Source organism: Ruegeria sp. AK11 (assembly GCF_056541095.1).
Genome location: NZ_JBQFXU010000001.1, coordinates 448676 through 503889 on the forward strand (window position 1 = coordinate 448676; position 55214 = coordinate 503889).

General features: G+C 57.3%; 58 protein-coding genes and 3 tRNA genes (2 of these 61 running past the window's edge). 27 read left to right on the top strand and 34 right to left on the bottom strand.

Features of this window, described 5'->3' with window-relative positions; genetic code table 11:
- Both ACR0D9_RS02300 and ACR0D9_RS02305 read right to left on the bottom strand, forming a co-directional pair.
- Positions 1-867 carry the 5' portion of a CRTAC1 family protein gene (locus ACR0D9_RS02300; protein WP_480481615.1) on the bottom strand. Its footprint begins 645 nt before the window's first position, so the window shows 867 of its 1512 coding nt (coding positions 1-867); it begins with the start codon at positions 865-867; the stop codon falls past the left edge of the window.
- On the bottom strand, positions 857-2074 hold the full coding sequence (locus tag ACR0D9_RS02305) for an ROK family transcriptional regulator (RefSeq protein ID WP_480537525.1): 1218 nt from the start codon (positions 2072-2074) through the stop codon (positions 857-859). Before ACR0D9_RS02305 ends, ACR0D9_RS02300 begins: the two co-directional genes overlap by 11 nt.
- A 152-nt stretch (positions 2075-2226) precedes the next feature.
- Between ACR0D9_RS02305 and xylF the strand changes: the two genes are divergently transcribed.
- From xylF to ACR0D9_RS02330, 5 genes are all read left to right on the top strand, one after another.
- Positions 2227-3246, top strand: coding sequence for a D-xylose ABC transporter substrate-binding protein (gene xylF, locus ACR0D9_RS02310; protein WP_267364640.1), 1020 nt, complete (start codon positions 2227-2229; stop codon positions 3244-3246).
- A 76-nt stretch (positions 3247-3322) separates the two neighbouring features.
- Positions 3323-4621: a sugar ABC transporter permease gene (locus ACR0D9_RS02315; RefSeq protein ID WP_267364641.1), complete on the top strand. Its 1299-nt coding sequence runs from the start codon at positions 3323-3325 to the stop codon at positions 4619-4621.
- The gene (locus ACR0D9_RS02320) at positions 4621-5418 is read left to right on the top strand and encodes an ATP-binding cassette domain-containing protein (RefSeq protein WP_480481611.1); all 798 of its coding nucleotides are present in this window, start codon (positions 4621-4623) and stop codon (positions 5416-5418) included. The genes ACR0D9_RS02315 and ACR0D9_RS02320 overlap by 1 nt, the downstream gene beginning before the upstream one ends.
- A gap of 10 nt (positions 5419-5428) precedes the next feature.
- Complete coding sequence (xylA, locus tag ACR0D9_RS02325) at positions 5429-6736, top strand: xylose isomerase (protein ID WP_480486094.1); 1308 nt, start codon at positions 5429-5431, stop codon at positions 6734-6736.
- Between the two features lie 197 nt (positions 6737-6933).
- Complete coding sequence (locus ACR0D9_RS02330) at positions 6934-8289, top strand: MATE family efflux transporter (RefSeq protein ID WP_480481692.1); 1356 nt, start codon at positions 6934-6936, stop codon at positions 8287-8289.
- A gap of 9 nt (positions 8290-8298) precedes the next feature.
- On the opposite strand, the gene ACR0D9_RS02335 is transcribed toward ACR0D9_RS02330, so the two are convergent.
- From ACR0D9_RS02335 to ACR0D9_RS02370, 8 genes are all read right to left on the bottom strand, one after another.
- Positions 8299-9396, bottom strand: a complete 1098-nt coding sequence (locus ACR0D9_RS02335; protein WP_480486090.1) for a M56 family metallopeptidase — start codon at positions 9394-9396, stop codon at positions 8299-8301.
- Complete coding sequence (locus ACR0D9_RS02340) at positions 9383-9778, bottom strand: BlaI/MecI/CopY family transcriptional regulator (protein WP_209504337.1); 396 nt, start codon at positions 9776-9778, stop codon at positions 9383-9385. The genes ACR0D9_RS02335 and ACR0D9_RS02340 overlap by 14 nt, the downstream gene beginning before the upstream one ends.
- Positions 9779-9843: 65 nt before the next feature.
- The gene (locus ACR0D9_RS02345; RefSeq protein WP_480486089.1) at positions 9844-10248 is read right to left on the bottom strand and encodes a DUF2160 domain-containing protein; all 405 of its coding nucleotides are present in this window, start codon (positions 10246-10248) and stop codon (positions 9844-9846) included.
- 8 nt (positions 10249-10256) lie between these two features.
- A complete protein-coding gene (locus ACR0D9_RS02350; RefSeq protein ID WP_155139158.1) occupies positions 10257-11054 on the bottom strand; it encodes a carbohydrate ABC transporter permease in 798 nt (265 codons plus the stop codon).
- A complete protein-coding gene (locus ACR0D9_RS02355) occupies positions 11051-11914 on the bottom strand; it encodes a carbohydrate ABC transporter permease (RefSeq protein ID WP_209595792.1) in 864 nt (287 codons plus the stop codon). Before ACR0D9_RS02355 ends, ACR0D9_RS02350 begins: the two co-directional genes overlap by 4 nt.
- A complete protein-coding gene (locus ACR0D9_RS02360) occupies positions 11911-12987 on the bottom strand; it encodes an ABC transporter ATP-binding protein (RefSeq protein WP_480486087.1) in 1077 nt (358 codons plus the stop codon). Before ACR0D9_RS02360 ends, ACR0D9_RS02355 begins: the two co-directional genes overlap by 4 nt.
- A gap of 1 nt (position 12988) precedes the next feature.
- Entirely contained in the window at positions 12989-14038 is a 1050-nt protein-coding gene (locus tag ACR0D9_RS02365; protein WP_480481603.1) for an ABC transporter ATP-binding protein, read from the bottom strand.
- Positions 14039-14100: 62 nt separating this feature from the next.
- Complete coding sequence (locus ACR0D9_RS02370) at positions 14101-15840, bottom strand: ABC transporter substrate-binding protein (protein WP_480476378.1); 1740 nt, start codon at positions 15838-15840, stop codon at positions 14101-14103.
- 474 nt (positions 15841-16314) lie between these two features.
- On the opposite strand from ACR0D9_RS02370, the gene ACR0D9_RS02375 reads away from it, so the two are divergent.
- The gene (locus ACR0D9_RS02375) at positions 16315-17097 is read left to right on the top strand and encodes a DeoR/GlpR family DNA-binding transcription regulator (RefSeq protein ID WP_480476380.1); all 783 of its coding nucleotides are present in this window, start codon (positions 16315-16317) and stop codon (positions 17095-17097) included.
- 65 nt (positions 17098-17162) lie between these two features.
- Here the strand turns inward: ACR0D9_RS02375 and ACR0D9_RS02380 are convergent.
- From ACR0D9_RS02380 to ACR0D9_RS02405, 6 genes are all read right to left on the bottom strand, one after another.
- Positions 17163-17237 (bottom strand) — tRNA-Glu (locus ACR0D9_RS02380).
- Between the two features lie 26 nt (positions 17238-17263).
- Positions 17264-17338 (bottom strand) — tRNA-Glu (locus ACR0D9_RS02385).
- Between the two features lie 98 nt (positions 17339-17436).
- Positions 17437-19179 carry a single-stranded-DNA-specific exonuclease RecJ gene (gene recJ, locus ACR0D9_RS02390; protein WP_480537526.1) on the bottom strand — a complete coding sequence of 581 codons (1743 nt, stop codon included), beginning with the start codon at positions 19177-19179 and terminating at the stop codon, positions 17437-17439.
- 93 nt (positions 19180-19272) lie between these two features.
- The gene (glpX, locus tag ACR0D9_RS02395) at positions 19273-20256 is read right to left on the bottom strand and encodes a class II fructose-bisphosphatase (RefSeq protein ID WP_267366140.1); all 984 of its coding nucleotides are present in this window, start codon (positions 20254-20256) and stop codon (positions 19273-19275) included.
- A gap of 69 nt (positions 20257-20325) precedes the next feature.
- Positions 20326-21612 carry a homoserine dehydrogenase gene (locus ACR0D9_RS02400; RefSeq protein ID WP_267366139.1) on the bottom strand — a complete coding sequence of 429 codons (1287 nt, stop codon included), beginning with the start codon at positions 21610-21612 and terminating at the stop codon, positions 20326-20328.
- A gap of 126 nt (positions 21613-21738) precedes the next feature.
- Positions 21739-21987, bottom strand: a complete 249-nt coding sequence (locus ACR0D9_RS02405) for a hypothetical protein (protein ID WP_480481597.1) — start codon at positions 21985-21987, stop codon at positions 21739-21741.
- Positions 21988-22089: 102 nt separating this feature from the next.
- On the opposite strand from ACR0D9_RS02405, the gene ACR0D9_RS02410 reads away from it, so the two are divergent.
- A complete protein-coding gene (locus ACR0D9_RS02410) occupies positions 22090-22677 on the top strand; it encodes a TetR/AcrR family transcriptional regulator (RefSeq protein WP_267366137.1) in 588 nt (195 codons plus the stop codon).
- A gap of 21 nt (positions 22678-22698) precedes the next feature.
- Here the strand turns inward: ACR0D9_RS02410 and ACR0D9_RS02415 are convergent, their stop codons facing one another.
- Complete coding sequence (locus ACR0D9_RS02415) at positions 22699-23610, bottom strand: pirin family protein (protein WP_480537527.1); 912 nt, start codon at positions 23608-23610, stop codon at positions 22699-22701.
- 157 nt (positions 23611-23767) lie between these two features.
- On the opposite strand from ACR0D9_RS02415, the gene ACR0D9_RS02420 reads away from it, so the two are divergent.
- Positions 23768-24247: a hypothetical protein gene (locus tag ACR0D9_RS02420; RefSeq protein ID WP_480486079.1), complete on the top strand. Its 480-nt coding sequence runs from the start codon at positions 23768-23770 to the stop codon at positions 24245-24247.
- On the opposite strand, the gene ACR0D9_RS02425 is transcribed toward ACR0D9_RS02420, so the two are convergent.
- The 3 genes from ACR0D9_RS02425 to ACR0D9_RS02435 are packed head-to-tail and all read right to left on the bottom strand — an operon-like array spanning position 24209 to position 26974.
- On the bottom strand, positions 24209-24805 hold the full coding sequence (locus ACR0D9_RS02425) for a TadE/TadG family type IV pilus assembly protein (protein WP_480481591.1): 597 nt from the start codon (positions 24803-24805) through the stop codon (positions 24209-24211). The two genes, ACR0D9_RS02420 and ACR0D9_RS02425, sit on opposite strands and share 39 nt — an antisense overlap.
- Positions 24806-24809: 4 nt before the next feature.
- Entirely contained in the window at positions 24810-25340 is a 531-nt protein-coding gene (locus ACR0D9_RS02430) for a TadE/TadG family type IV pilus assembly protein (RefSeq protein ID WP_480481589.1), read from the bottom strand.
- A complete protein-coding gene (locus ACR0D9_RS02435) occupies positions 25337-26974 on the bottom strand; it encodes a pilus assembly protein TadG-related protein (protein WP_480481587.1) in 1638 nt (545 codons plus the stop codon). The genes ACR0D9_RS02430 and ACR0D9_RS02435 overlap by 4 nt, the downstream gene beginning before the upstream one ends.
- Before the next feature lie 335 nt (positions 26975-27309).
- On the opposite strand from ACR0D9_RS02435, the gene ACR0D9_RS02440 reads away from it, so the two are divergent.
- The 4 genes from ACR0D9_RS02440 to rpoD all read left to right on the top strand — a co-directional run bounded on the left by ACR0D9_RS02440 (position 27310) and on the right by rpoD (position 33283).
- Positions 27310-28740: a Glu/Leu/Phe/Val family dehydrogenase gene (locus ACR0D9_RS02440; protein ID WP_480481585.1), complete on the top strand. Its 1431-nt coding sequence runs from the start codon at positions 27310-27312 to the stop codon at positions 28738-28740.
- A gap of 119 nt (positions 28741-28859) precedes the next feature.
- Complete coding sequence (locus ACR0D9_RS02445) at positions 28860-29156, top strand: hypothetical protein (RefSeq protein ID WP_267366003.1); 297 nt, start codon at positions 28860-28862, stop codon at positions 29154-29156.
- Between the two features lie 80 nt (positions 29157-29236).
- Positions 29237-31186: a DNA primase gene (gene dnaG / locus ACR0D9_RS02450; protein ID WP_480537528.1), complete on the top strand. Its 1950-nt coding sequence runs from the start codon at positions 29237-29239 to the stop codon at positions 31184-31186.
- A gap of 114 nt (positions 31187-31300) precedes the next feature.
- The gene (gene rpoD, locus ACR0D9_RS02455) at positions 31301-33283 is read left to right on the top strand and encodes an RNA polymerase sigma factor RpoD (protein ID WP_209504318.1); all 1983 of its coding nucleotides are present in this window, start codon (positions 31301-31303) and stop codon (positions 33281-33283) included.
- 178 nt (positions 33284-33461) lie between these two features.
- Here rpoD and ACR0D9_RS02460 read toward each other — a convergent pair whose 3' ends face one another.
- Positions 33462-34481, bottom strand: coding sequence for a helix-turn-helix domain-containing protein (locus ACR0D9_RS02460; RefSeq protein ID WP_480537529.1), 1020 nt, complete (start codon positions 34479-34481; stop codon positions 33462-33464).
- 345 nt (positions 34482-34826) lie between these two features.
- Between ACR0D9_RS02460 and ACR0D9_RS02465 the strand changes: the two genes are divergently transcribed.
- From ACR0D9_RS02465 to ribD, 6 genes are all read left to right on the top strand, one after another.
- Positions 34827-35264 (top strand): thiol-disulfide oxidoreductase DCC family protein, encoded by a 438-nt coding sequence (locus ACR0D9_RS02465; RefSeq protein ID WP_480537530.1) that lies wholly within the window; start codon positions 34827-34829, stop codon positions 35262-35264.
- A 2-nt stretch (positions 35265-35266) separates the two neighbouring features.
- Positions 35267-35812, top strand: coding sequence for a DUF4166 domain-containing protein (locus ACR0D9_RS02470; RefSeq protein ID WP_480537531.1), 546 nt, complete (start codon positions 35267-35269; stop codon positions 35810-35812).
- 78 nt (positions 35813-35890) lie between these two features.
- The gene (locus ACR0D9_RS02475; RefSeq protein ID WP_480486072.1) at positions 35891-36295 is read left to right on the top strand and encodes a hypothetical protein; all 405 of its coding nucleotides are present in this window, start codon (positions 35891-35893) and stop codon (positions 36293-36295) included.
- A 21-nt stretch (positions 36296-36316) separates the two neighbouring features.
- Positions 36317-36730, top strand: a complete 414-nt coding sequence (locus tag ACR0D9_RS02480) for a secondary thiamine-phosphate synthase enzyme YjbQ (RefSeq protein ID WP_480486070.1) — start codon at positions 36317-36319, stop codon at positions 36728-36730.
- Between the two features lie 120 nt (positions 36731-36850).
- Positions 36851-37321 carry a transcriptional regulator NrdR gene (nrdR, locus tag ACR0D9_RS02485; protein ID WP_267367325.1) on the top strand — a complete coding sequence of 157 codons (471 nt, stop codon included), beginning with the start codon at positions 36851-36853 and terminating at the stop codon, positions 37319-37321.
- Positions 37318-38418 carry a bifunctional diaminohydroxyphosphoribosylaminopyrimidine deaminase/5-amino-6-(5-phosphoribosylamino)uracil reductase RibD gene (gene ribD / locus ACR0D9_RS02490; RefSeq protein ID WP_480486068.1) on the top strand — a complete coding sequence of 367 codons (1101 nt, stop codon included), beginning with the start codon at positions 37318-37320 and terminating at the stop codon, positions 38416-38418. The genes nrdR and ribD overlap by 4 nt, the downstream gene beginning before the upstream one ends.
- A gap of 2 nt (positions 38419-38420) precedes the next feature.
- Here ribD and ACR0D9_RS02495 read toward each other — a convergent pair whose 3' ends face one another.
- The 3 genes from ACR0D9_RS02495 to ACR0D9_RS02505 form a co-directional block, all read right to left on the bottom strand.
- On the bottom strand, positions 38421-40421 hold the full coding sequence (locus tag ACR0D9_RS02495) for a capsular polysaccharide biosynthesis protein (RefSeq protein ID WP_480486067.1): 2001 nt from the start codon (positions 40419-40421) through the stop codon (positions 38421-38423).
- Positions 40422-40424: 3 nt separating this feature from the next.
- Entirely contained in the window at positions 40425-41558 is a 1134-nt protein-coding gene (locus ACR0D9_RS02500) for a polysaccharide biosynthesis/export family protein (RefSeq protein ID WP_348540319.1), read from the bottom strand.
- An 80-nt stretch (positions 41559-41638) separates the two neighbouring features.
- On the bottom strand, positions 41639-42937 hold the full coding sequence (locus ACR0D9_RS02505; protein ID WP_480537532.1) for a capsule biosynthesis protein: 1299 nt from the start codon (positions 42935-42937) through the stop codon (positions 41639-41641).
- Between the two features lie 141 nt (positions 42938-43078).
- On the opposite strand from ACR0D9_RS02505, the gene ACR0D9_RS02510 reads away from it, so the two are divergent.
- The 6 genes from ACR0D9_RS02510 (at position 43079) to ACR0D9_RS02535 (ending at position 47722) form a co-directional block, all read left to right on the top strand.
- A complete protein-coding gene (locus ACR0D9_RS02510) occupies positions 43079-43666 on the top strand; it encodes a riboflavin synthase (RefSeq protein ID WP_480486061.1) in 588 nt (195 codons plus the stop codon).
- A 104-nt stretch (positions 43667-43770) separates the two neighbouring features.
- A complete protein-coding gene (gene ribB / locus ACR0D9_RS02515; RefSeq protein ID WP_267365297.1) occupies positions 43771-44892 on the top strand; it encodes a 3,4-dihydroxy-2-butanone-4-phosphate synthase in 1122 nt (373 codons plus the stop codon).
- 2 nt (positions 44893-44894) lie between these two features.
- Positions 44895-45446 carry a 6,7-dimethyl-8-ribityllumazine synthase gene (locus ACR0D9_RS02520; RefSeq protein ID WP_209504307.1) on the top strand — a complete coding sequence of 184 codons (552 nt, stop codon included), beginning with the start codon at positions 44895-44897 and terminating at the stop codon, positions 45444-45446.
- Complete coding sequence (nusB, locus tag ACR0D9_RS02525) at positions 45443-45925, top strand: transcription antitermination factor NusB (RefSeq protein WP_480481565.1); 483 nt, start codon at positions 45443-45445, stop codon at positions 45923-45925. Before ACR0D9_RS02520 ends, nusB begins: the two co-directional genes overlap by 4 nt.
- 59 nt (positions 45926-45984) lie before the next feature.
- Entirely contained in the window at positions 45985-46290 is a 306-nt protein-coding gene (locus ACR0D9_RS02530) for a hypothetical protein (protein ID WP_480537533.1), read from the top strand.
- Between the two features lie 265 nt (positions 46291-46555).
- On the top strand, positions 46556-47722 hold the full coding sequence (locus ACR0D9_RS02535) for an adenylate/guanylate cyclase domain-containing protein (RefSeq protein WP_480492680.1): 1167 nt from the start codon (positions 46556-46558) through the stop codon (positions 47720-47722).
- Positions 47723-48109: 387 nt separating this feature from the next.
- On the opposite strand, the gene ACR0D9_RS02540 is transcribed toward ACR0D9_RS02535, so the two are convergent.
- Positions 48110-48535, bottom strand: coding sequence for an SRPBCC family protein (locus ACR0D9_RS02540; protein WP_480537534.1), 426 nt, complete (start codon positions 48533-48535; stop codon positions 48110-48112).
- Positions 48532-48852 carry an ArsR/SmtB family transcription factor gene (locus tag ACR0D9_RS02545; protein ID WP_209504303.1) on the bottom strand — a complete coding sequence of 107 codons (321 nt, stop codon included), beginning with the start codon at positions 48850-48852 and terminating at the stop codon, positions 48532-48534. The genes ACR0D9_RS02540 and ACR0D9_RS02545 overlap by 4 nt, the downstream gene beginning before the upstream one ends.
- A gap of 114 nt (positions 48853-48966) precedes the next feature.
- Here ACR0D9_RS02545 and ACR0D9_RS02550 point away from each other — a divergent pair, with 114 nt between their 5' ends.
- Positions 48967-49398: an MmcB family DNA repair protein gene (locus ACR0D9_RS02550; RefSeq protein ID WP_209504302.1), complete on the top strand. Its 432-nt coding sequence runs from the start codon at positions 48967-48969 to the stop codon at positions 49396-49398.
- A 4-nt stretch (positions 49399-49402) separates the two neighbouring features.
- Here the strand turns inward: ACR0D9_RS02550 and ACR0D9_RS02555 are convergent, their stop codons facing one another.
- Entirely contained in the window at positions 49403-49591 is a 189-nt protein-coding gene (locus ACR0D9_RS02555; RefSeq protein ID WP_117869403.1) for a DUF6324 family protein, read from the bottom strand.
- A gap of 77 nt (positions 49592-49668) precedes the next feature.
- Here ACR0D9_RS02555 and ACR0D9_RS02560 point away from each other — a divergent pair, with 77 nt between their 5' ends.
- Entirely contained in the window at positions 49669-50151 is a 483-nt protein-coding gene (locus ACR0D9_RS02560; RefSeq protein WP_480537535.1) for a GNAT family N-acetyltransferase, read from the top strand.
- Positions 50152-50199: 48 nt separating this feature from the next.
- A tRNA-His gene (locus tag ACR0D9_RS02565) sits at positions 50200-50276 on the top strand.
- A gap of 92 nt (positions 50277-50368) precedes the next feature.
- On the opposite strand, the gene ACR0D9_RS02570 is transcribed toward ACR0D9_RS02565, so the two are convergent.
- From ACR0D9_RS02570 to ACR0D9_RS02600, 7 genes are all read right to left on the bottom strand, one after another.
- Positions 50369-51175: an ABC transporter permease gene (locus ACR0D9_RS02570; RefSeq protein ID WP_209595834.1), complete on the bottom strand. Its 807-nt coding sequence runs from the start codon at positions 51173-51175 to the stop codon at positions 50369-50371.
- Between the two features lie 91 nt (positions 51176-51266).
- Positions 51267-52154: an ABC transporter permease gene (locus ACR0D9_RS02575; protein WP_480481688.1), complete on the bottom strand. Its 888-nt coding sequence runs from the start codon at positions 52152-52154 to the stop codon at positions 51267-51269.
- A 79-nt stretch (positions 52155-52233) separates the two neighbouring features.
- Positions 52234-52983, bottom strand: coding sequence for a transporter substrate-binding domain-containing protein (locus ACR0D9_RS02580; protein ID WP_480537537.1), 750 nt, complete (start codon positions 52981-52983; stop codon positions 52234-52236).
- Positions 52984-53017: 34 nt separating this feature from the next.
- On the bottom strand, positions 53018-53794 hold the full coding sequence (locus tag ACR0D9_RS02585; protein WP_267365283.1) for an ABC transporter ATP-binding protein: 777 nt from the start codon (positions 53792-53794) through the stop codon (positions 53018-53020).
- Positions 53795-53922: 128 nt separating this feature from the next.
- Positions 53923-54672, bottom strand: coding sequence for a phosphate/phosphite/phosphonate ABC transporter substrate-binding protein (locus ACR0D9_RS02590; RefSeq protein WP_480481552.1), 750 nt, complete (start codon positions 54670-54672; stop codon positions 53923-53925).
- Complete coding sequence (locus ACR0D9_RS02595) at positions 54669-55106, bottom strand: tellurite resistance TerB family protein (RefSeq protein ID WP_209504296.1); 438 nt, start codon at positions 55104-55106, stop codon at positions 54669-54671. The genes ACR0D9_RS02590 and ACR0D9_RS02595 overlap by 4 nt, the downstream gene beginning before the upstream one ends.
- Before the next feature lie 20 nt (positions 55107-55126).
- A protein-coding gene (locus tag ACR0D9_RS02600) for a tellurite resistance TerB family protein (RefSeq protein WP_209504295.1) crosses the window boundary here: on the bottom strand, positions 55127-55214 show its 3' portion. The gene runs 362 nt beyond the window's last position; 88 of the gene's 450 nt are visible here — the last part of the coding sequence; the start codon falls outside the window, past its right edge; it ends in the stop codon at positions 55127-55129.

Consider the following 55214-nt stretch of genomic DNA (forward strand, 5'->3'; position numbering starts at 1 on the left):
ATCAAAGATCTGAAACTTCTGGTCCCCCATCGAGGTCAGGTAAACATCAGGAAAGCCGTCCCCTGATACATCCCTTGATGCAATCCCCATGCCCCAGATCGAATAGGGCAGCCACCCATCTTCCGGCGCGTAAAGGCGTGGCGTGTCTTCCATAGCCCAAAGCTGCTCTTGCCCGCCGCGCACATAGTAATGGCGGTCGTTACTGACACGCAGGTCCGCGCGCCCGGTGCGCGCCCAGTCGGAAAACAGAATGGACAAGGAACAATGGCCCGGCACCAGGTGGAGAGGCGGGCCATAGGCCGTCCCTTCGGGGCGATACAAAAGCGTCGGCCCGCAGGCTTCAAACGGGCCATCGGGATTGGTTCGGTCGACATATGTTCCAAAAGCCAGTGTCGGCAGGGATTGACCGCTTTCCCAAGTGGCGGAAAAACCGGTGGTCCAGTGATCCTGAGACTGGAAATTCAACGAGGTGAACGGTTCGAATGCGCAATTCGCCTTGCCACGCAACAAAACGTCTTCGCCAACGCGTAAAACCGCCAAGTCCACAAATCCGTCCCCGTCGATATCCACTGGGTAGGCGCCGGTCACGCCGGTCAGGGATAGCGCGCTTGGCGTTTCTGGCCGAAAACTGACATTGGGTCCTGATGTGTTGACAAACAATTGCGCCGGATTGGTTCCCCCTGCGGCAAACAGCTCGGGCCGATCATCGCCGTTGCAATCGAAAACGGCGACGCCTCCGCCGACGAAGTGCTCCCATCCTCCGTCGTAAACATGGCTGGGGACGTCGATACTGTGAAACTGCGGCAGGCTGATGTCAGCCATGGCGGCAGACGCTGTCGCTAGCAGGATCGTCAGTTCAACTCGCATTTTCCGCCAGTTCCCTGACTTTCAGGATCGAGACTTGTTCGATCCCATAGGCTGCTGCCCCTTTTGCCCACATTGAATCCCCCCAATGGTTTACGTTGATTTCAGGCAGTGGCGCGTCAACGCTGACGACACCGTTTTTGATACGGGTCATCACTGCCTCAGAATGCAGGTATTCAAAGCTCCCTCGGGTGCCGGACAGGATGATACATTCCGGATCGAACAGATTGATCAAGTTGGAAAGCCCCATTCCAAACATCTGTCCAGCGCGGGACAGAACTGAAATGGACCGGGCATCACCGGATTGGGCGGCGGCGTGAATATCAGCAAGAGTGTGCGGGTCAGTAGCCTGGCTGGCAATGGTTGCCTCGCGGATCAGGGCATATTCCCCAACATAAGCTTCAAGGCATCCGCGTTGCCCGCACTGACATAACGCGCCATCCAGTTGAACTTTGACATGCCCGAATTCCGCGCCGCAACCGCGCTCGCCGCGATATAGCTTGCCATCCAACACAATGCCCAGACCAATGCCGTGTTCTATCGTGACAACCAGAAAGTTCTTCAGCCCTTTGCCAAGCCCGAAAAGCTGTTCGGCCTTTGCAACCAGATTGGCGTCATTCTCGATAAACGCAGGGCAGGGGAGCACTTGGGACAGAAGCGGGCTCAGATCCACATTGCGCACTGTCAGCGAAGATGACCAATGTACAAAATTCCGCTCTGCGTCGACCAGTCCGGCAATTCCGATGCAGACGCCGGAAACCTCTGTCAGGGACCTGCTTGCAGAGGTGCAGGCCTGTTCCAGCGCCGCGTATATCTTTTTTGCAAAAGACTCCGGGGCCATCCGGGCTTCTTCCAGCGGATGAGTGTAAGAGGTGATCTCAGTGCCTTCAAAATCGACCAGGATGACTGAAATCTGGTGCCGGGCCACTTTCACACCGGCAATCAGGTGACTTCCGCCATGCAGTTTCAGCAACACACGTGGTCTGCCGCGGCGCGCGGATTTTGACGGTGTTTCGCTTTCGATTTCCTGAATCAAACCAGCTGAAAGCAGGTCTGACGTTGCCGCTGTCACTGTCGCCGGGCTGGTCTCAAGAGCGCTTGCAATGTCGATCCGCGATATCGATCCGGTCGATCGGATTTGTTCCAGCACGCGCAAACGGGTGATGTTTCGTTGATCCGTAGCGTTTGAAGAAACCTTGCTTTTCAGCATCCTGCCCTCGCGAATCTGATGATTTCCCAAGCGTAAGCGGTTTTTCTTCTTTCGGGTAGCATAAATATTTTACTGACTGAAATAAATATGCTACTCAGAATTGTGAGAGCCACGAATCATGAAGCGATGGCTCGATAAACCGGGAGGAAATCATGAAACGAATTCTCAGCGCTTCTGCTGTGGCCGTCCTGATGGGGACGGTTGCGTTTGCAGAAACCACGGTCGGTGTCAGCTGGTCGAACTTCCAGGAAGAGCGCTGGAAAACCGACGAAGCGGCAATCAAAGCCGCGCTTGAGGCGGGCGGTGCCGAATATATTTCGGCAGATGCGCAATCGTCGTCGGCCAAGCAGTTGTCGGATATTGAAAGTCTGATCGCCCAGGGCGTTGATGCGCTGATCATTCTGGCGCAGGATTCCCAGGCCATCGGTCCAGCTGTTCAGGCAGCGGCCGACGAAGGTATCCCAGTCATCGCGTATGACCGTCTGATCGAAGATGATCGGGCCTTCTACCTGACCTTTGACAATGTCGAAGTCGGTCGTATGCAGGCGCGCGCGGTGTTCGACGCCATGCCCAAGGGCAACTATGTGATGATCAAGGGCTCGCCCACCGACCCGAACGCGGATTTCCTGCGCGGTGGTCAGCAGGAGATCATTCAGGGCGCTGTTGACAGTGGTGACATTGTGATCGTGGGCGAAGCCTATACCGACGGCTGGCTGCCTGCGAACGCGCAGCGCAACATGGAACAGATCCTGACCGCCAACGAAAACAAAGTTGATGCTGTGGTCGCGTCAAATGACGGAACCGCAGGCGGTGTAGTTGCTGCACTGACCGCACAAGGTATGGACGGCATTCCGGTGTCGGGTCAGGATGGCGACCATGCGGCGCTGAACCGGGTGGCCAAAGGCACGCAAACCGTTTCGGTCTGGAAAGACGCACGTGAGCTGGGCAAGGCCGCAGGTGAAATCGCGGTCGCGCTGAGCGGTGGAACGGCTGCGGCGGACGTCGAAGGCGCGGTCAGTTGGACTTCGCCCGGTGGGACTGAGATGACGTCTGTCTTCCTGGCGCCTGTGCCGATCACAAAAGACAACCTTTCCGTTGTGGTCGATGCTGGCTGGATTCCGCTGGAAGACCTGTGCCAGGGCGTCGAAAACGGCCCTGCACCCTGCAACTGAGTCAAGTCTCCAAACCATAACGTCTCTGGCCCGCAAGGTCGGGCCAGAGACCATAGCTGAACATGAAAGATCGGATATGACCGAAACTTCGTCTCAGCCGGTACCCCAAAAAGCAAAGGCCAACCTGTTCCAGCAACTGGAACTGGACATGCGGCTATTGGGCATGATCGGCGCCTTTATCATCCTTTGCATCGGCTTCAACATCGTAACGGATGGCCGTTTTCTGACGCCCAGAAACCTGTTCAACCTGTCGATCCAGACCGTCTCGGTCGCGATAATGGCCTGCGGCATGGTGTTCATTATCGTGATGCGCCACATTGATCTTTCGGTCGGCGCGCTGCTGGCGACCACATCCGCCGTCATGGCGATGACACAAACCGAGCTTTTGCCGAACGTGCTGGGGTTAGGTTTAAATCACCCGGCGACTTGGGCAATCACCCTTGTTGTCGGTCTCGCAGTCGGAACCTTGATCGGCGCATTCCACGGTTGGATGGTAGGCTATCTGACGATACCGGCCTTTATCGTGACGCTTGGCGGTTTTCTGGTCTGGCGCAACGTCGCCTGGTACATGACAGACGGCCAGACAATCGGCCCGCTGGACAGCACGTTCCTGATATTTGGCGGAACCAACGGGACGTTGGGAACAACGGTCAGCCTTCTGTTCGGCCTTGCCGCCACCGCTATTGCGGTCTGGGCGTTGTGGAGCGGACGCCGCTCCAAGGCTGCCCATGGGTTCCCTGTGAAACCGGTTTGGGCCGAAACAACTTTGGCAGGGATCATTGGCATCGCCATTATGGGCTATGTCTTGATCGTCAACAGTTACTCGATCCCCACACGCAGGCTGGAACGTATGTTCGAAGCGCGGGGCGAGACCATGCCTGAAGGGCTTGTTGTGGGTTACGGTATCCCGATCTCGGTTCTGATCCTGATCCTTGTTGCAGTAACCTTGACTGTTGTGGCCCGCAAAACCCGATTTGGCCGCTATATCTTTGCCACGGGGGGCAACCCGGATGCGGCGGAACTGTCGGGCATCAATACCCGCATGATGACCGTCAAGATCTTTGCGCTGATGGGGTTCCTGTGTGCGCTGTCGGCGGTCGTGGCCTCGGCCCGTCTGGCCAACCACTCGAACGATATCGGCACATTGGATGAGCTTCGCGTGATTGCTGCGGCCGTGATCGGCGGCACCGCCTTGTCCGGCGGTATTGGTACGATCTACGGCGCGATCCTAGGCGCGCTGATCATGCAGGCGCTGCAATCGGGCATGGCCATGGTTGGCGTGGACGCACCCTTTCAGAACATCGTCGTGGGCACCGTTCTGGTTTTGGCCGTCTATATCGACATCGTCTATCGCAAACGTCTGGGAGCGAAATGATGCAAGCACAAGAAACACAGAACCAAACTTCGGGCCGTGGGTCCGGCCAGCCTCCGCTTGTCGAAATGCGCGATATCTCGATTTCGTTCGGCGGCATCAAGGCGGTGGACCGTGTCTCGGTCGACTTGTACCCGGGCGAGGTTGTGGGCCTTCTGGGCCACAACGGGGCCGGTAAATCTACGCTGATCAAGGTGCTTTCGGGTGCCTATCAGAAGGACCACGGAGAGATCCTGATCGACGGCAAGAGGGTTGAGATCAACAACCCCCGCGATGCGCGTGCAAACAATATCGAGACGATCTATCAGACGCTGGCCTTGGCGGACAATCTGGATGCAAGTTCGAACCTTTTCCTGGGGCGGGAGATGGTCACGCCCTTCGGGTTGGTCAACGATGCCGCGATGGAGGCCGAATGCCGCAAGATCATGGCACAGTTGAACCCGAACTTTCAGAAGTTCAATGACCCGGTCTCGGCGCTGTCCGGCGGTCAGCGGCAGTCGGTGGCCATCGCGCGTGCGGTGTACTTCAACGCGCGTATCCTGATCATGGACGAGCCCACAGCCGCGCTTGGCCCACACGAAACACAGATGGTGGCGGACCTGATCCAGCAGCTCAAGGCGCAGGGGATCGGGATTTTCCTGATCGACCACGACGTGCATGCAGTGATGGAGTTGTGCGACCGGGCTTCGGTCATGAAAAACGGGCAACTGGTTGGCACTGTCGACATCGCCGATGTCACGGATGACGATCTGTTGTCGATGATCATTTTGGGCAAGAAGCCCGGCGAAAAGACGGAATGAGGTAAACGAGATGACGAGCGGTTTCTTTCAGGGGATCGAGCAGGTCCAGTTCGAGGGCGAGAACAGTAAGAACCCGCTCGCATTCCGTCACTACAACCCGGACGAGATCGTGATGGGTAAGCGCATGGAGGATCACCTGCGTTTTGCCGTGGCGTGGTGGCACTCGTTTGCCTGGGAAGGCGGGGATCCGTTTGGTGGCTCGACTTTTGAACGTCCATGGCATCCGCAAGATGACATGGGCCGCGCTAAAATGAAGGCCGATGTTGCCTTTGAGATGTTCGAGATCATTGGTCAGCCCTATTTCTGCTGGCATGACGCGGATATCCGTCCCGAACAGGGCAATTTTGCAGAAAACCTGCGAACGCTGAATGAGATCACTGACTATATCGGTGAAAAGATGCAGGTTTCCGGAACCAAGCTGTTGTGGGGCACAGCCAACATGTTCAGCCACCGTCGCTGGATGGGGGGTGCCAGCACCAACCCCGACCCTGATGTCTTTGCATTTGCCGCCGCAACGGTGAAATCCTGTTTGGACGCGACCCACAAGCTGGGCGGCGAGAACTATGTGCTTTGGGGCGGGCGCGAGGGCTACGAGACGCTGCTCAATACCGACATGAAGGCTGAACTGGATCATATGGGCCGGTTCCTGAACATGGTGGTCGAGTACAAGCACAAGATCGGCTTCAAAGGCACGATCCTTGTAGAACCCAAACCGCAGGAGCCGTCCAAGCATCAATATGATTTCGATGCGGCAACCTGCATCGGTTTCCTGCGCAAGTACGGCCTTGAGGATGAGGTCAAGCTGAACCTGGAACAAGGGCACGCAATCCTGGCAGGACACAGCTTTGAACATGAGATCGCTGTTGCCTCGGCCGAAGGTATGCTTGGATCCATCGACATGAACCGGAACGACTACCAGTCCGGGTGGGATACGGATCAGTTCCCCAACAACACGCCCGAGGTTGCGTTGGCCTATTATCACATCCTGAAAGCGGGCGGGTTTACCACGGGTGGTACCAATTTCGATGCCAAGCTTCGCAGGCAATCCATCGATGCCGAAGACCTGATCGCGGCGCATGTGGGCGGGATGGATATCTGCGCCCGGGGCCTGAAGGCGGCAGCTGCGATGCTTGAAGATGGTGGTCTGGAACAGGCGCTGGCCGACCGGTATGCAGGCTGGAAAACGCCTAAAGCTCTGGCGATGCTAACCTCTGGCCTCGACGAGATTGCAGCGCGGGTACTTGCCGAAGACCTCAATCCTCAGCCACGCTCGGGGCGTCAGGAAGTGCTTGAGAACTACGTGAACCGCTTTGTGTAATTCCGGTCGGCTGAGCCTGAACTGAAATATTCGGTGTACAAAGCCCCGGAAACGCGTGAGTTTACTTAGGCGTTGTCCGGGGCTTTCCCTTGTCGAACGCAGTGGCATCATGGGCCCGTCCGGGTCGCGCAGGTGGGACGACCAAAGACTTGGTGGAAAAATCGGCAGGTAAGGCAATCTTTCTAAGTGGCAACCTGATGCTACATGTGACGCGCATGTCGCTGACCACGAGCATTGGATTGATGGCGATATTTGCTGTCGATTTTGTCGATATGGTCTTTATCTCGATGCTGGGCAACGACGCGCTGGCCGCAGCGGTAGGTTATGCCGGGACGCTGCTGTTTTTCACCAACGCAATCAATATCGGTCTGTCGATTTCTGCCGGGGCGCTGGTCGCGCGTGAGTTGGGCGGCGGGCGGGCCGAACAGGCAAGGCAATACGCATCCAGTGTCGCCGTTCTGGGGCTGATCGTCGGGTTGGTTACCTCTGTTCTGGTGTTGCTGAACGTCAGCTTTCTGTTGTCGCTGCTTGGCGCAGAAGGCGAGGTTTTGCGGCTGGCGACGCGCTATGTGTCGATCATTCTGCCGACCATGTGGGTGATGTCGATTGCGATGGCGGCGATGGCTGTGCTGCGCGCGCACGGCGATGCGCGCCGATCAATGATGGCAACGATTTACGGCGGCGTTGTGAATGCAGTTCTTGACCCGATTTTGATCTTTGCCGTCGGGCTGGGGTTGGATGGGGCCGCGATAGCCTCGGTCCTGGCGCGGCTATGTATGTTAGGCGCAGCATTGTGGCCCGCGCTGCGGGTGCATCAGGGATTTGCACGCCCATCGCTGAAACAGGTGGCACAGGATTTTCGGCCCGTGCGGGCCATCGCAATCCCTGCCGTTCTGACGAATGTCGCCACGCCGATCGGGAATGCCATCGTAGTGCGGGAAATTGCACAGTTTGGAACGGATGCGGTTGCGGGCATGGCGGTGATTGGGCGGCTGTTGCCGGTGGCGTTTTCGGTCATCTTTGCGCTGTCCGGCGCGATAGGGCCAATCATCGGGCAGAATTTCGGGGCAGAAAAATTTGATCGCGTGCGTGCCGCGTTTTTGGCCGGGATCAAGTTCACCGCAATCTACGTTCTTTGCATGTCGGCCATTTTGTTTTTACTGCGTTCGCCAATTGCGAATTTGTTCGCAGCCCAGGGGGAAACGCGCGTACTGATTTATCTGTTCTGCGGCCCGCTGGCATTGGCTTCGTTCTTCAACGGTGTGATTTTTGTGACAAATGCCAGTTTCAACAATCTGGGCCATCCGGTCTATTCCACATGGATAAACTGGGGTCGTCACACTATTGGCACATGGGTGTTTGCCATGATTGGCTCACAAATCGCCGGGGCCTCGGGCGTTCTGCTGGGTCAGGCTTTTGGGGGCGTCATCTTTGCTGTCATAGGATGGGTTCTTGTCGCGCGCGTAGTGGCACGGCTGGAACGCGTGCAAACGCCCGAGCCTTTTGCCGATCAGGGGCGGCTTCACTCGCTGTTCGGGCGTCGCGGCTGGTAAGCGATCAGGTCAGTTCCCCTGATTGCGCGCTTCCAGCCGTTCCAGGTTGACCACTGTCGACAGCATCAGGCGGTCATGGCTCCAATCCCGTGTCTGCTGGATTGAGGCCGACCCCAGAGCCAAAAGCGCACCAAAGATCAGCGTCATTCCAAGGAACACTGCCGGTAGGGCAGGTACCGATGGCTGAACATCGGTCAGCGCGATTACACGTTGCCGCAACACGCGTTTTGCCTTGCCGCCTGTCACAAAGGCAACATTCAGAACGCGTGGGCTGTTGGTTGAGATTGTCCGGGCGCAATAGTCCAGCAGGCACGCCGTGTATTCCCGCGCATCAATCCGTTTGCGCGCAACAACCGACTGGTCGCAGGCCAACTCGCGCAGCCGGCCGAACTGATACTTGAGCATCAGATAGGCGGGGTTCCAGAACAACAGCGGACGCAGCAGCTCAAACCCCAGTTCCCATTCGACGTCACCCGTACGGATATGCTGAAACTCGTGGGCAAGTGCAAAACGCAACTCGCGCGGGGTGTCCAGCAGATGGCTGGGCAGAACGACGTGGCGGCGGCGAAGTCCTCGCACGGCAAAGGGCACAGTGATGCGATCGGAAAGTCGAATATCCACCTTGGCGGACCGCCGCCAAAGAAAACTGGAATTGACAGTCTGACGGATCGTCATTGCGTCCCGCAAGGCACGCGCAGCGTACACGGCTGCGATACAGGCAAGTATGGCGGCAACGAGGGTGATCACAGGCTGCTGTCCGGACAATGCCAGATCAACCCACCTTTCGCGGGTGTTCAGCAGTGCTTCGAACTGCGTGGCAGGCATTGCGATGTCACCGCGCAGATAGGCTGCAACGGCGATATCACCAAGGGCCACGACACTGCCCGGCCAAGCGTATGTCGCCAGCGACGACACGCAAACCGCGAGAAACGGACTGGCAAGAACACAGATGCACAAGGTCTTGAGCGCCCGCAACTGTGCGACATAGCCATTGCGCAGGGCGGTGCGGCTTAGGGCCGTGCGGGTCACCAGCCAGATCACCGCCGAAAAGGCCAGCACGATGTTGAGTTCGATGAATGCGTCGAGAACCGGTCTAACCGCTGTCATTTTGCAGTCTCCTCTCTACCAGTGCTCGAATTTCCTCCAGGTCGGCTTCGCTCAGCCCCGCGTCGTCGACCAGCCGCGCCACCAGTGTGGCGGGGGTGTCGTCGAAAAGCGTGCGCGACAGATTTTGAAGCGAACGGGCCTGATATCTGTCCTTTTCCAGAAGCGGCGTATAGATCAGGGTCTTTCCCGACTTGTGGCTTTCCACAAAACCCTTCTCGTCCAGAATGCGCAGGATCGTGGCCCCGGATGTATAGGCCAGGTTGCGTTCTGACGGCAGGCGGTCCAGGACATCACGCACCGAGCCTTGCCCGAGGGCCCAGAGCTCGTTCATGAACTCCAGTTCGACCTCGGTCAGCAGATTTGTTGTCTTTTTCTTTCGCATTGGTCTCGGTGTCGTCATGGTTAGTATGCCTGACAGACAAGCATCCTTTCGCGATTTCTCAAAGTCTAAACTTTCCAGAAAACAAAAACGCCCCAGCCAATGGACAGGAACAGCGGTGTCCAGACGGGTTGCCCGACCAGCCCAAGCCACGCCAGGAAAATATATGCGGACCCCAGAAGGGTGATGAACAGGCGATCCCCCAGTGTGGTTGTCAGCCCCAGAACCCCGCGCCGTTCAATTCCGTCGCGGAATTTGAAGCCTTCCAGCAAGCCAATGCATGCTATGGCCGAGAAGATACCGACAAACACGGCCAGCGTGGCAGGTGTCCATGCCATCCAGAAATCGGGCCACAGGGGGTCCGTCCACGAGAACCCTTTTTCGGCCTCCTGTCCGACATTGCCCCATCCGGCCTTGGCCTGGGCAAAGGCTGCTGAGGGCAAGAAGGGCAGGGTGAGAAGCAGTTTTCGCATGTTGAACCTCACACACGTCCCATCGCGAAGCCACGCGCGATGTAGTTGCGAACAAACCAGATGACGATGGCACCGGGGATGATGGTCAGGGTGCCCGCGGCGGCCAGCAGCCCCAATTCGTACCCGGCACTGGATGCTGTGCGGGTCATCACGGCAGCGATGGGTTTGGCCTCAACCGCGGTCAGGGTCTTGGCCAGCAGCATTTCTACCCATGAGAACATGAAGCAGAAGAACGCCGCGACACCGACACCTGCCTTGATGTTGGGCAGAAAGATCGTCACGAAGAAACGCGGGAACGAATATCCATCCACATAGGCGGTTTCATCCAGCTCCTTTGGGATGCCACGCATGAAGCCTTCCAGGATCCACACCGCCAGTGGCACGTTGAACAGAGTATGGGCCAAAGCCACGGCCAGATACGTGTCGAAAAGGTGGATCGACGAATAAAGCTGGAAGAATGGCAGGGCGAACACGGCCGCCGGAGCCATACGGTTGGTCAACAGCCAGAAGAACAGCTGCTTGTCACCGAGGAACCGATAGCGTGAGAACGCATAAGCCGCAGGCAGGGCAACGCAGACGGAAAGCACTGTGTTCAGAGTCACATAGGTAATCGAGTTGATGTAACCCCAGTACCAGGTTGGGTCTGTGAAGATGGTGATATAGTTTTCCAGCGTAAAAGTCTGGGGAAACAGGGAAAAGCCCGACAGGATCTCGTTCGTTGTCTTGAAGGACATCGCCACCAGCCAATAGATCGGCAGCATCAGGAACGCGATATAGAGGATCGGGATGATGGACCGCTTTTTCATTCTGCGTCGTCCTTTGTCATCAGAGTGTAGAAGAGCCACGACACCAGCAGAGTGATGGCGAAGTAGATCAGGCTCATCGCTGCCGCCGGGCCAAGGTCGAACTGTCCCAGCGCGATTTTCACAAGGTCAATCGACAGCAGGGTGGTCGAGTTGCCGGGACCACCCCCGGTCAGAACAAAGGGCTCGGTATAGATGTTGAAACTGTCCATAAACCGCAGCAAAACCGCGATGGTCAGAACCGTCTTCATCTTGGGCAACTGGATGTAACGAAACACCGACCATGGGCTGGCGCCGTCGATCTTGGCGGCCTGATAATAGGCGTCGGGGATCGAGACGAGGCCGGCATAGCACAGCAGCACGACCAGCGAGGTCCAGTGCCAGACGTCCATGACGATAACGGTTATCCAAGCCGACAGCGGCTGTTGCGTCATGTCATAGTTGATGCCCAGCACGTCATTCAGGAAATATCCCAGCAATCCGATCTTGGGCAGGGTGAAGATGTTCCACATCGAGCCAACCACATTCCAAGGGATCAGCATCGGCAGAGCCATAAGCACCAGACAGACCGGCACCCAGAACCCTTTGCGCGGCATCGACAGGGCGACGATGATGCCCAGCGGAACCTCGATCAGCAGGATAAGGAAGGTGAATAGGAATTGCCGACCAAGTGCTGCCTGAAACCGGTCGGATCGCAGGATCTGTTCGAACCAGCCCAAACCTTCCCAGAAGAACTGGTTGTTGCCGAAGGTTTCCTGCACCGAGTAGTTGACCACCGTCATCATGGGCACCAGCGCGTTGAACGCCACCAGTGCAAGAACGGGCAGGACAAAGAACCATGCTTTTTGGTTTTCCGTTCTCATTGCGCCCGCTCCTGAGTTGCGATCCAGCCGTCGCGGTAGACGCGGGATTGTTCGGGTTTGAATTGCAAGAAGACCTGTGATCCCGGTTCCGGTACACTGTGTTCGGTCACAACCTTGAGGGCGGTGTTGCCGACCACGGCGCTAACCACATAGTGGCGGCCGATATCGGCGACCTTGGTCACATGTGCCGGAATGCCGGTGTCGCCGAAACCTACATATTCCGGGCGGATACCCAGATCGGTGCGGCCGCCGTCACCATGTGTGGGACCTTCCAGCATGACCTCGTGCCCTTCAAAAACGGCGCGGTCGCCTTTGGCTTCACATGGAAGGACGTTCATGCCCGGCGAGCCGATGAAATGGCCGACAAATGTGTGCTGTGGCCGTTCGAAAAGTTCGACCGGCGTTCCGATCTGAACCACTTCACCGTCCTGCATTACCACCACTTCGTCGGCGAAGGTCAGCGCCTCGGTCTGGTCGTGTGTCACGTAGATCATGGTTGCCTGCACGCGCTGATGCAGCTCTTTCAGCTTGGAGCGCAGTTTCCATTTCAGGTGCGGGTCGATCACGGTCAGCGGTTCATCAAACATCACCGCATTCACGTCGTCGCGAACAAGGCCGCGACCCATCGAGATCTTCTGTTTGTTGTCCGGGCTCAGACCTGACGCGCGGGTGTTCAGCATGTCCGTGACGTCCAGCATCTCGGCGATTTCCAGAACGCGACGCTTGATGGTTTCGGCGTCGACACCCCGGTTCTTCAACGGGAAGGCCAGGTTTTCGCCCACGGTCATCGTGTCGTAGATCACCGGGAACTGAAAGACCTGCGCGATGTTGCGTTGGTCCGGGGGCAGGGCGGTGACGTCCTGATCATCGAACATTATCCGACCTTCCGAGGGGGTAAGAAGACCGGATATGATGTTCAGCAGCGTGGACTTGCCACAACCTGACGGCCCCAACAGCGCATAGGCCCCGCCATCGCGCCACGTGACGTCGATTTCCTTCAGCGCATAGTCCTCGGGGCCTTTTGGTGACGGCATATAGCTGTGTCGAAGGTTTGAAAGCTTGATCTGTGCCATGTCAGGCCACCCTTTTGCCGTCATGGCTGAAATACCGGCAATGCGCCGGGTTCATATAGAAACTGTGATCTTCGCCGACCTGATAGGGATGCACACCAGCGGCGAGTGAAACCCAGGCTTCGTCACCATGCTGGAAATGCGCGCTGGAATCCGAACCTGACAGTTCGGTCACGATCACACGTCCGGTCAGTTCGACATCGGCGTCAGACGTACGAAATGGCGTCACGCGATGAGGGCGAACGGCGATCATATATTCCCCGTCGGCCATGCCCGAGGCTGCCCAGCCGACATTGCCTGCCAATTGCGCCCGGGCGCTGGAAACAGTGATACGGGCCACATTGATAGGCGGGTCCGAGAATACACGCGCCGCGGCGATGTTTTCCGGATTGCGATAGATGTCGGTGGTTGGGCCGAACTGGGTCACGCGGCCGTCTTCCATCAGCGCGGTGTAGCCTCCCAGCAGCAATGCCTCTTCAGGCTCCGAGGTGGCGTAGACAACGACGGCCCCGCGACCAGCGAACAGATCGGGCAGTTGTTCGCGCAACTCTTCGCGCAGTTTATAATCAAGGTTCGCCAGCGGCTCATCCAGGAAGACGGCGCGGCTTTCTTTTGCGATGGCACGCGCCAGCGCGGTTCGTTGTTGTTGCCCGCCCGACAGCTCGTGTGGGCGGCGGTGCAGCATGGGGCGCAGTTGCAGCAGATCGGCGGCCTCTTCCACGCGGCCATCGATCTCCGATTTAGCCATGCCAGCCACGCGCAGGGGCGAGGCGATATTGTCGAATACAGTCATATGCGGGTAGTTCACGAAGAACTGGTGCACCAGACTGATCTGCCGCTTTTGCGTGTTCAACCGTGTCACGTCCTGCCCGTCCATCAGGACCTTGCCCGAGGCGATCGGGTCCAACCCGGCCATCATTTTGATCAGTGACGTTTTTCCGGAACCTGTCGCGCCCAATAGCACGTTGAAATGGCCGGTTTGCAGCGTCAGGTTGGTTGGCTTGATATGGATGACGTTGCCGACCCGTTTGGTCGCGTCTTGAAGTTCGATCATCTGGGAAACTCGCGGGGCATTCAGTGGTAGGCCGGGCTTTAGCCCGGCCTACGATGTTGCATTTACTGGGACTGCCAGCGCTTAACCAGTTCGTCATAGTTGACGGTCTGGCCCTGCGGCTTTTCGTTTTCCAGCTTGGCCTTGGGCGAACCCGCTTTTTCCAGCCAGAATGCGTCGTCCTGCGGTTCATTCAATCGCGGGCCACAGCCACCGTAGACACCGGCGCTTTCATCCGCGGCCTGCATACGGGCCATGGTGATGTCCATCTCTTCGGCCAGACGGTCCATCGCCTCTTGCGGTGTGAAGGCGCCCGAGTTCACGTCACCGATCTGCTGCCACCAGATCTGGGCCAGCTTTGGATAGTCCGGTACGTTGATGCCGGTTGGCGACCATGCCACGCGGTCAGGCGAGCGATAGAATTCGACCAGTCCACCCAGCTTGGATGCGCGTTCCGTGAACGACTCGTGATTGACCGAGCTGTCGCGGATGAAGGTCAGACCCACATGGGACTTCTTCACATCAACAGTCTTGGACGTCACGAACTGAGCATAAAGCCAGGCTGCCTGCGCACGATCCGAGGGGGTCGATTTCAGGAACGTCCAGGAACCCACGTCCTGATAGCCAACCTTCTGGCCTTCTTCCCAGTAGGGGCCGTGCGGGCTGGGCGCCATCCGCCACAGCGGCGTGCCTTCGTCATCCACGGTGTTGTTGCCTTCGGACTTCGGCTTCACCATGTCGGCGGTAAAGGCGGTGTACCAGAAAATCTGCTGGGCCACGTTGCCCTGGCTCAGTGCCGGCAGCGACTGATAGAAGTCATAAGACGCCGCACCCGGAGGCGCGTAGGCCCGCAGCCATTCGTCCCATTTGCGGATCGCATAGACCGCAGCCGGACCGTTTGCAGCACCACCGCGCGACACCGAGGCGCCGACCGGGTTACAGGTGCCCGCTTCCATGCGGATGCCCCATTCGTCAACCGGAATACCATTCGGCTCGCCCTTGTCACCAGCACCGGCCATCGAAAGCCAGGCGTCGGTCATGCGCCAGCCAAGGTCGGGCGCGCGCTTGCCGTAGTCCATGTGGCCGTAGATCGCAACGCCGTCGACTTCTTTCACGTCATTGGTGAAGAACTCGGCGATGTCTTCATAGGCCGACCAGTTGACCGGAACGCCCAGATCATAGCCGTATTTCTCTTTGAACGCGGCCTTGTTGGCCTCGTCATCGAACCAGTCCTTGCGGAACCAGTAAAGGTTCGCAAACTGCTGGTCGGGCAGCTGATACAGCTTGCCGTCCGGCCCGGTGGTGAACTGAATGCCCATGAAGTCATCCAGATCGATTGTCGGCGAGGTTGTCGCCGCCCAGTCGCCGCCCATCATGTCGGTCAGCGGATAGGCCAGTTGCAGACGCGAGTGGGTACCAATCAGGTCACTGTCGTTGACATAGCCGTCATACAGGTTCCGACCTGTCTGCATCTGGGTCTGAACAGCCTGGACCACTTCGCCTTCGCCAAGGATCTGGTGATTGACCTTGATGCCGGTGATTTCTTCAAACGCCTTGGTCAGAACCTCCGACTCGTAGGAATGCGTCGGAATACCTTCGGACAGGACGTTGATTTCCATGCCAGCGTAGGGCTGTGCAGCTTGGATAAACCATTGCATCTCGGCCATCTGTTCGTCTTTCGACAAGGTCGATGGCTGGAATTCGTCGTCGATCCAACGTTGTGCTGCGGCTTCGTCGGCCCAAGCGGACCCGTGCCCCGCAATGACGGCAGCCGCCGCCACTGCGGAAAGTAGATGTCTCCGCATCTGTCTCCTCCCAAAAATTATGGTTCTCCGGCGGGAACCGGATGCAGAACAGCATCAGCGATTTTTTGCGTATGTGTCAAACTAAATTTTTAGTAATTGACGTTCAGGCACTCCGGAGCCGCATGAATTGAATTTGTTTCCACCGCTGTAAATGATTGTAACTATATAATTATGTTATCGAAATTTCAAAATTTCTCCGCGAGGGAAATAGGGAACTCCACTGAGACCTATTGCAAGCAAGAGATGACAGAGGGTGCGTTGAATTGCATCCGCGTTGCGAGAGGCATGGACACTGATCCGGCACTCGTGAGAAGTCAGGCAAACCAGCTTCCCGGATCATTACTGCTGAAACTCAGTGCTCACATGGCACCAATCCGTTCCGACAAAAGGCCAGTTGTGGCAATGCGGATGTAGCACTGCCTTGCCGTTCACGGTATTCCGTGTCCATATAAAGAAAATCTCCGGAGCCGGTTCGTGAAGAAGAATACCCTCAACACCCATCGTGAGCTGGAATTGCTTGATGCCCTCAGACGTTTGGGTGGAACGGCCCGGAATTCGGATTTGGCGAATATGCTCGGCGTATCCGAAGAGACGGTGCGCCGAACGATCAAAGCCTTGTCAAAGGCGGGTACGGTCGAACGCGTTCATGGCGGAGCTTACCTTGCCGGAGTGCAGGGCGCCCCCAACTTCTTTCACCGGATATCACAAGACGCGGATGAAAAGCGTTTGATCGCCGGGCATACCGCGAAACTGGTTCGCGATCAGATGACCGTTTTCCTGGATGTGGGATCGACAACCGCCTTCGTCGCGGAAGAGCTGCGACAGGTCAGCAACCTCACGGTAGTCAGCAACTCCATCGGTGTCGTTCAGACCTTGGCCGGGGTCAACGGAAACCGGGTGCACCTTTTGGGGGGTGAGTTGCAGATCGATGAAAGGGGGACGTTTGGTCACGTCACCCACAAGCAGCTGCAACGCTATGCTTTTGACATCGTGATCCTGAGCACGGACGCGATTTCCGACAGCAAAGGGTTTCTCTACCACAGCGCGGTCGAAGCGGATCTTGCATCGGTGGTGGTCAGGTGTGCGGACCAGGTTGTCATGGCTGCAGCACATTCCAAGTTTGGTGAAAGGGCACCTTATGTGGGGCCGGATCCTCGGCTGGTGCATTCGCTGGTCACGGATGCTGTGCCAAAGGGTGGGGTGGCCAGATTCCTTGACCGTTGGGGCATCGAAATTCAGATCGCTGATGACAGCTAGGTTGCTGTTTCCAGACGCGGCCCGGATGATCTTGCTGCTTTGGGATGGAAGAAGCTAAGGAAGAGTGGCAGCCCGTAGGGGAATCGAACCCCTCTTTCCAGGTTGAAAACCTGGCGTCCTAACCGATAGACGAACGGGCCACTTGGTATCAGGTCACAAGCGCAAATGGCAGCCCGTAGGGGAATCGAACCCCTCTTTCCAGGTTGAAAACCTGGCGTCCTAACCGATAGACGAACGGGCCACGCTGGCTTGTGGAGGGCCTTTTACGGTTTCGCCGTGACCCCCGCAAGCGTAAAAACGCAGGGACGGGAAAGTTTTTTAACGCACCAAAGCCGCGTGTTAACGGGCTTCCGCCGCGTCCTCCAGCCTGAGCTGCACAGATTGGCGACCGCCCCAGGTGTTGACCTCTAGCCGACCCGCAAAATGAAAGCGTGCACCGCCGTGATTTGACAGTTTTTCGCCCATCGGCCCGTCAAAAGCACCAAAGGCAATCGCATCCAGCCCGCCGCCCATTCCATCGGTCAGCGACAGTTTCAGATGCGATTCACCGACCCGCTTGGCAAAGCGAACCTGCAGGTCAGGCAACGCATAGCGCGGGGCCGGGGCACCGGCGCCAAACGGTCCGGCCTGTTCGATCTGCTCGATCAGTTCCACGGTTGCCGCGCCGGGCATCAACGCGCCATCCAATTTCAGATCCGCAGGTCCACCCTGGCTCGCCCCTTGTCTGGCCAGCAACTCGCTCAGGCGTTCCATTGCGGGTTCCAACTGATTGCGCATGACGGTCAAACCTGCGGCCATCTTGTGGCCACCTCCTTTGACCAGCAACCCTTCGGCCGCCAGACGCTGGATCGAAGCCCCAAGATCGACGCCGGAAACCGAGCGGCCCGAACCCTTGCCCTCATCCCCGTCAAAGCCAATCACAATCGCCGGTCGATCGGCTGTCTCCTTCAGCCGAGAGGCCACGATACCGACGACACCGGGGTGCCAGCCTTCGCCTGCCGCCCAGACCAAAGGGGCGTCCAAGCCACGCGCCTCGGCTTGCTCCAGCGCGGCGGCACGTACCGTGTTTTCAATGTCACGGCGCTCGGTGTTCAAGGCATCCAGACGTTCGGACAACGCCTGCGCCTCATGCAGAGAATCGGTGCTCAGCAAGCGCGCACCCAGATCGGCCTGACCGATCCGTCCACCGGCATTCACGCGGGGCCCAAGCAGAAATCCCAGATGATAACTGTTCGGCGCGGTATCCATGCGCGAGATATCGGACAGCGCGACAAGGCCGGGGCGCTGCCGCTGTGCCATCACTTTCAGCCCCTGTCGCACCAGGGCGCGGTTGGCCTCGATCAGTGGTGCCACATCGGCAACGGTCGCCAGGGCCACCAGATCCAGAAGGGCCATCAGGTCCGGTCCCCTTGCGCCCGCGTCACGCAGCTGCCGACCGGCTTCGACCAGCATCAGAAACACAACGCCCGCCGCGCAAAGATAACCAAGATCGCCGCTTTCATCCTGTCGGTTTGGGTTCACCACTGCGACGCAATCGGGCAGCGTCTCGCCCCCCAGATGGTGGTCCAGAACGATCACATCCGCCCCCGTCGCCGCCGCAATCGGATCATGGCTGAGCGTGCCGCAATCAACGCAGATGATCAGATCATGCGTAGCCGCAAGCTCCTGCATCGCGGGAACGTTGGGGCCATACCCTTCGTCGATCCGGTCCGGCACATAAAGCGTCGCCTGCACGCCCATCTGCCGCAGCCAGACCAGCAGCAACGCGGCAGAGCTGCCGCCATCGACATCGTAATCCGCAAACACCGCAATTTTCTGGCGATTGCGGACGGCTTCCAGAAAGCGCGTGGCAGCAACTTCCATATCCTTGATGGCCCGCGGATCAGGCAGCAATTCCTTCAGCTTTGGGTCAAGAAAGCCGGGCGCCTCCGATACGGGCACGCCGCGCCGGGCCAGAACCTGGCAAACGGCACGGGGCAGGTCGGTTTGTTGCGCCATCATCTCGGCCGCCCGCTCAATCTCCGGGCTGGGTCCAACCCAAAGCCGTCCCGTCAGTGATTGCTCGACTCCAAGAAAACTCATTGCTCGCCTCTCATGCGCCAAGGCCGGACCCTTGCGGACCCGGCCTCTTCACCTTTTCAGAAATACTCTCGCCGAAGGCAACGGCGCAAGCCGTTATGTGTTGTCATGCGGCCATGTCGGCGTGCGGTAGGACATGCGGCGCACCGACCCGGTCTTGGACCGCATCAGCAGCGTCGTGGTTTCCACCCAGCCGGGCTCGCGCTTGATCCGGGGCAGCAAAGAGCCACCGGTCACGCCGGTGGCGGCAAAGATCACATCCGCCGTCACCATCTCATCGCGTGCATAAACACGGTCCAGATCGGTGATGCCTGCCTTTGCGGCCCGGCCACGTTCGTCATCGTTACGGAACAACAGGCGACCAAAGATCTGCCCTCCCATACATTTCAGCGCAGCGGCGGCCAGCACACCCTCGGGCGCGCCACCCTGACCCATATACATGTCGATGCCGGTTACTTCGCTTTCAGCGCAATGCATGACACCCGCCACGTCACCATCAGTGATCAGACGGATCGCGGCACCGGTTTCGCGCACTTCGGCAATCATCGCTTCGTGGCGCGGGCGTTCCAGAATGCAGACGGTGATGTCAGCGGCTTTACATCCCTTGGCCTTGGCCAGCGCTTCGACACGCTCGCGTGGCGACATGTCCAGGTTGACGACACCTTCAGGCAGCCCCGGGCCAACCGCCAGTTTGTCCATATACACATCCGGCGCGTGCAGCATCGAGCCGCGCGGGCCCATGGCGATGACGGTCAGTGCGTTCGGCATGTCCTTGGCAGTCAGCGTGGTGCCTTCCAGCGGATCCAGTGCAATATCCACACCGGGGCCATTGCCGGTGCCAACCTCTTCGCCGATATACAGCATCGGCGCCTCATCGCGCTCGCCTTCACCGATGACAACGACACCTGCGATATCCAGCAGGTTCAGCTGTTCGCGCATTGCGTTCACAGCGGCCTGATCCGCGGCTTTCTCATCGCCCCGGCCTACCAGCGAAGCCGAGGCCAGTGCAGCCTGTTCCGCCACCCTGGCCAGCCCCAGAGACAGCAGGCGGTCATTGAAATCGGTCTTGGCAGCACTCATGTTTCTGTATCCTCTGGTCAGTATAGCCGTGTCTTCCGGCATAGCTTGCGTTTCATGCAGGCCGCAAGGTCAAACCGCTTCAATCCGCAATGCAACTGGGTCGCCTGCAACCACATCGGTTTCGCGGAAACCCTCCAATGCGACGTCCAGCGCCGTTCGGGTGGTCTTATGGGTGACGATCAGCACAGGCGCTGTGCTTTCGGCATGTGCATATTGGCGCATCCGGTCGATTGACACCCCGGCATTGCCCAGAATGGCCGCAACCTTGGCCAATGCACCAGGTTTATCCAGCAGGCCCAGCCGCAGATAATACGGCGCAGGTCGACCGGTGACGGCGGGAACTGCGGTTTCAAGCGTGGTGGCTGGGCGGCCAAAGGTCGGGATCTGCAATCCACGCGCCAGATCGCAGACATCGCCCATCACAGCGCTGGCTGTCGGACCTTCGCCTGCGCCGGGGCCGCGCAGAACAACCTGCTCAACCGCGTCGCCTTCGATCACGACCATATTGGTGCCGCCTTCCAGCTGGCCCAGTGGCGAGTCGCTGGGTACCAGGCAAGGCTGCATGCGTTGCTCCAGCCCGCGCGCGGTGCGCTGCGCCACGCCAAGCAATTTAATGCGAAAGCCCATGTCTTCGGCCTGATCAATGTCGTCCAGGCTGATCTGCTGAATACCCTCAATCTCGATCCCGTCGAAATTCGGCTTGGTCCCAAACGCAATCGAGGATAGCAGAGCCAGCTTGTGCGCAGCGTCGATACCTCCGACATCCAGATTGGGGTCGGCCTCAAGGTATCCCAATTCGGCGCATTCATCGAAAAGGGCATTGTAGCCCTGACGCTGCGATTGCATCCGGGTAAGGATGTAGTTGCACGTTCCGTTCATGACACCCATCACGCGGGTGATCTCGTTGCCCGCCAGACCTTCGGTCAGGGACTTGATCACCGGGATACCACCAGCGACAGCGGCCTCAAACCGGATCACACGACCGGCGGCCTCGGCCTTTTCAGCCAGTTCCTGCCCGTGGATGGCCAGCAACGCCTTGTTGGCGGTGACCACATCCTTGCCACTGGCCAATGCTGCTTCGACCGAGGCTTTGGCAGGACCGTTCTCGCCACCCATCAATTCGACGTAAACGTCTATGTCGTCGCGTTTTGCCAGTGCAACCGGATCGGTTTCCCAGGCATAATCCGACAGATTCACGCCACGGTCCTTGTTCGGGTCGCGCGCGGATACAGCCACGATTTCAATCGAACGGCCTGTGCGGGCCTGCAACAATTCTGCATGGCGGCGGACGATCTTGACGACACCCACGCCGACCGTTCCCAAGCCCGCAATTCCCAGCCGCAGTGCCTGTGTCATGTCGTGGGTCCTTTTCCGCTCGAATTTTTCTGGTGTCGGATGCTAGTCCAATCAGCGCTGCCTTAGCGGGTTCAGGCCAAGGGTGCAATCCGTCACCGGGGGATAGTGGGGGTGATTTATGACGCGTCAGTTGGTTTGCGCGTTTTGTAGCGCCTGCGCCTTTTGGGCTAAAGCATTGCTGCGTTGGGTCAGATCGTCTTCGACTGCTGCTGCCTGATGGATCGGGTCCACCGGTGGCCCTAAGGTTTCCTGCAACGGAATAAGGCGCGGGTAGGGGGCGGATCTGACTGCAGCCGGTTCGCTGCCTTCCAACTCGGGAATGTCCGCACAGGCGGCGCAAAATAGAATAAGGGGCAAAACAGGCAGCAGTTTCATGTCGCAGGCTTTTCGGTCTTTGTTGCCCCATCGTGATGCACGTTTTGACGACATCGTTCAAGCGGGGTTCTATATGAACATCTGTTCATATACTGTAGACCCATGGCACGCACTCAAGGCTCACATTCCGACATAACCGGCCCACGTATCCGCAAGGCCGCGCTGCACCTGTTTGCGCGCTATGGGTATGCCGCTGTCTCGATGCGGCAGATCGCAAAAGAGGTCGGCGTACAGGCAGGCGCGCTTTATAACTATACGCCCGACAAACAGAGCCTTTTGCACCGGTTGATGCGCGAACACATGCAGGACCTGCTTGAGGCGCTTGATGCAATGGGCCGTTGCGACGATGCTGAAGACGCCTTGCGCCAGTTTATCGGCTTTCACATCCGCTTCCATTTGCAGCGCCCGGACGAAGTTTTCATCGCCTATATGGAGTTGCGCAATCTTTCGCCCGAAAACTTTGCTGAAATTGAAGACTTGCGGCGCCAATACGAAAACGTGCTGGAAAGCATCCTGGATTCAGGGCAGCAGGCCGGACAATTCGCAATTTCGGACACGAAGATTGCAACGCTGGCCGTGATTGCCATGCTTAACGGCGTGATGACCTGGTACCGTTCGGGCGGTCGCCTGTCACTGGACGAAGTCGAAGAGATCTATTGGAACATGGTGCACAAGGCCGTGACGGCCTGACAGGGTCAAACCGTCACGCTGTTAGTGCGCGGGGTGAATGAACGTGCCATTGCGCAGCTCGCGAAATGCCTGTTCCAGTTCGGCCCGCGTGTTCATCACGATGGGGCCATGCCACGCGACGGGTTCGTTGATCGGAGCCCCAGAGATCAGCAGGAACCGCACACCTTGGGGGCCAGCCTGAACGGTGATTTCATCGCCCGTGCCAAAACGGACAAGCGTGCGATCCCCTGACATGTCGCGGATATTGACCTCTTGCCCGGCGATTTCCTTTTCCAACAGCACACCTGTCGGCTGCGAGGCATCGGCAAAGGCGGCCTGACCCTGAAACACATAGGCGAAGGCACGGCGGTACGTATCGATCCGGAGGGTTTTCTTCACACCTGCCGGGACAGAGATATCCAGATACTGCGGGTCAGCAGCTATCCCGTCAACGGGTCCGGTCTTACCCCAGAACTCACCTACGATCACCCGCACTGTGGTGCCATCGTTATCGGTGATTTCGGGGATGTCCTTGCTTTGAACGTCCTGATAGCGCGGGGCGGTCATCTTCTGATCCGAGGGCAGGTTGCCCCACAACTGGAAGCCGTGCATCTGGCCCGAGATGTTGCCGCTTGGCATTTCCTGATGCAAGATACCGGATCCTGCGGTCATCCATTGCACATCACCGGCGCCAAGCGTGCCGGTGTTACCCAGCGAATCCGAATGCTCGACTGAGCCGGTCAGAACGTAAGTGATCGTTTCAATTCCCCGGTGCGGGTGCCAGGGAAACCCGGCCTGGTAATCCTGCGGGCGTTCATTTCTGAAATCATCGAACAGCAGAAAAGGATCCAGTTCGGACGGATCCTGAAACCCGAATGCACGGTGAAGTTTGACACCAGCCCCTTCCATTGTGGGGATGGCTTTGCGTGTTTCCAACGTCGGTCTAAGGGACATGTTCGCCTCCGTTTCATCCGGGCAGCATGTAATCTCTGCGCCACGGCAGTCAATTCGCATGAAATAACCGGACCTGTGCGAAATTGTTTTGCGGCCAAGCCTCTGTTGTTTCCGGCGCAAAATGGCTAGATCGAAGCGGATCAGACAGGAGACATCCATGCAGGACGACGTGTTGGCAACGATTCAGGCCTCATCCCCCAGACGATGGACCGGGGTAGGGATGCTGACAACGGTTGGAATGCTGGTTACCTATGTCGCGCTGGCATCGCCACCCGCACCGGTTTGGCAGGTGTTTCTGTTTTTCGTTGGCGGTGCATCGCTTTGGCTGGCGCTTCGCGTTTGGCGCGCCACAGAAGACTGTATCGAACTGACGCGGACCGAGTTGCGAACGGGGTCGGGTCAGATCATCGCAGAAGTGGCCGACATTGAAACGGTAGATCGGGGTGTGTTCGCCTTCAAACCGTCAAACGGCTTTCTGGTCCGTACGCGAAACAAGGCGGCGAACCGCTGGGCTCCGGGATTGTGGTGGCGGGTTGGTCACCGGGTTGGCGTGGGCGGCATGACATCTGCCGCCGAAGCCAAGTTCATGTCCGAAATTCTATCCGCTATTTGTGCAGACGAACGGGGTCTGGGTTAAGTTACAAGCAACTTCGTTTGTAAAGCGGGGACGGGTAAAGATGAAGTTCTCAAAGGTGATACCTGTCGCAAAATCCCAGCCCGGTCGGAACGTGGGGATGTATTCATTGGACGTTTCAACCAGAATAACGGTGTCCTGATTGGGCATTGGCGGCAGGCGGTCTTCGATTTCATCGATCCTGTTGTCATCCCATTCCTGATCAAAGCCGCGTACGGTCGACCAGCGCACATAATGGCGTTTATCGTCCTCATCGTAAACGATAAGAGAAACCCGCATTTTCACGTCTGACCGGTTATTGATCATCTTGCCCGCCAAATCGTGCAACGAGTCGATATACACATCGGTCACGGCCTGCGTTTCACGCGAAATCAGGTCGCTGATCGTATAAGCTGCCTTCAGATTGGATGCGCTTTGACGAAACCCCTCGAATGCTGTGAACGTGAACGTAATCGTCCATAACATCAGCGGAAAAATCATGAGGGCTTCTACGGTCAGAATGCCACTTTCGTCTTTCTTGAAGACTTTGAAGCGCTTCTTCAGGTTTCGGAATACAGACATGATCTTACAGTGGCTCCTGTACGAATGCTGTTGTTGCGGTCACCGCGTAGTGACCGGTAGCGTCCGGGACAAGCTTGGCAATGGCTGAGGTCTCAAGAACCGGATCTATGCGCAAACAGGCCCGCAAGATCATCAACTCGTTGGATTGCCCGCTTTTGAAATCCAGAACCGGTTTGGGATCTTCGGAACTGTCCGTGCAGGGGATGCTGTCTGAAAGCACGATACCAGCGAACGCGTCCTGCTTGACCATTTGCAGTCGCAAATTCCCTGTACAATCCTTGATTCCGGACACTTCGCAAATCCGATTTCTGATTACGTCGTGATCCCAGTTCGTACCGGTGCCCAGCCGAATATCCCTTACGATCAGGTCCACCCCACGCTCCAAAGCAGCATGCCGCATCGTGATGATGGACAGTTCGGCTCCTGCCACGAGAAGCGCCAGGAAGAAGGGTACGAGCATGATGAACTCGATTGTCGCATTGCCTGCCTCGGATTGTCGAAATAGGCGGAGCATCGACAGCTTTCTGCTGATCATTGGGTTAGCCTCAGCTTGCGGATCGACGATGCGATGGATTCAAAGGCTTTCTCAAGGTTCAGGCCACTTACGTCATAGACGTGGCTGTCAGAGCTGGCACAGTCTTTGAGGGTCCTGTACCCGCTTCTGGGCGCCTCGAACGCGATACCGTAAACGATGATGCCCTGATCCTTGGCCGCATCACAAATGTGCTTGGTGCGCTGGTTCTTGGCCGACGTTTCAACTTTCGCGTAGGCCTTTGAATACCATTCCGCCCAACCGCTGGACTGCCAGTAATAGTTGTACCGTGCGTTCCATGCCAATGATACTCGGTTAAACAGTTCAGGATATGACAACCGAACGGCTGTTCCAGGTTCTTCGTTCAGCTGCGTCTCAGGTTCCGGGTTTCCGTAGGGATGATCCGCCCAAACGTCTTGCTGAGGCCAGAAAAAATTCGGACGACCCTGAGAATGGTACACGGTGTATTCATCAGCTTCCGGGTTGTACCAAACGTCTGACATACCTTCGCGCAGCGATGGGTTAAGCATGTATTGATCGGTGTTCTGACCATCGGTCATAACAATGGCGATCTTCAGAACGTCGGTGCCATAGTCCGAGGGACGGACCGAGAATTTTGATGGCACAATTGTTGTACCTGCATAGGATGGATCCTGTTCCAGCGACAGGTCGCGAACAATTCCGCGCATGCTCGGGTCCAGCAGGGCAGTTCCCCACTTCATCCCAATATCGATCGACGTGTTCCCACCGGGGGTGAGGGACGCAATCTGAGCAAGCAGTTTGTTCATATTGTCGGTGACAGGGGTGATTGCACTTCCTGCGCGGACCGGACAAACGGGCAGGTCGATTGACCCTTCAGAATAGGTGAAAGGATCGAAATGGGCGGTGCGCTCCAACGTGTCATCGCGTTCCAGATCAGAATCGCTGTACTGTTCCGGAATGAAGTTTACGCAGTGCGAATAGCTGTGCTCCTGCGTGACATTTGTGAACTTGTCCAGGATTGGCGCACCCGCGTTGACCTGCGTTGCATAAGGAACAATCGAGATTGAAATCTGTGTTTCGTCAGGTTTGTCCAGCATGAGCCTTACAAATTCCGACGCAGCTTCTCTCAACACTGCGATTTTTGTTTTCGATGGTGTGGCAGACGAGCGCGACATAGAGCCGGAAATGTCGAGAACCAACGAGATTTCTACAGCGCCAATGGATTCTTCAGCCGCACTGCTGGCAACAAGGCCCAGTTCAGTGACTTTGCCGAACCTCAGATAGCGGGTCGGAACAACCGCTTCGGCTGTAGCACTTACTTTTTTAGAGCCGAACCCTTCAACAACCGTCGTAATGGCGTTCAGATTGCCCAGCCCGGCCTTGTCCATGTAAGAATCGACAACCGCCTTGGCAGGAAGATCCTGGTCAAGGTCAGCGGCAGCAAGCACAGCGCGGTCCAGGGTGGATTGCAGGCTGGCGCGGTCACGCTCATACTTCATGACATCCATGGCCATGCCGGTAATTGCCAGCATCAGGACCACCATGAACAATACGAAGATAGTGAAGACGCCATCTTCGTTCCGAGCGAACTGCTCTAACTTGAACGTTTTGCGCTTCGGTTTCGAGCCGTCGTTACAAAGCAAGGAATTTAGCATTCTGGTTACTCCGCCTCACACGTCGAATTCGTGCGTCAAAGAAAAAGAGATTTGGGACAAAGTTAATTTTCAAACGTGGCGTGAATTGGGCGAAAAAGGCTTGGTTTTGGCCTTTTTACGTGCCGAAGGGGTATAATTTGGACCGTTTCAGGTGATCTGTCGATGAAATGAAAACAATTCGTTAAGGAGTTGGCCGATCTGAGCGACTCACCCTAGGGCAACTAAGCGTGCGTTCATAAAATGATTAAAAAAAGTGCATTGTTTGATTGCAGCAGGCCGCCAGTGGTGCGACAAAACGTCGTGACGCATCGTCATGTACCGCTACGGAGGATTTTATGACCGGCATCAAAGAACCCAGCTTTCGTGAAAGTGTTGACCTGATGTTCAACAGGGCAGCCGCCCTTATGGAGCTGCCGCCGGGGTTGGAGCAAAAGATCCGTGTCTGCAACGCAACCTACACAGTTCGATTTGGCGTGCGGCTGCGTGGTGAAATCCATACCTTCACTGGTTACAGGTCTGTCCACTCGGAGCATATGGAACCGGTCAAGGGCGGTATTCGATATGCCACTGCGGTTAACCAGGACGAAGTCGAAGCTCTGGCTGCGCTGATGACGTATAAGTGCGCACTTGTCGAAACACCGTTTGGTGGCTCCAAGGGTGGGCTTTGCATTGATCCACGAGAATATGAAGAGCATGAGCTGGAACAGATCACGCGGCGCTTTGCGTATGAGCTTGCAAAGCGAGACCTGATAAACCCATCGCAAAACGTGCCTGCGCCCGATATGGGCACTGGGGAGCGTGAAATGGCTTGGATGGCTGACCAATACGCGCGGATGAACACAACGGACATCAATGCGCGCGCCTGTGTGACAGGAAAGCCGCTGAATGCCGGTGGTATCGCGGGGCGGGTCGAAGCGACTGGGCGCGGTGTTCAATACGCGTTGCGCGAGTTTTTCCGCCACCCTGAAGACATCCAGAAAGCAGGCTTGTCAGGTAAACTGGATGGTAAGCGCATTATCGTGCAGGGGCTTGGTAATGTAGGTTATCACGCTGCAAAGTTCCTCAGCGAGGAAGATGGCGCGCGCATCACCGGAATCATCGAATGGGATGGTGCGCTATTTAATCCCGACGGGATTGACGTCGAAGCCGTGCGTCAGTGGATTGTCAAACATGGCGGCGTAAAAGACTATCCCGACGCGACCCATTCCGCTGAAGGCGCGGCAGTGCTGGAGGCTGAATGCGACATTCTGATCCCGGCGGCTTTGGAAGGTGTCATCAACCTGTCGAACGCCGATCGGATCAAGGCACCGCTGATTATCGAAGCTGCCAATGGTCCGGTAACCGCTGGCGCGGATGAAGTCCTGCGTAAGAAGGGCACAGTGATCATCCCCGACATGTATGCCAACGCAGGCGGTGTGACAGTATCCTATTTCGAATGGGTCAAGAACCTTAGCCATATCCGCTTTGGCCGGATGCAGCGTCGTCAGGAAGAGTCGCGTCACGAACTGATCGTCAGCGAGCTGGAACGGCTGGACCGGTACCTGGGGGATGCGTGGTCGATGTCGCCGGACTTCAAGGCCAAATACCTCAAAGGCGCGGATGAACTTGAGTTGGTGCGCTCGGGTCTCGATGACACAATGCGTATTGCTTATCAGTCGATGCGTGAGGTTTGGCACAGTCGTGATGATGTCGAGGACCTGCGTACGGCGGCTTATATCGTGGCGATTGACCGCGTTGCGAAAAGCTACCGCGCCAAAGGTCTCTGAAACGGACAGGCGGGGTGATCAATTCGCCCCGCCAGCATGTGCTGCGGCTTGAATGTCCCTGACAGCCCGTTAGGTTGACGGGCAATCTACTTCAAAGAAACGAATCTCCGGAGAATTCCATGTTGCGTATCGCTTTTGTCGCGGCTCTGTTGGCCACCCCTTTGGCCGCTCAGGAAACCAAGGAACAAAGCTGCAAGTACCAAGCTGATGTGGTGGCTGCGGTTCAAAAGGCGCGACTGGACCGTGTAAAAGAACGTGACGTTGTACAAGCGGTGGCGGATAGCGGCCCGACATGGCCCGAAAACTACAATGCTGCAATCCCGCTGATCACACCTTGGGTTTATGAGCAAAAGATGCGGGACGTGCGCAAGAAAGACCTGGGCGCGGCGTGGCTTGAACTGTGCCTGCAACAATAATCCACAACTCGGACATTTCCTTGTGGACAACCGCGCGCCATCCCCTTGGCGCGCGTTCCTGTTTCTGTCAGGTTTGACTCATGTCATTGCCCCCCGGATTTCTGGACGAATTGCGCACGCGGCTCAGCCTGTCTCAGGTTGTCGGGCGCAAGGTTATGTGGGATCAACGCAAGTCCAATCAGGGCAAAGGGGACATGTGGGCGCCTTGCCCGTTTCATCACGAAAAGACGGCCTCATTCCATGTCGATGATCAGAAGGGGTTTTATTACTGTTTTGGCTGTCATGCCAAAGGGGACGCGATCAGTTTTGTGAAAGAGACCGAGAATGTCTCGTTCATCGAAGCTGTCGAGATTCTGGCCCGCGAAGCCGGGATGCCGATGCCTGCGCGCGACCCGAAGGCGCAGGAAAAACAGGACCACCGCACACAGCTGGCTGATGTGATGGAACAGGCTGTGCAGTTCTTTCGCCTGCAACTCAAAACCGGGGCAGGAGCCGCCGCACGAGACTACCTCGCGCGCCGCGGGTTGAACGCGCAAGCGCTGGATCGGTGGGAGATTGGATTTGCTCCGGACGATTGGCAGGCGCTGTGGGACCATCTTCGCGGCAAGAACGTGGCCGAGGATCTGATCCTTGGGGCCGGGCTGGCCAAGCCTTCAAACAAAGGCAAAAAGCCCTACGACACCTTCCGCAACCGCATCATGTACCCGATCCGCGACCCGCGCGGACGTTGCATCGCGTTTGGCGGGCGGGCGATGGACCCCAATGACAACGCGAAATACCTGAACTCACCCGAGACCGAGCTGTTCGACAAAGGGCGCAGTCTTTACAATCAAGGCCCGGCTCGACAGGCGGCAGGTAAGGGTCAGCCGCTGATCGTGGCCGAAGGCTATATGGACGTGATCGCGCTGGCCGAAGCAGGTTTTGGCGCGTCGGTTGCCCCATTGGGTACCGCCATAACCGAACATCAGCTGCAACTGCTCTGGCGGATATCGGACGAGCCGATCATTGCGCTGGACGGCGACACAGCAGGTCTGCGCGCTGCGATGCGGGTGGTTGATCTGGCTTTGCCGATGCTCGAAGCTGGAAAGTCGCTGCGGTTTGCCCTGATGCCCGAGGGCAAAGACCCCGACGACCTGCTGCGCGCCGAAGGGGCAGGCGCTGTGAAGGCCGTGCTGGATGGTGCCATTCCGATGGTCAAGCTGCTGTGGCAGCGCGAGACCGACGGCAAGGTGTTCGACAGTCCTGAACGCAAGGCGGCTTTGGACAAGTCCCTGCGCGAGAAAATCAAGCTGATCCGCGACCCATCGATACGGGCGCATTATGGGCAAGAAATCAAGGACCTGCGCTGGCAGTTGTTCCGTCCGCAACGGCAGCCGCAATCCCGGCAATGGCAACCGCGCGGCAAATGGGTGCCGCCAAAACAACCCGCCACGCCCGGCGCGCGGTCCTCGTTTCTGGCCTCGTCCGAGAATGCCGAGATTCAACTGCGCGAAGCGGCCATTCTGGCTATTGCCGCGCTTAACCCCCAAGTCGTCGTGCAGTTCGAACACCAACTGGAAGAGATGGAATGCCGCGATGTTGATCACGCCGCATTGCGAACTGCAATTCTGCGCCACGCGATCGATGACCCGGACAATCTGAAGGACCACATTGCCGAAACTTTAGGGCCTGAGGCCCTTGAAAACCTGCTGGCCCTTCGCCATGTCGCCGTAATCCCCTGTGTGTTCAAACCGGGCGACGTTGAAAAGGCCGAGATGACTCTGGCCGAAGAACTCGCGAAAATCAAAGCGCTCCGGGGGTTGGATGCTGAGATTGCCGAAGCCGCAGAGGAGTTGTCCGATCTGGCCGATGAGGCGCTGACATATCGGCTGGCGCAAGCGGCAGAAGAACGCAACCGGACAAACCGAAGCCAGAATGAAGACAGGGCCATATTCGACATCGCCGACAACGGGGCGCGAATCAACCGCGACGAGAAAGACGCGTTCGAGGCAATCATGTCCGGCATCAAATTCGAGCGGAAACGCCGGTAAAATGGTGTTTTCGTAAGGCACTGGAAAAGAAAAACGGGTAAACGGGTGGCCGAATCACTTCTACGCGCTAATGATTCGGATCAAACGAATCACCCATCCCTGCAGGAGCATTGAATGGCCGCCAAAGACACGACCGAAGATCGCAAATCCGACGAGCAGGACCAGGAAATCTCGCTGGACATGAGCCAGGCCAACGTCAAGAAGATGATCGCCGAGGCCCGCGAGAAAGGTTACATCACCTACGATCAGCTCAATCAGGTTTTGCCGCCCGATCAGGTCAGCTCGGAACAGATCGAAGACGTTATGTCTATGCTGTCCGAGATGGGCATCAACATCATCGAAGATGAAGAGGCTGAAGAAGAAGAGAACAAGGGCTCGACCGAACTGACGACTACCGAAAGCAACCGCGAGGTTGCGTTGGCCGGGGCTGCCACCGAAAAGCTGGACCGCACCGACGACCCCGTTCGCATGTATCTGCGCGAGATGGGTTCGGTCGAACTGCTGAGCCGTGAGGGCGAGATTGCCATCGCCAAGCGGATCGAAGCAGGGCGCAATACCATGATTGCGGGCCTGTGCGAAAGCCCACTGACCTTTCAGGCAATCACCATCTGGCACGACGAATTGCTGTCCGAGGATATTCTGCTGCGGGATGTCATCGATCTGGAAACCACATTCGGCAACCAACTGGACGAAGATGGGGACGCGCCAGTTGTTGACGCGTCGGCGGTGCAGGCTGCGAAACCCGCGAAAGAGGCCGGGCCGGAACTGGATGCCGATGGCAACCCGATCACCAGCGACGACGACGATGACGAAGACGATCAGGCCAACATGTCGCTGGCCGCGATGGAAGCTGCATTGAAGGATCAGGTTCTGACCACGCTGGAGCGGATCTCAACCGATTTCGCGATGCTGTCCGAAATGCAGGACAGCCGCATTTCGGCCACCTTGAACGAGGATGGCACGTTCAGCGAAAAAGACGAAGAGACCTATCAGAAGTTGCGGGCCGAGATTGTGCAATTGGTGAATGGTCTTCACCTGCACAACAACCGGATCGAAGCGCTGATCGACCAACTTTACGGTATCAACCGTCGCGTCATGTCGCTGGACAGTTCGATGGTGAAGCTGGCCGATCAGGCACGGATAAACCGTCGCGAGTTCATCGACGAATACCGCGGGCGTGAACTGGACCCCAACTGGCTGGCCGAAATGGCGGAAAAGCCGGGCCGGGGCTGGCAGATGTTCATCGAACGCTCGACCGCGAAGGTCGAAGAGCTGCGCAACGACATGGCTCAGGTCGGCCAATATGTAGGTCTGGACATCAGCGAATTCCGCCGCATCGTTCAGCAGGTCCAGAAGGGCGAAAAAGAGGCGCGGCAGGCCAAGAAGGAAATGGTCGAAGCCAACCTGCGTCTGGTGATCTCGATCGCCAAGAAATACACGAACCGCGGCCTGCAATTCCTTGATCTTATTCAAGAAGGTAACATTGGCCTGATGAAGGCGGTAGACAAGTTCGAATACCGTCGCGGCTATAAGTTCTCGACCTATGCAACGTGGTGGATTCGTCAGGCTATTACGCGTTCAATCGCGGATCAGGCACGCACGATCCGTATTCCGGTTCATATGATCGAAACGATCAACAAGCTGGTCCGGACCGGCCGCCAGATGCTGCACGAGATCGGCCGCGAGCCGACGCCAGAAGAACTGGCCGAAAAGCTGCAAATGCCGCTTGAGAAGGTTCGCAAGGTGATGAAGATCGCCAAAGAGCCGATTTCGCTGGAAACTCCGATTGGTGACGAAGAAGACAGCCAGCTGGGTGATTTCATCGAGGATAAGAATGCCGTACTGCCTTTGGACAGCGCCATTCAGGAGAACCTCAAGGAAACCACGACACGGGTCCTGGCCTCACTCACCCCACGTGAAGAACGTGTGCTGCGGATGCGTTTCGGCATCGGTATGAACACCGACCACACGCTGGAAGAGGTGGGTCAGCAGTTCAGCGTGACCCGCGAACGTATCCGCCAGATCGAAGCGAAGGCGCTGCGGAAGCTGAAGCACCCCAGCCGATCCCGAAAACTTCGGTCCTTCCTGGATCAATAAGTATCAAGGCGCCTCAAACGAGGCGCCTTTTTTCATTCCAGGCGTTCTTCACGATGGCCTGTTCTCCCATCACATTGGCGGGAACGCACAAGGCCCGGACCTTCTGTCTTTCTATATCCGTTCTGTCCACTCATGGGACGGGCCGGGGCGAGGTTTTTCAAGCTGATGACCCCCGGTCTCACGTCCGTATCGGGTGTTCCATTCGCGTCTTGAACGCGCTGGGCGGCTGGCCTGTCCAACGTTTGAATGCGGTCGAAAATGCAGCCTGATCCGCATAGCCCAGCGAATAGGCGATTTCGGACAAGGGCATTTCATTCTTGATAAAGGTCTGCGCCAGGTCGCACCGCAGATCGTCGACAACATCGCGATAGCTGGTGCCTTCGTCCCTGAGGCGCCGACTGAAGGTTCTAAGGCTCATCCCCAGATCAGCCGCTAGGCTCTCGGCCTGTGGGATTGCGCCGGGCAGGGAACGGGTAACCAGCCCTTCGACCTTGGCACGGGTCAGATGTTTGGGCGCGCCTCTCTCAGAAAGCAGGCGATCTGCATATTCCAGCAAATGCTCTCTGAGTTGGGGGTCATACGTCGGCACAGGCAGGTCCAGCGCGGCAAGTGGCAGGATAATCTCGAGGTTCTCGGCCCCAAAAGTCACCGGAAATCCGGCAAGTTTCTCAAATCTTCGCGCGTGGTCGCCGACCCTGTGCTGAAACCGAATTTCTATCGGATAGAGATTGACTTGCGTCAGGTTCCGCATTCTGGCCAGGGCAGCAAAAATCAGGAATTCGGTGCGTCTGTGGTACCGCGCATACCCGGGATCTTTCCAGTCGGCTTCCAAGGTCGCAAAATTACCCGCGACGCGCAGGTTAAGCGCGATGGCAGGGTCGATGATGCCGTGAAAGCGCGTGAGGTTCTCCATCACCTGTTTCAGGTCGCGGGAATACTTGCTGATATAGGCGGTCACGGTCGAGGCTGACGTAACCTCAAGCCCCGTGCGGGCAGCAAATGTGACGTCGTGGGTGGCGTCACATGCATAACGGATAAACAAAGCCTCGCTTTGTACGCTGTAGGTAGTGACCGGCGGTGCGATATCCTGAGGGCGTAGCCCCGCCATTTTCAGGACATCGCGGGACATGTCGCCATTACCAGAATGGCGGTCCAGTGCCTGAATAAACAAATGAAGACGGCCGATATCGACATCCATCGCGAAACAGTACCTCAAATTTTCAAATACATAGGCAGACTATCAGAGAATTTTCTTTCATGATCGACGGTGCTGACAAGTGGGTTCTTCGCTAAAACAAGCCATCTCTGGCGGTATCTCGAAAATTTTTGACCAATATGGACAAGCGTCGCCACGTGTAACGAACCACTTCAGCAGTGTTGCCGGGTCCAGACCTTTATGGGGATGAGGTCAGAGCCTCGGGGAAATCACCAGCCTCTGGTCAAGGCTCCCCGGCACGCCCCCACACCTTTCGTACATGTCGCATTGCTTCGCTCAGGTGGTTTCGTCAGGTTGACTTTAAGTCAATAATTCCGGTGTAAAACCTTGCAAGATATTTTCAAGATTACAGGGGTTTATGATCAAAACCTGATTGTGTTTGACGGCGAATGCGTGCTGTGTTCGGGGTTTTTCCAGTTTATGCTGAAACGTGACCGGCGCCAAGTTTTCCAGTTTGCAACGGCGCAATCCCCGCTTGGGCAAAAACTATATCGTGATCTCGGCCTTCCCACACAGGATTTTCAAACAAATCTGGTCGTTGTGGATGGCGCTGTTTTTCAGCATCTGGATGCGTTTGCAGCGGCGATGCAACAGTTGCGCGGCCCGTGGTCGCTGTTCTCAATGTGCCGGTTTCTGCCTCGGCTTATCAAGGATCCCGCCTATCGCCTGATCGCACGAAACAGATACGCGTTCTTCGGGCGTTCCGAGATATGTCTGGTTCCCGGTCCCGATATCAGGGTTCGTTTTGCCGAAAACGGGTACTAGCGATGGGCGATCCCTTTCTTATGGCGATAGGATCGACCGAAAGGTTGCCAAAGGCGGTTCGAGATCTGCACATGAGCGAGGGCTGCTTTGCAGGACGCTGCGACATCGAACGCGGCAAAGGGATATGGGTTGCCTTTGTAACACGTCTGGCCGGGTTTCCGCAAAACGGCAAAGACGTCCCCGTTTCCCTGCAGATTGATGCAAATGGCGAAATCTGGTCATGGGACCGGAATTTCGCGGGCCACAAAACCCGATCAACTCTGAAATATGATACGAAAAGAGAGTGTGTTCGGGAATCTTTCGGCGCGGTCTCGATTTGGTTGCAGCCCATTTGGCAGGAAAACGGGATGCATATCAAAATTCTCCGCCTGACCGTGTTTGGCATCCCGATGCCATCTTTTTCCTTGCCGCGTTCAAGAACGCACGAATGGCAGGACAAAGCGGGGCGCTTTCGGTTTGATGTGTCTGCGGACGCGCCGGGACTGGGGTTGTTGATCAGGTACCAGGGATGGCTCACGCCGGTTCACGCAACGCATGAGACGGATTAAACAGAACGTGAGCGACCCTGTGCCGACGAAGCTTATGGCCTAACCTTTTTGAGACACACAATCAGGGAAGAAATGACAATGAAACATACACGGACATTTGCCGCGATTGCCGCCCTGGCGTTCAGCATTCCAATGACGGCTGACGCGGCACCGCACGGGTACCGGACCGAGCCGATAAACGCCACCGATTTCGAAGTTATTCCGCGCGGCGACCAGCGTACCGAAGGATACTGGTGCGCGGCAGCGGATTATGCACGGCGTACATTGGGCGCGGGCTGGCGCGATCGGATCTACGTGTTGCGCGGGTATGGGCCAAGCGTCACCACCGGTCGTAAAACGGCGGTTCAGTTCTCGACCAAGCCGCCCCAGAATGTGGGTGCACAGCCAAGCAGCTTTGTTACAATCGGTTTTCAACCTGGCACCAGCATGTCTGTACAAGGCGCGAATGCCAGGTGTAACTATCGACCGTTCTATAACGACTGACAAAACGGCGAGACACCGCGAATGCAGACTGAATTTGTAATCCGGACCCAAGGATCAGGTCTTTACGAATTCACGTCCGAGGTGACGCAGTGGCTGGGGCAGGTGGCGACGGATGGCTTACTGACGCTTTTTGTTCGCCACACCTCCTGTTCATTGCTTGTTCAGGAAAACGCAGACCCCGAAGTTCAAACTGATCTTCGGGCGTTTTTCGAAAGGCTGGTGCCGCCGTCCAATCACCCGGCAATGTCGTATCTTCGGCATACTTATGAAGGCCCCGACGACATGCCAGCGCATATAAAGGCTGCGCTGTTGCCGGTATCCTTGTCGATACCTGTGGTGCAGGGTCGCCCATGCCTTGGAACATGGCAGGGAATATATCTGTTTGAACACCGCACGGCACCACACCAGAGACGGATTGCAGCGCACCTTGTCTGACCCTTTATCTAGCGGTTGAAATTTCCGACTACCCAAACTCTAGTTGCTGCCCTATAGTTGTGGATAAGTAAGTCGCAGCGCTTACAAAAAGAGGCGGAACAAGGGACGAGGAGACGGCGGATGCGCTGCCCGTTTTGCGGAAATATCGATACTCAGGTAAAAGATTCACGTCCGGCAGAGGACCACGTGGCAATCCGCCGACGCCGGTTCTGCCCGGCCTGTGGCGGGCGGTTCACGACCTATGAGCGTGTGCAGCTGCGTGATTTGGTTGTCATAAAGACCAATGGTAAGCGCGAGGATTTCGACCGCGATAAACTGGAACGTTCGATCCGCATCTCGATGCAGAAACGGCCAGTTGATCCCGAGCGGATCGATCAGATGATTTCGGGTATCGTGCGTCGGCTGGAAAGCATGGGCGACACGGATATCCCGTCCCACAAGATCGGTGAGATCGTTATGGAAGCTCTGGCGCGGATCGATACCGTCGCGTATGTTCGCTTTGCGAGTGTGTACAAGAATTTCCAGGCGGCCGATGATTTTGAGGAGTTTGTCCACGAACTGCGCCCGCCGCAGCCACCGACGGACGAGTGAGCGAAAAAGATAAGCGTTTCATGGCGCTGGCCCTGTCACTGGGGCGGCGCGGTCAGGGGATGTGCTGGCCAAACCCTGCGGTGGGGTGTGTTATCGTGCGCAAAGGCCGGATTGTCGGGCGCGGTTGGACCCAGCCGGGCGGCCGCCCCCATGCCGAAACCGAGGCTTTGGCGCAAGCCGGGCAGGCCGCACATGGCGCGACCGCCTATGTGACTTTGGAACCCTGCGCCCACCACGGCAAAACACCCCCCTGTGCCGAGGCTTTGATTGCTGCGGGTGTCGCCCGTGTCGTGGCAGCCGTGGAAGACAGCGATCCGCGTGTCGCGGGGCAGGGCTTTGCCAAGTTGCGCGAGGCCGGAATTAAGGTCGTAACCGGTGTCCTCGCAGAGCAGGCGGAACGTGATCTGGCGGGCTTCTTTCTGAAGACCGAACAGGGCCGACCTTTCGTGACCCTCAAGCTGGCCAGCAGTTTTGACGGGCGGATCGCAACCTCGACCGGGCACAGCCAATGGATTACCGGGCCACAGGCGCGCCGCGTTGTCCATGCCATGCGTGCGCGACACGACGCGGTGATGGTCGGAGCGGGTACAGCGCGGGCTGACGATCCCTCACTGACAGTTCGGGATCTTGGCATTGATCATCAGCCCGTGCGCGTTGTGGTTTCGCGCCATATGGATATATCCCTGATGGGGCATTTGGCCCGCACGGCATCAAAGACACCTGTGTGGCTCTGCCATGCGCATCACCCGGATGCCGAGCGCGCGAAAGCCTGGGAAGGATTGGGCGCAAAGCTGATCCCCTGTGCGTTGAAAGATCATCAGGTTGACGCGGTCGATCTGCTCCAACAGTTGGGGCAAGCCGGTCTGACCAGCGTCTTCTGCGAAGGTGGGGCGGCGCTGGCAGCGTCGCTGCTGGCCGAGGATCTGGTGGATGAACTGGTCGGATTTACCGCTGGATTGACCATCGGAGCCGAAGGTCTGGCTGCCGTGGGAACATTGGCTTTAACGACACTGGACGCCGCGCCACGGTTCGAACTGGTTGAAGCGAAAGTGGTGGGTGGGGATATCCTGCACCGTTGGCGCAGGGCGTCGGACTAGGTTTAGCGCCACAAGTGCGCATGTGTCGCAAACGCGCCCTGAAGTTTTGACAGAACTCGATTGAACGGACCGGTCGGAGCACAAGTGCCCTGCGCCAGACGTTCAACTGCAACCTCGACCGGGCAGGGTTGCCCCGTGACCGGGTCGAAATAACGAGGGTAATCAATCAGGGTGGCATGGACGAGGCCCATCAACGTTGGTCGTGCGCCACGCCGGGCGGGAACAACCCCCAGATCCGTGGTCAGCCCCCAACCCGCATAAAAGGGCGCGCCCAGAGTTGTAACCTTCACGCCGCGCAGCAAAGCCTCGAACCCCAGAAGCGATGTCATGGTCCATACTTCCTGCACGTGCGGCAACAATGACGCGGGGTCTGTTTGGGTTAAAACAATGTCTGCAATCGCCTCGGCATCGATCCTGCCTTCGCGCAGACCCGCTTCGACATCGGGGTGGGGTTTGTAAATCAGGATCGCGTCGGGATTGGCATCGCGCACAGTTTTCAGCAGGTCCAGATTGTTGCGGACCGCGCTGGTACCCAACAGGATCGAGGCGTCGTCCTCGACCTGTCCGGGCACAAGAATACGATGGCCTTCGGGCAGGGGGCTGGTCGGATTGCCGGTATTGTATTTGCTCAGGCCTTCGGCCAAAAGGTTTTCGACAAGACGTTCCGCGCGCAGGTCCTGATCCGGCCTCAACGTTTCACGCAAAGTGATCAGCTCTTCCAACTGGCTGGGTTTTGTCGGGTCGTAGTAGATACCGATCTCGTCTGTCACCAGCGACAATGGCGGGACCAGTGCCGCCCCAAGCCCGCGTGAACGCAGGAACCCGTCTTCGACCCGAACCGCCCCTTCGGTGTTCCTTGCCTGGCTGGCCCATACCATGTGGGGGCGGTCCGGTGTGCCGGGTTGAGATGCCGTAAAGCGCAGCTTTCCATGTTGCCCGAAAAACTGTTGCAGATGCCTGCGTTTCCACAAGCGCATCCCGGATGCCGTCCAGCCGTTCTTGTCCTGTCGCCAGGCGCGGGTCTTTGCCTCTAACGTGTCCAGTACCGTTTCCAGTTCGCACAGCTGATCGCGATAGGGGTCATACCAAGTCGGGTACAGCAGCATGGCGGCCGCGAACAATTGCGCCCGTGTCAGGCTGCGCTGGCGGCGCGGAACGGGTCTGTCATCCTGCGTCAGGCCCCATCCGGCATAGAAAGGTTGGCCGAACACACGCGGTTTGTGGCCCGCCAGAATTGCCTCAAACCCCAGTTGCGAGGACACGGTGTAGACAGCAACAGCCCCTTCAAGCAACGGCCATGGGCTGATCGGGTCGCTGAACTGCGTTATCCGGTCTGACAGGTCCTGATCGGTAAAATGCCCCTGACGGTGACCCGCCAGTGTTTCAGGATGCGTCTTGATCAGGATGCGCGCACCGGGGTTTTCCTCCTGCGCCAAGACAAGCATTTCAAGAAACCGGGCGCGGTCCGCTCCGCTTGCAGTTACTGAAGCATCGCCGACCGTCTGATCGATCACCAGAACATAGCCCGGATCGGGTGAATCAAGATCGAGATCGAAGGCGGAATATTTGCTGAGGTTAAGCTCTCTGATCCGCGTGATCGCGGCGCGGGCACGGTCCAGCAGGGCCGTGTCATCCAGAGGGTGCGTGGTCAGCACTGTCTCAAGTTCAGACGGCGTGGCGGCATCGAAATGCAGGCCGGAACGATCCAGCAACAGCCCCAAGGGGGGCTCGCCATTCCGGCCCGGGTGCAGAGATCTGAGAAAGGCGTCCTCGACCCGCAGAACCGGGGCAGCGTGTTTTTCGGCGATCTTAAGGCCGCGATGTGCTGTCGGGCTGTTGCCCCAGACGCCTACGCAATCGCCTTCTTTCGGAATTCCCAGACGAATGTCGTAACCCGAAAGCGCCAGTATTCGTCTCAGACGTTTCTGGGTCAGAAAGCCGCCGTTATAGACGAACAGCCGATTTTGCCCGCTCCCGGCTGACGTGTCGGGATCGGGCCGCATGCATCAATTGCCGGTTAGCGTGGCAACGTTTGCAACGGGCGTCAGACCGCCAGCGATAAGTGAGATCGACTTGCTCCACTGCGCATAGGGCGCTTCGGTCACGTAGATTGTATCATCATCCCGGATCACGAAATCGCGTGCAATGAACAGGCCGTTGGGGGCTGTCAGGTTCAGCAGGTAGATCATGCGCTGATCCCCTTTGAGGTCGGCGCGTCCGGTGATACTGCGGGCGACATCCTGACGTTCCTTGCGCAGAATGAATATTCCCGTTGGATCCGAGGAAAGCGTCAGCAGACCACCGACCTGCGCCAAGGCTTCCAGAGCCGACAGGTCCTGACTTTCAAATGCCACGCGCGACTGGCCCCCTGTTGCGCCAAGGGCGATATACGATCTGCTGTCCTCTTCCACCAGAATGCGGTCGCCACCGCGCAGGGCGACGTCCAGCTTGGGGTTGCGGAACAGGTCCTCGTACCAAACGGTACCCTTCTGATCGCCCCGGATCAGGGTCACCAGCGCGATGTCCGACGCGACCGAGACCCCGCCCGCCTGGGACAACATACCAAGCAGCGATCGGGTTGGCCGTTCAATCGGATAAATGCCCGGTGCGGCGACCGTGCCCGTCAGCGAGACGGTGGACCCGTCACCCGCGACGCGCCGTACTTCGACCTGCGGGTCCGGCGTTTGTTCCTGAAGCTTGTCTGTGATCAGAACGCGCAGCTGTTCCGGCGTGTTTCCCGCGGCCCGAATCCGGCCTGCATAGGGGACAAAGATAAATCCGTCACTATCAACCTGAACCTCGTTCAACGCGGTCGCAAGACCGGTTTCGCCTGACAGCAAGCCATCGTCGACGTTTTCCCAGATGGTCAGCCCCAGCACGTCACCAGGGCGGACGGTATCTGCGGTCAATGTCTGGGCACTGCTGAAGGAGGACGAAAAGCCGTACTGAGGAATGGCGGACGTCGCGCGTGTGACATTGTCGTCAACTTCAACGACATATGCGTTGCCCCCGTTTTGAACTGAACCGGCCAGAATTTCGGATTTGTTCGGTCCGGATTTTGGTAGCTGGCACGCAGCCAGCAGACCAATTGCAGCCACAAGGGACACACCCCGCATCCATCGCCTAGGAGAGACTTTCACCGCCCGATATCCTCAGTCTTTTGTAGTTGCGTGCAGACTAGCTGGTAAGTTGCTTAACTTCCAGTCACACACCACCCGTTTCATTCGACAACTTTCAACTGTGTCGTTCGCGCCTCGTTCGTATTCAGGACCGATTGGTAAGGATCGTTGGTGTCCAAAAGCATATCCACGGCGCGGCGCAGCAGCTGACGGCGGCCGCGCCTTGAATAGAACCCGCCGGGTACCTGACTGGTTTCCAGAAGAAACTGCCGATAACAGCGATAGGCTTCGGCATCCGGGTGGCGGGGATCGGCGAAAAACGCTGCGATCGGCTGCTGCGAGACGAAATCGGGCTTGTCGTAAACCGAACGCCCGAAAATGCGCAATGGAATACCCCGCCACAGGACCTGCTGTCCAGCGGTGGAATTCACGGTGACGGCCGAACTTGCCTCATCCAGCAATCTGGCCAGCTTGCCGCCCGGCACATAATGAACCCGGTCGCTGATGCCGTGTTTTCTGGCAATCTCGCGAGCCCGGCGTCGCAACGGTTCGCGATGGTTTTCCAGGGGGTGTTCCTTTACCACCAGCCTGTGATGGGCGGGCGCGCCTTGCGCAAATCCTTCGATTGCCAGCTCAAGAAATTCACACATGCCCGAAAAGCTGGAATGAGCCTGCACCGAGCTGTCATGCCCAAGCTGCAACAGAACGAGGTGGTAGGGGTATCCGCCCCATCTGACCCGCGCCGTTGCCACACTTCGTTGAAGGCGATGAAAAGGCATCAAAAACAGTCGCTTGAGGTACAATCTGAATTCTTGAGAGACAGGTAATTCCCTGTGCGGTTGAAAGTTGCGGTAGCGACTGTTCAGGGCCATCACGAACCAATGATAAAGGGCGCCATAGAAGATATGGTGCCGCATGTCTCCCCAATGCGACGGGGGCGGCGGCGCCTTTCGGTCGGACAAGGCCAAGGCCTGGCGCATTTGCTGAACGTCCAGCGACATCAGCCGGGAGTTTCCATTTGATCCGTCCCGCTCATAAGTCACCCACCAGGGGCGCAGATACCCTTCCTCGAATACATGTACGGTAACTCCGCACGACCGCGCGATTTCGACCGCACGCGCATGGATGGGTCTGGTGTCGCCATAAAGAACAATATCCGTAACAGCTTTTTCAGCGATCAAAGAGGACAGTGTTGCGGGCCAGTTTTCCGGTTTGTCCTGAAACGGGATGTAACTTGCCTTGTCAAACCAGAACGCCTGATCGCCTGCATTGAACCCAACCCGCCAGACCCGAGCCCCCGTGGCGCGCAACATACGCCCCAAGGCCGGGAAAAAAGGTCCGTGCGGGCCCTGAAGGAACAGGAAGACCCGATCATGAGACCTTGAAGGCGGGTGCGGCATCCGAACTGCTCGTATTGTTGTTGTTGCCAAAACTATGCCCGTTTGGTGGGTGTACGGCAAGGCAGGGCTTGCCCGCGCGGCCCGTTGGCCTTACCTCGACGGTGAAAGTCAGGCACAGGTTAGGAACTGAGGGTTAACGGAATGTTTACAGGGATCGTCACCGACATGGGCACCGTCGCCGAGCTGGAGCAGCAGGGAGACCTGCGTGCGCGGATCAGGACCACCTATGACACTGCGGGCATCGATATCGGGGCCTCGATTGCCAGTGACGGTGTGTGCCTGACCGTGATCGCGTTGGGCGACGATTGGTATGACGTCCAGATCAGCGCGGAAACCGTTTCGAAAACCAATCTCGACACCTGGGCTGTCGGCAAGCGTGTCAATCTGGAACGCGCCCTGAAGGTTGGTGACGAACTGGGCGGTCACATCGTTTCGGGCCATGTGGATGGCGTAGCCGAGGTGATCGCGATCAAGGAAGACGGCGACAGCACCCGCGTCACCTTGCGCGCGCCAAAGGATCTTGCACGGTTCATCGCGCCCAAAGGGTCGGTGGCACTGAACGGCACATCCCTGACGGTCAATGACGTGACAGACTGCGATTTTGGCATCAACTTCATTCCACACACCAAAGAGGTCACCACTTGGGGTGACGTGCAGGTCGGTGACAGGGTCAATCTTGAGATCGATACGCTGGCCCGTTATGTGGCGCGTCTGGCCGAAATGTCCTGATAGGATACGTCGCGTCGGAACAGACCTGCGCCGTTTGTGGACTGGTCTTTGTGCCCTCAGTGGTCTATTCCGCCGTTCAAACATGCCATGCGAAAGGCTGCCCAATGAGCTTTGAGACACCCGGCCCGGTCGAGGCCCGGCTGCGCGACGCGATCAGCCCGATCGAAGACATTATTGAAGAGGCGCGTGCGGGCCGGATGTATATCCTGGTCGACCACGAGGATCGCGAAAACGAGGGCGATCTGGTGATTGCTGCCGAGTTCGCCGATGCCGAGGCCATTAACTTTATGGCCACCCATGGCCGTGGCCTGATCTGCCTGCCGATGACGGCAGAACGGGTCGAAGCACTTGGGCTGCCGATGATGGCGGTGAACAACTCATCCCGGCACGAAACCGCATTCACCGTGTCCATCGAGGCGCGCGAAGGGGTCAGCACCGGGATCTCTGCCGCCGACCGTGCGCTGACCGTGGCAACTGCGATCAACGAGCAGAACACGATGGCCCATATCGCGACACCGGGCCACGTCTTCCCCTTGCGCGCCAAGCGGGGTGGGGTGCTGGTGCGTGCCGGTCATACCGAGGCTGCCGTTGATATCTCGCGTCTGGCCGGCCTGAACCCCTCGGGCGTGATCTGCGAGATCATGAAACCCGACGGCACCATGGCGCGTCTGCCCGATCTGGTTGAGTTTGCGCAAGAGCACAACATGAAGATCGGCACGATCAGTGACCTGATTGCCTACCGGTCGCGCAACGACAATCTGGTGGTTGAAACCTCGCGTCAGATGGTGACGTCAGAATATGGCGGCGAGTGGGAAATGCGGCTGTTCACCGATCAGACCCATGGCATCGAACACGTGGTCATGATCAAGGGCGACATCACCACACCCGAACCGGTGTTGACCCGCACCCATGCTCTGCACGAGGCCCCCGATATTCTGGGTCTTGGTCCGAAATCATCGCGCGAACTGCCGCGCGCCATGGAAAAGATTGCTGAAGAAGGACGGGGCGTGGTCTGCCTGTTCCGTCAACCGCGCAACTCGCTATATGCGACGGGTGACGAGGGGCCGCGCACCATTAAACAAACCGGTCTGGGGGCCCAGATCCTGTCCAAGATGGGAATTCAGGAACTGGTTCTGCTGACCGACTCGCCAGAAACCGTATATCTGGGGCTTGACGCGTTTGGCCTGTCCATCGTCGGTACCCGTTCGATTTTGAAGGAAGACTGATCATGGCTGCTCAAGACGAACATGGCGTTCTGCCGACACCGACATTTGACAAGCCGGTCAAGCTGCTGATCGTGGCGGCGCCGTTTTATCGTGCGATTGCCGATAACCTGATCACGGGCGCGAAGGCCGAAATCGAAGCCGCGGGCGGAACCTGCGAAGTGGTCGAGGTGCCCGGCGCGCTGGAAATCCCGACCGCCATCGCAATGGCCGACCGTCAGTGCAACTTTGATGGCTACGTCGCGCTGGGCTGCGTCATTCGCGGCGAGACCACGCATTACGAAACCGTTTGCAATGACTCCAGCCGGGCCATCCAGTTGATGGGCCTGCAGGGCCTGTGCATCGGCAATGGCATTCTGACTGTGGAAAACGACGCGCAGGCCGAAGTCCGCGCGAACCCGAAAAAGATGAATAAAGGGGGTGGGGCTGCTGCTGCGGCCTTGCATCTGATCGCGCTCAGCCGTAAGTGGGGCTCTTCCAAAAAGGGCGTTGGTTTCAAACCGCCGTCCGAGTCCATCCTCGTGGCGGGCGACAGCAACGGACCCTCGACAGCATGACCAAGACAGACGCGCCGAAACCGGCCAACCAGAAACGCCTGATGAAATCCGCCGCCCGGCTTTATGCCGTGCAGGCGCTGTTCCAGATGGAACAGTCCGGGCAAACGACCGAAGCTGTCGTGAATGAGTTTCTGGATCACCGTTTTGGCGCTGTCTATGAGGGTGAGGAAATGTTGGACGGTGATATCAGTGTCTTCCGCTCGTTGGTCGACAATGCGGTGAACTATCAGGCGGCCATCGACCAGATGACGGACCGTGCGCTGGTCGCCAAATGGCCGATCGCTCGGATTGACCCGACCTTGCGGGCGCTGTTCCGTGCGGCTGGGGCAGAGCTGACCCAAAGCGACACGCCGCCAAAGGTTGTCATCACTGAATTTGTTGACGTTGCGCGTGCGTTTTTCCCGGAAGGCAAAGAGCCGAAATTCGTCAATGCTGTGCTGGATCATATGGCCCGCGAGGCACAGCCCGAGGCATTCTGACGCCTTTACGAGAACCAGATATGCGCTAACTTGAATGTCATAGCGCAAAGAGGTTCGCCATGCCCAAACTGATCCGCCTTTATATCACGCAAGTTGCCTGGGGCTTTGTCATTTCGGCTGCGTTTGTCGGCGTCCTGTTGGCGCTGAATGTCGCAAACCTGCGCCATCTGATAACCAGTTCGGAAATCGGTCTTATCGCTTTGGTGATGATCTGGTTCATGAACGGCATTGTCTTTGCCGGTGTCCAGTTCGCCTACAAGATCATGAGCATGGCAGAAAAGCCGCAAGGCCCGCGCCGGGGAACACCGGTTTTAGATGATTTGAAACCAGTTGCGATCAAGCAAGAGGCGAGTGTTTCACGCTAATTTTGATGCCAGGCTTTATCACACCAAGCCTCTTATGGGTTCTCTGGCATATCGTGAGATGGTTGCGCCGACATTGACTGTTGCAGCTTCAAAGCAGATGCAGCCGCTGTCACGTTTGTATGCGGTTGATTTCAGCCTATCGCGGATATTCAGAATGGCGTATCTGGGGCCTTGGTCTGAACATATTCCTTCAATATAGCGCTTTGAATAACCTGCTAATAGGAAGGGACTTTGATCATCTTGTCCAAGCGACTAGTTTGACAACATGGCCTCCGTACCACAATTAACCGACTGGATGATTACCGAAGGACGCCGCTCAGGCGACCCCGTGAAAGTAGTTTCTCATTTCTGCTCGTCATTAGTTGACGAAGGCGTTCCACTCTGGCGAGTCAATATTGGTCAGCGGTTCGCCAATCCGTTACTTATTGCATGGGGGATAGTCTGGACCCCTGACCGGACCGACAGCTACGACGTAACTCATGAAACGATGTCGACAGACGGGTATGTTGGCAGCTCATTTGAGTACATTCTGGAGCACAGAAAGCCACTTCATAAAAGTCTGCGACAACTTGATCCAAGGACCGAGCATTCATCGTATCTTGAATTCGCTGAGTCGGGTGGCACAGACTACTATGCCACCCTTATGTATTATGGTGATGGATCTCTGCACGGTTGTACATTTGTTACACAGGACCCAGACGGTTTTTCACCGCAACATCTGGAATTGATTGAGGAAGCTCTGCCTGCTCTATCGTCCGCCTTGGAACCCGTCACAATGCGCAAGTCAGCCAAGGGGCTTCTACGAACATATCTTGGTGATGGGCCCTCTGATGCGGTTTGGAATGGGCGGATCAAGCGGGGCGAACGAACGACAGTTGATGCAGTTGTCATGTTTTCTGATTTGCGAGGTTTCACGGCTCTTTCGGAAGCCGCTCCCGAGGTGGATGTTTTTGACGCGCTGAGCGGTTACTTTGATCTGGTTGTGCAATCCGTAGAAGAGAACGGCGGCGATGTTCTCAAGTTTATGGGTGACGGTATTCTCTCGATCTTCACCATCGCAACTCAGGTTGACCACGCCGACCGATGCCGAAAGGCTGCGCAAGCCGCACAAAGTGTATTGGCCGGTTTGACGACGCTCAACAGTCGCCGCGTTGAGGCTAATAAGTCGTCTTTGGATGTAGGAATCGGGATCAATGTTGGGCAAGTCAGCTATGGCAATATCGGCAGTCCGGGAAGGCTTGATTTCACGGTTCTCGGGGGCGCAGTGAACGTTGCCAGTCGCATAGAAGGTCTAACCAAGTCTATCGGTCACAGAGTGCTGGTAACATCAGCGATTGCTGGGACCTCACCTGATCTGTTTTTGCCTTGTGGGGTTCACGAAGTTCGTGGCCTTGCTAATCCAATCGAATTGTTTTCTCTCATCGAAGGATAGCCTTGAACCAGTTTGCATGAATATTCTTGGGGCCAGGGAATGGGTGCTATGTTTCAACAGGAAGGCTGGTACACTAAGTCAGCATTGCTTTTGGAAGAATTGGGCTATCAGAGCGGATTAATTTGATCTGCATGGCATCCAGGCGTGTAAAGACCGACGTTGGTGGTGCTCTGAGCCAATTCAGCAATGTGGCGGGACCACCAAACAACCGTGTGGTTTGATTCCCGAGGACCTGTATATACAGGTGGGCGCCAGGTAATCAGGCCAGGACCTGAACAGAGCCAGCCCCCTCGGAATTGCTTAAGGCCACCAGAATGCTACCTGTCACAAGAAGGGCAGAACCCGCCACGCGCTTAAGTAGGGCGTCTGACGGGTTCGCACAAGGGGTCAGGCATCAACAGTTTCGTGCAATGCCGTGCGCATCTTGCCAAAGTGCTCGTCCCAACCCTTGTCCAGCGCCAGGATCAGGCCAAAGGCATCGGCCCCCTGCGGCAGGCCTTCATGCCGCAGGTCAAGGCGCGTCCCGCCTGCGACGGGTTCCAGGGTCCACTTGACGACGCTCACCGCGTCGCCCATCGGTTTTACGGTGAACGTGTATTCCAGATATTTGGGAGGGTTGGCAACGCGAACCTCACCCCAGATCAACAGTTCGCCGCTTGTTGTGCCAAACATCTCCAGCTTTTGACCCGCGGTCAGAGGATGTTTCGGTTTGTGGAACCATTCCGCCAGGCGATCCGGGTCTGTAAGATAAGCCCATACCGTTTCCGGTTCGGCCCTCAGAAAGATCGATTTCTTCAGAACTGCATCGGTCATTTCGATTTCCTTTCAACAGCTTCCTTGAGAGAGTTGAGGCGATCGTCCCAGAACTGGTCAAAATACCTGAGCCAGTCCAGAACGGGGGCCATCCCCTGTGGTTCAAGACGGTTAATGCGTTCGCGGCCACGGGTTTCGACGGTGATCAAGCCGCCGTCGGATAGCACGGTCAGATGCTTTTTGACCGCGGCCCGAGTCATGTCGAACTGGTCTGTCAACTGCCCGATGGTCATGTCCTGAGACGAGAGCAATTGTACAATGTCCCTACGTGTGGGATCGGCCAGCGCACGGAACGCGTTTTGAGTTCGGTTATCCATAAGCAACTCCAGAAGAGATACCATTTGGTATCGTATTAATATGATGCCAAATGGTATTATGTCAAGCGCGATGGAGCACTTTACTTTTGTTCACCAATTGTTCACATTTGGGGTATGTTGTTAGATTTGCAGCCCGGACAGAAACTGGCGCGTGGCGTCGCACGCCACCTTGCCGCGCATGGTTTTGTTTCTGTTGAAGAATTCGTTCCGGCACGTGGTTTGCGTGTCGATGTGATGGGGCTGGGTCCCAAAGGTGAGATTTGGGTGATCGAATGCAAATCCAGCCGTGCCGATTATCAATCGGATGCCAAATGGCAGGGCTATCTGGAATGGTGTGACCGATTCTTCTGGGCCGTGGATACCGAGTTTCCGACCGATCTGTTGCCTGACGAAACGGGCTTGATCATTGCTGACGCCTATGATGCCGAGATCGTGCGCATGGCGCCCGAGGACAAGCTTGCCCCGGCGCGGCGCAAGAAGATGATCCAGAAATTTGCGACAGATGCAGCACGCCGACTGCATGCGCTGCGCGATCCGCGCTTGTAAAAGCTCAGCCTTTGACGGCGAGGGCGGCCTGTATTGCGGCGCGGATCTCGTCGGCGATTTCTTCGGCTTCCTCGGGGTCGAAATCCATCGGAATCTCGATGCCGTCGGCTTCGATGAACAAGCGTACCATCCCCTGATCGGTCGGACCGATTTGCAGGTTGGCCTGAATATCGCGTTCGGTATTGATGCCCATCGATGCCTCCGAGACTGAGCATTCGTGCTAGCGCGCACGGGGTTGAGAATCAAGTCACCTTTGCGGTCAGATAAGACATGGATAAAGTGGTTCTCAGAACGTTTCGCCCCGATGATGCCGCGTGGCTGGTCGAACAGCACGGGTTACTCTATGCGCGCGACGAAGGATTTGATGACAGCTTTGCCCCATTGGTTGCGCGCATCCTTGAGGAGTTCATTGCCAACAATGACCCGTCCTTTGAAAAAGGCTGGATTGTTGAACGGGCTGGGCAAAGATTGGGTAGCATCTTCTGCGTGCGTGTTGACCAGACAACCGCCAAACTACGCCTCTTCCTGCTTGTCCCCGAAGCGCGCGGACTTGGGTTGGGGAAACGGCTGTTACAGACCTGTACAGACTTCGCACGCGAGGCTGGATATCGGGAAATGGTTTTGTGGACCCATGAAAGTCATACGGCTGCCCGCGCGCTTTACAGGGCGTTTGGCTGGGAACTGATCGACAGCAAACCGGTGCATTCCTTTGGCGTCGATCTTGTCGAACAAAGCTGGAGAATTAGGCTTTAATCCTCTTGCATTCCCCCGGCGCGTTCGGTACATCGCCCCTCACAAAGTGCCGCCTTAGCTCAGTTGGTTAGAGCGCTGGATTGTGGATCCAGAGGTCCCCTGTTCAAGCCAGGGAGGCGGTACCATTCCCCCCAAATCGACTGTCCGTGTTCGCATCACCAAGCGTATTACAAGCGTAGTGTAGGCTTGAACGCCGGAATTTACGGCGCGCTGTCCTTTAGCGCGCCAGGTTCAGTTTGAACCGCATTTTTGCCCGTTTGGCGGTGGGCAGGTGGCGGTTCAGGCGTTTGTTGATCAGGCCAAATCCCCCGACAATCACCAATGTCAGCAGGATGAAATAGAACGCCAGAATTGGATAGGGGATGAAGGGGTTGAACGTTTTGTCCGCGAAATAGCTGGCGTAATAGAGCGCGTCGCCACGTTGTTGCCAGGCCGGAAAGGCCGAGAAGAAGACCAGCGTGGTGGCATGGAACAGAAAGATCGCTTCGTTCGTATAGGCCGGCCAGGCCAGACGCAGCATGGTGGGCCAGACGATCCGCCGAAACCGCGACCAGCCGGACATGCCATAGGCATCTGCCGCTTCGATATCTCCCTTGGGGATCGAGCGCAGGGCACCGTAAAAAATCTCACCCGAATAGGCTGCGGTGTTCAGGAACAGCACGATCAGCGCCCCCAGCCAGGCCGAGGTGAAGGCGTCGAACATCGGATATGTTTTCTTCAGCGACAGGAAGAAGAAATAGGCAAAGAAGAACTGGATAAAGAGAGGCGAGCCCCGGAACAGAAAGATGAACCATTCGGCAGGTTTGCGCAGCCATTTGTTGGTCGAGGCTTTGCCGACGGCCAGCGCGGTGGCCAGAAAGAACCCGGTCGCCAGCGCCATGACGCCGAAATAGATGTTCCAGATCATGCCCGAGCCGATCAGGGTGAACTGTTCGCACAGGGTGAAATCGGTTTTAGGCAGCAGGCGCTCGCCAAAGCCAAGCGACCGCAGGCCGTAATCCTGAATGGTCTGGATGCAACTCATGATCGGGCTCCTTGGAAAGGAGATTGCGGGCGCGAGAGAGATTGCTGTGCAATCGCGTGCGGCACCCGGTTGCGGTCTTGAACGCGGATCATCATGCCGTGGTCTCCTTGCGCAGAAGCTCTCCGCCGGAAGTGGCCTGTCCGTGGGACAATCGCCGCATCAGTTTTTCAAGCCCAAGTTCCGAGAAACGGGTCATGCCAAGGTAAAAGATCAGCAGGAACAGGAAATACCACATGCGCCAGTCGCCATGCGGGTATTGCGTGAATTTCGAGGTTTTGGTGCCGCCCAGTTCGCGCGCCCAATACACGATATCTTCGACGCCCAGCAGGAAGAGCAGGGGTGTCGCCTTGATCAGCACCATCCACAGATTGGACAGGCCGGGCAGCGCGTAAACCCACATCTGAGGTACGAGGATTTTCCAGAAGGTCTGGCGGCGATTCATGCCATAAGCTTCGGCCGTTTCCAGTTGCGCATGTGGTACGGCGCGCATTCCGCCGAACAGGACATTGGCCGCGAAAGCACCAAAAACGATAGAGAAGGTGATGACCGCAAGGAAAAACCCATAGGTTTCATGCACCCATTCAGGCGCGGTTCCAAGTGGCAGCTTGGCGGCCTGACAAACGAGGAAGTCATTGCCCTGGCGGATTGGGTCGGTCCAGTCCGGGCACAATATCTTATGCCGCGTCCACTCAAACGCCTGATCCAACGCGATGACGAAGAACAGGAAAAACGCAATGTCGGGCACGCCGCGCACAATCGCGATATATCCTTTGCCCAACCAGCTGAGGGGCGGGAAATGCGAGCGCGCCGCCATGGCTCCAGCAAACCCGAAGCCAAGAGCGACGGGCGCGGTCACAGCCAGCAAGGCCAAAACCTTGATGAAAGACAGGTAGAACGACCAGTGGACGCCATTGGTCAGGTAGCATGAAAACCAGCGGAACGTGCCCAGCGTGTCAGGATCAGCGCAGTACGAGAACATATGGCGTCTTTCCAACGTCTGTTCCGGCTAGGCCGGAAGCGGCCCGGCGCCAAAGCACCGGACCGGGATTGGTCAGGTCTTAGTTGGTGACGACCGAACCGTCAGAACCGTATGTGGCGGTGCCTTCACCGAACCACTTGATCAGCATCTCGTTCAGCGCGCCGTCAGCTTTCATCGAAGTGATGGCTTCGTCGAACTTGCCGCGCAGTTCACCGTCGCTTTCACGCAGGCCCATGCCGACGCCGCCGCCCAGCGGAACCGGATCGCCGATAAAGACCAGCTCACCGCCCGATTCCTCGACCAACGGCACCAGATAGTCGCGGTCGGCCAGAACGGCATCGGCTTCGCCGTTACGGACGGCTGCAATGGTTTCTTCCGGGGTCGCGAATTCAACCAGGGTTGCACCGGATTCGGCAACGTGGCCTGCCTGGATCGTGGCGGTTTGCGCAGCAACGACACCACCGGTTACGTCTGCCGAGTCAGAGGTCGCGACATAGGCCGACGCGGTCGGCGGGTAATAGTCTTGGGTAAAGTCGATGACCTCATCACGTTCGGCAGTGATCGACATACCGGCGATGATGGTGTCGTAGTTGCCCGAGACCAGGTTCGGAATGATCGAATCCCAGTCGTTCTTGACCCATTCACACTCCAGGTTAGCGCGTTTGCACAGCTCGTCGCCGACTTCACGCTCGAACCCGTCGATTTCACCTGCATCGTTGATGAAGTTGTACGGAGGGTAGGCGCCCTCGGTGCCCATGCGGACCGTGTCGGCCATCGCGATACCAGCAGTCAGCGCCAGGGCTGCAGTGGACAGAATCAGGTTTTTCATTGGTTACTCCCCAGTTTTGGTTCTGTTCTTGAAGTTAAGCCGCTTGAGTAGCGGAGAGAAAGCCCCGAAGCCGTTCGGATTCGGGTGACGTAAAGATATCTTCGGGCAAACCTTCTTCCTCGATCAGGCCCTGATGAAGAAATACCACGTGGCTCGAGATATCTGCCGCCATTTTCATGTCATGGGTCACGATGATCATGGTGCGCCCTTCTGCGGCCAGATCCTTGATCACCTTGATCACTTCCTGTTCCAGTTCGGGATCCAGCGCCGAGGTCGGTTCGTCGAACAACAGCGCCTGCGGTTCCATGCACAGCCCCCGCGCGATCGCGGCACGCTGTTGCTGACCGCCGGACAATTGCGCCGGATATGCGTCGCATTTGTCGCCAATCCCAACTTTCTCAAGGTATTTGCGCGCGCTGTCTTCCACTTCGGCCTTGTCGCGGCCCAGAACGGTCACGGGGGCTTCCATCACATTTTGCAGGATGGTCATATGCGCCCACAGATTGAACTGCTGAAACACCATCGACAGGTTGGTGCGGATGCGCAGAACCTGCTTGGGGTCCGCGGGGCGACGCCCATGGCTATCGCCCGACCATTTGACAGGCTCGCCTTTGAACAGGATTTCACCCTGCTGGCTGTCTTCCAGCAGATTGCAGCAGCGCAGCAAAGTTGATTTTCCTGACCCCGATGACCCGATCAGCGAGACCACGTCGCCGCCATGTGCTGTGATATCCACCCCCTTCAACACTTCCAGATTGCCGAAGCTTTTGTGAAGGTTTTTGATTTCGATGACGGGAGCGATTTCTGTCACGGGCAGTCCAGTAGTTTGTGGTGTTGGTGCGGTAATAGGGCCGAAAAATTTGCTCAATGCAATGCGCAATTCGCAAATTCAGGGTCGGAAACAGCCAAAATGACCAAATGCACCGGACAATTTGGTCATCAGATTATCCGCTGTGCGCATGGCGGTGGCGGGGTCGGTACGGACAGGTACTCCTCCGCCGGGATGTCGATCAGCCCCTGAATATGCAGCGTTTTGCGGTCGTGTTCGGCAAGGCCGACTATTGCGGTTCGAACTGCGTCTGCGACCAGATCCGCGTTTTGGTCGGGTCCAGTAATATAGGGCAGGGTTGGTGTAGGAGAGGTTTTTGCCAATTCGCGCAGGCTTTTGCCCAGATCGGTATGTTCCTGCAACATCATCCAGGTCAATGCATCCAGCGCGGCGAAATCTGCCTTCCCGTCCGAGACCGCCTGCGCTGACAGCGCGTGACCGCCTGTTTCCAACAACGACGCAGGATTCAGGTTCTCTCGGGATAGATGCGTGATCGGTGCTGCCCAGCCGGATTGAGACAGCGCTTCGTTATACGCGAAGATACCGTCAGTCATGCCCGCCAGCGTGCGGTTGTCGTCGCGCCGCGCCACAAAGACCGAGCAATAATGCCCGGCAGGACAACCGGGCAGGCCGTAATCCGGGGTGCCCACCAGTTGAACCCGACCATGCAAGCGTGTGCGATAGGGCATTCCACAGGTCTGCGCCAGCACCAGTTCGGGATCAAGCCAGACCTGCCAAACATCGGTGTCTCGGGTCAGCTGTTCTGGCCCGCATCCCAAATGCGCACGAATCAACCCCCAGAACCGATCATTGGCGGCCTGAACCTCGGGCATGTCATACATGCCAAGCATGGCGATCAAGATTTAGCGGCCTTTTGCCGGGCCAAAGCCGAATCCACGTCGCTGACCCCTAGTAAGCTGACAACCAGACGCAGCAGCGAGTCCTCCTCACCCGTACGGTGGCCATCAGCCAGCGCCACCGACCACAGCGCCTGAACCACCGCCAGCCGGTTTTCATAAGCGACAGCTTCTTTGATGGCACGGGTAAAACGGACCGTGTCGGGGGCCTCGGCCTCAAGATCTTCGGCACGGGCGCGCAAAGCCGCGCTTTCGAACGGGGACAAACCGTATCGTTCAGCCGAGATGCGGTCGATGCGCGCCATCTCAGAATCAGAATAATCGTTGTCAGATCGTGCCAGACGCACCAGCAGGGCCGTCAGGGCCAGGCGGGCATCATCTTCGACAAGCGGGTCGGGCTTGGGCTGTGTGAGCCTGGAAAGAAAGTCGCTGAACATGGGTAAGATATAGCGGGCGCTTAACTCACATCCAAGCGGCTTTGGACGCGCTCGCGCGCTGCCTGACTGTCATTATAGCTCAGGCCCATGGCAATGCGGGCTTCTTCG

Excerpts from the sequence above, each read along its gene's own strand:
- glpX (WP_267366140.1), bottom strand. The coding sequence starts at position 20,256 with ATGAGTGCTGCCAAGACCGATTTCAATGACCGCCTGCTGTCTCTGGGG.
- ACR0D9_RS02580 (WP_480537537.1), bottom strand. The coding sequence starts at position 52,983 with ATGAAAAACCTGATTCTGTCCACTGCAGCCCTGGCGCTGACTGCTGGT.
- ACR0D9_RS02315 (WP_267364641.1), top strand. The coding sequence starts at position 3,323 with ATGACCGAAACTTCGTCTCAGCCGGTACCCCAAAAAGCAAAGGCCAAC.
- ACR0D9_RS02595 (WP_209504296.1), bottom strand. The coding sequence starts at position 55,106 with ATGTTCAGCGACTTTCTTTCCAGGCTCACACAGCCCAAGCCCGACCCG.
- ACR0D9_RS02410 (WP_267366137.1), top strand. The coding sequence starts at position 22,090 with ATGGCACGCACTCAAGGCTCACATTCCGACATAACCGGCCCACGTATC.
- ACR0D9_RS02545 (WP_209504303.1), bottom strand. The coding sequence starts at position 48,852 with ATGGATAACCGAACTCAAAACGCGTTCCGTGCGCTGGCCGATCCCACA.
- ACR0D9_RS02430 (WP_480481589.1), bottom strand. The coding sequence starts at position 25,340 with ATGATCAGCAGAAAGCTGTCGATGCTCCGCCTATTTCGACAATCCGAG.
- ACR0D9_RS02330 (WP_480481692.1), top strand. The coding sequence starts at position 6,934 with ATGCTACATGTGACGCGCATGTCGCTGACCACGAGCATTGGATTGATG.
- recJ (WP_480537526.1), bottom strand. The coding sequence starts at position 19,179 with ATGAGTTTTCTTGGAGTCGAGCAATCACTGACGGGACGGCTTTGGGTT.
- ACR0D9_RS02415 (WP_480537527.1), bottom strand. The coding sequence starts at position 23,610 with ATGTCCCTTAGACCGACGTTGGAAACACGCAAAGCCATCCCCACAATG.
- xylA (WP_480486094.1), top strand. The coding sequence starts at position 5,429 with ATGACGAGCGGTTTCTTTCAGGGGATCGAGCAGGTCCAGTTCGAGGGC.
- ACR0D9_RS02400 (WP_267366139.1), bottom strand. The coding sequence starts at position 21,612 with ATGACACAGGCACTGCGGCTGGGAATTGCGGGCTTGGGAACGGTCGGC.
- ACR0D9_RS02360 (WP_480486087.1), bottom strand. The coding sequence starts at position 12,987 with ATGGCACAGATCAAGCTTTCAAACCTTCGACACAGCTATATGCCGTCA.
- ACR0D9_RS02405 (WP_480481597.1), bottom strand. The coding sequence starts at position 21,987 with ATGAAACTGCTGCCTGTTTTGCCCCTTATTCTATTTTGCGCCGCCTGT.
- xylF (WP_267364640.1), top strand. The coding sequence starts at position 2,227 with ATGAAACGAATTCTCAGCGCTTCTGCTGTGGCCGTCCTGATGGGGACG.
- ACR0D9_RS02520 (WP_209504307.1), top strand. The coding sequence starts at position 44,895 with ATGGCTGCTCAAGACGAACATGGCGTTCTGCCGACACCGACATTTGAC.
- ACR0D9_RS02350 (WP_155139158.1), bottom strand. The coding sequence starts at position 11,054 with ATGAAAAAGCGGTCCATCATCCCGATCCTCTATATCGCGTTCCTGATG.
- ACR0D9_RS02435 (WP_480481587.1), bottom strand. The coding sequence starts at position 26,974 with ATGCTAAATTCCTTGCTTTGTAACGACGGCTCGAAACCGAAGCGCAAA.
- rpoD (WP_209504318.1), top strand. The coding sequence starts at position 31,301 with ATGGCCGCCAAAGACACGACCGAAGATCGCAAATCCGACGAGCAGGAC.
- ACR0D9_RS02445 (WP_267366003.1), top strand. The coding sequence starts at position 28,860 with ATGTTGCGTATCGCTTTTGTCGCGGCTCTGTTGGCCACCCCTTTGGCC.
- ACR0D9_RS02575 (WP_480481688.1), bottom strand. The coding sequence starts at position 52,154 with ATGTTCTCGTACTGCGCTGATCCTGACACGCTGGGCACGTTCCGCTGG.
- ACR0D9_RS02345 (WP_480486089.1), bottom strand. The coding sequence starts at position 10,248 with ATGCGAAAACTGCTTCTCACCCTGCCCTTCTTGCCCTCAGCAGCCTTT.
- ACR0D9_RS02510 (WP_480486061.1), top strand. The coding sequence starts at position 43,079 with ATGTTTACAGGGATCGTCACCGACATGGGCACCGTCGCCGAGCTGGAG.
- ACR0D9_RS02305 (WP_480537525.1), bottom strand. The coding sequence starts at position 2,074 with ATGCTGAAAAGCAAGGTTTCTTCAAACGCTACGGATCAACGAAACATC.
- ACR0D9_RS02335 (WP_480486090.1), bottom strand. The coding sequence starts at position 9,396 with ATGACAGCGGTTAGACCGGTTCTCGACGCATTCATCGAACTCAACATC.
- ACR0D9_RS02530 (WP_480537533.1), top strand. The coding sequence starts at position 45,985 with ATGCCCAAACTGATCCGCCTTTATATCACGCAAGTTGCCTGGGGCTTT.
- ACR0D9_RS02320 (WP_480481611.1), top strand. The coding sequence starts at position 4,621 with ATGCAAGCACAAGAAACACAGAACCAAACTTCGGGCCGTGGGTCCGGC.
- nusB (WP_480481565.1), top strand. The coding sequence starts at position 45,443 with ATGACCAAGACAGACGCGCCGAAACCGGCCAACCAGAAACGCCTGATG.
- nrdR (WP_267367325.1), top strand. The coding sequence starts at position 36,851 with ATGCGCTGCCCGTTTTGCGGAAATATCGATACTCAGGTAAAAGATTCA.
- ACR0D9_RS02535 (WP_480492680.1), top strand. The coding sequence starts at position 46,556 with ATGGCCTCCGTACCACAATTAACCGACTGGATGATTACCGAAGGACGC.
- ACR0D9_RS02475 (WP_480486072.1), top strand. The coding sequence starts at position 35,891 with ATGAAACATACACGGACATTTGCCGCGATTGCCGCCCTGGCGTTCAGC.
- ACR0D9_RS02480 (WP_480486070.1), top strand. The coding sequence starts at position 36,317 with ATGCAGACTGAATTTGTAATCCGGACCCAAGGATCAGGTCTTTACGAA.
- ACR0D9_RS02570 (WP_209595834.1), bottom strand. The coding sequence starts at position 51,175 with ATGAGTTGCATCCAGACCATTCAGGATTACGGCCTGCGGTCGCTTGGC.
- ACR0D9_RS02540 (WP_480537534.1), bottom strand. The coding sequence starts at position 48,535 with ATGACCGATGCAGTTCTGAAGAAATCGATCTTTCTGAGGGCCGAACCG.
- ACR0D9_RS02340 (WP_209504337.1), bottom strand. The coding sequence starts at position 9,778 with ATGCGAAAGAAAAAGACAACAAATCTGCTGACCGAGGTCGAACTGGAG.
- ACR0D9_RS02470 (WP_480537531.1), top strand. The coding sequence starts at position 35,267 with ATGGGCGATCCCTTTCTTATGGCGATAGGATCGACCGAAAGGTTGCCA.
- ACR0D9_RS02495 (WP_480486067.1), bottom strand. The coding sequence starts at position 40,421 with ATGCGGCCCGATCCCGACACGTCAGCCGGGAGCGGGCAAAATCGGCTG.
- ACR0D9_RS02550 (WP_209504302.1), top strand. The coding sequence starts at position 48,967 with ATGTTGTTAGATTTGCAGCCCGGACAGAAACTGGCGCGTGGCGTCGCA.
- ribB (WP_267365297.1), top strand. The coding sequence starts at position 43,771 with ATGAGCTTTGAGACACCCGGCCCGGTCGAGGCCCGGCTGCGCGACGCG.
- ACR0D9_RS02420 (WP_480486079.1), top strand. The coding sequence starts at position 23,768 with ATGCAGGACGACGTGTTGGCAACGATTCAGGCCTCATCCCCCAGACGA.
- dnaG (WP_480537528.1), top strand. The coding sequence starts at position 29,237 with ATGTCATTGCCCCCCGGATTTCTGGACGAATTGCGCACGCGGCTCAGC.
- ACR0D9_RS02365 (WP_480481603.1), bottom strand. The coding sequence starts at position 14,038 with ATGATCGAACTTCAAGACGCGACCAAACGGGTCGGCAACGTCATCCAT.
- ACR0D9_RS02505 (WP_480537532.1), bottom strand. The coding sequence starts at position 42,937 with ATGCCGCACCCGCCTTCAAGGTCTCATGATCGGGTCTTCCTGTTCCTT.
- ACR0D9_RS02555 (WP_117869403.1), bottom strand. The coding sequence starts at position 49,591 with ATGGGCATCAATACCGAACGCGATATTCAGGCCAACCTGCAAATCGGT.
- ACR0D9_RS02560 (WP_480537535.1), top strand. The coding sequence starts at position 49,669 with ATGGATAAAGTGGTTCTCAGAACGTTTCGCCCCGATGATGCCGCGTGG.
- ACR0D9_RS02440 (WP_480481585.1), top strand. The coding sequence starts at position 27,310 with ATGACCGGCATCAAAGAACCCAGCTTTCGTGAAAGTGTTGACCTGATG.
- ACR0D9_RS02355 (WP_209595792.1), bottom strand. The coding sequence starts at position 11,914 with ATGAGAACGGAAAACCAAAAAGCATGGTTCTTTGTCCTGCCCGTTCTT.
- ACR0D9_RS02460 (WP_480537529.1), bottom strand. The coding sequence starts at position 34,481 with ATGGATGTCGATATCGGCCGTCTTCATTTGTTTATTCAGGCACTGGAC.
- ACR0D9_RS02370 (WP_480476378.1), bottom strand. The coding sequence starts at position 15,840 with ATGCGGAGACATCTACTTTCCGCAGTGGCGGCGGCTGCCGTCATTGCG.
- ACR0D9_RS02425 (WP_480481591.1), bottom strand. The coding sequence starts at position 24,805 with ATGTCTGTATTCCGAAACCTGAAGAAGCGCTTCAAAGTCTTCAAGAAA.